The sequence below is a fragment of the Bradyrhizobium sp. STM 3843 genome (assembly GCF_000239815.1).
GTDB lineage: Bacteria > Pseudomonadota > Alphaproteobacteria > Rhizobiales > Xanthobacteraceae > Bradyrhizobium.
The window spans coordinates 1-57,481 of the sequence record NZ_CAFK01000323.1 but is presented as its reverse complement, the minus strand read 5'-3'; the positions used below and the strand labels follow the sequence as shown (position 1 = coordinate 57,481).

The window sequence follows — 57,481 nt, the reverse complement described above, 5'->3', positions numbered from 1 at the left end:
CGAGCTCGATGGCCCGCTGAACGTCCCAGTCCCAGGCCAGCGCCGGATGTCCCTGCAGCGCGAGCTTGCCCGCGGCCCACACGTTGACGAAATCGGTCGGAATGCCGCGGCCGGTTTCGTCCCAGATCCAGCCGCCGGACACATAGGCCGTCGGGAAGAACGAGGCGTTGATGCACAGAAGCGCGAAGCAGACCACAAGCAGCCCGGTCGGCACGGCGTTCGGCTGCGGCTTTGCGGCGGAAGCAGGGAAGCTGTCGGCCATGCGGACCTCGTCCTCGCGCCAGGACGGCGCGTCAGCCAGGCAGCAATAGGCGAAAACCGCTTGAGGAAGGCTTAAGCGGCTCGACCCGCCCGAGACCCGCATCTCACGGCATGTCGTGGGCACATGAAAAAGCCCGGCTCATCGCCGGGCTTTTCATCACCTTAATAAGATGTGTCGCTTACGCCTGCGGCTGCGGCTCGAGACCGGGATCCGGATCGGGACGCGGCCGCGGCTTGCCGGCCGGCGGCACGGCGGAGGCACGCGGGGTCGACGGCTCGACCACCGACTCGCGGTTCGGCTTCTTGCCCTTCAGGAGGTCGATGATCTCCTCGCCCGTCAGCGTCTCATATTCGAGCAGCGCCTGCGCGATCATCTCCCATTGGTCCCGCTTCTCGGTGATGATGCGGCGCGCTTCCTGCTCACCGGCCTCGATCAGGCTGCGGATTTCCGAGTCGATCAAGCGAGCCGTGTCATCGGAGATGTTGGTCGAGCGCGCCACGGAGTGACCGAGGAAGACCTCCTGCTCATTGCTCTGGTAGCGCACGCGGCCAAGCTTGTCCGACATGCCCCATTCCATCACCATCGCCCGCGCCAAGCCCGTGGCCTGCTGGATGTCGCCGGTGGCACCGTTCGTCACCTTGTCGGCACCGAACTTCTGCACCTCGGCCTCACGGCCGCCGAACGCCATGGCCAGCTTGGAGACGCACCATTCGCGGGTGTGCGAGTGGCGGTCGCTCTCGGGCAGCGACTGCACCATGCCGAGCGCCCGGCCACGTGGAATGATCGTGGCCTTGTGGATCGGGTCGTGGCTCGGCACGTTGAGCGCGACGATGGCGTGGCCCGCCTCGTGATAGGCGGTGAGCATCTTGTCCTCCTCCGTCATCACCATCGAGCGGCGCTCGGCGCCCATCATCACCTTGTCCTTGGCCTCCTCGAACTCGGCCTGGGTGACCATGCGCTTGTTGCGGCGGGCCGCCGTCAGCGCCGCCTCGTTGACGAGGTTCATCAGGTCGGCGCCGGAGAAGCCGGGTGTGCCACGCGCAATGGTCTTCAGGTTGACGTCGGGAGCCAGCGGCACCTTGCGGACATGAACTTTGAGGATCTGTTCGCGGCCCATGATATCGGGGTTCGACACCACGACCTGACGGTCGAAGCGGCCAGGACGCATCAAGGCGGGATCGAGCACGTCGGGCCGGTTGGTGGCCGCGATCAGGATCACGCCCTCATTGGCCTCGAAGCCGTCCATCTCGACGAGCAGCTGGTTCAGCGTCTGCTCGCGCTCATCATTGCCGCCGCCGAGACCCGCGCCGCGATGGCGGCCGACCGCGTCGATTTCGTCGATGAAGATGATGCAGGGCGCGTTCTTCTTGGCCTGCTCGAACATGTCGCGGACGCGGCTTGCGCCGACGCCGACGAACATCTCGACGAAGTCCGAACCCGAAATGGTGAAGAACGGCACGTTGGCTTCGCCTGCCACCGCACGCGCGATCAAGGTCTTGCCGGTGCCGGGAGGACCGACCAGGAGCACGCCGCGCGGAATGCGGCCGCCGAGCCGCTGGAATTTGCCGGGGTCGCGCAGGAATTCGACGATCTCCTGCAGGTCCTGCTTGGCCTCGTCGACGCCGGCGACGTCCTCGAAGGTGACGCGGCCATGCGCCTCGGTCAGCATCTTGGCGCGCGACTTGCCGAAGCCCATCGCCTTGCCGGCACCGCCCTGCATCTGCCGCGACAGGAAAATCCACACGCCGATCAGCGCGATGAACGGCAGCCAGGAGACCAAGAGCGAGACGAACCACGGCACGTTGTCGCCCGGCGGCTTCGCGGTGATCTGGACCTTGGCGTCATACAGACGCTTCACCAGGTTCGGGTCGTTCGGCGCATAGGTCTGGAAGGACGTGCCGTTGCTGAAGGTGCCGTGAATTTCCGGCCCCTGGATCACGACGTCGCGGACATGGCCCTGGTCGACTTCGGTAAGCAGCTGCGAGAACGAGATATCGGTCGAGGAGGTGCGTTGGCTTGGGTTCTGGAAAAGCGTGAACAGCGCCAACAGCAACAGAACAATTATGACCCAAAGGGCGAAATTACGCAGATTGGCGTTCATCGATTTTCCTTCGTGGTCGCGCGGATCGCGGCCGTCTGTCCCTGGATGGGTCCTGGACTTATCCCTAGGTAGCCACGAGGGAATCCCCCGGTCGACCGTCGTCTAATTTAGGTGCCACTCGCTACAATGCCAAGGGAACCACTCAGGACTATTTACCGCATCCGACATCGATTCCAGTGCGAAAAATGGCTCTGGAAAGCTGCGCCATTGCAGGTGGTTAAGGGGCCGCCAAGGAAGCCACCAAGGGAGCCGCCGAGGCGGCCGAATGGCAGGCTGGACCGTCAGCCGCTCCGAGCGCGACGGGCCGGCGCCGGTTCGAAGCGGATCTGACCATTAGCCACGCTTACCAACGCACCGGCAAGGGTCGATTTTAACCTGTCTCGCGTGGCTTCGCCACCTCCTGCAAACTCCGCAAAAGCCCGGTCCAGCCTGGTCAGCAGCGCCTCGGCCTTACCGAGTTCCACCGGCCCCTCAGTCCCGAAACGATCGACCGTGCGGATCAGGAGACGCAGCCGAATTTCCTCCGGCAAGGCCGCAAACGCGCGGAGGTCGAACACCTGCCCGCGCGCGGGCTGCTTGCGCTGGCCACCGGAGGCTCCCGAATTCATGCGGCTGGTCAGCGCCAGATAACGCTCGGCGCCATCGGCCAGCACCTCGATCGCCGCATTGGCCCGGGCGAAACGGGCCGCAAGCCGGGCCAGATTGCGCGCATCACCGCCTTCGGCGGCGAGCGCCGGCATCAGCGCGCGCAGCCGCGGCCGCGTGAAGGCGGGATCGACATTGGTCGGATCTTCGATGAACTTGATCTCGGCCGCCTGCAATGTCGCGATGAGCTGCGCCTTGGAGATGCCGAGCAAGGGGCGCGCCAGCGCAAGCCCCTCCCGTTCGCTGATGGCCGACATTGCCGCGAGGCCTGCAATCCCGCTGCCGCGGAGCAGTCGCATCAGAAGCGTTTCGGCCTGGTCGTCCCTGGTATGTGCGGTGACGATGTGGCTTGCGCCGGCGCTCCGCGCGGCCTGCACCAGCAATCGGTAGCGCGCGGCTCTCGCCGCCTCAGGTACGCCGGAGGCGGGCTTGTCGCCACGCCAGCGCAAGGTGCGATGCGGCAGGTCCAGCGTGCGCGCCACCCGTTTGACCTCGCGCGCCTCGCGGGCAGCCTCCCTCCTCAGGCCGTGATCGACCGTGACGGCGATGAGGCGCGGACCTTGCGCGCGCTGATCTCGCCAACGTGCCGCAAGCCACATCAGCGCCATCGAATCCGGGCCGCCGGAGACCGCAAGCACCAATGCGGGCGCATCGGACAGAGGGGAGAACAGGCGTTCGACCTCGGCGTCCGAGATCGGACGGTCGTCGTCTGTGGCTTTGTCCCGCGCTGTTTTCTGCCGTGCCATGCGCGGCAGATTAGGCGCGCGAGGTGCGAACCACAAACTCAGCTGTCATCCCTGCGAACGCAGGGATCCATAACCACCGATGTCAATTGTTGAAATATGCTGGAGCGACCGCTTGAGCCTATCACGCCCGACTGTGTTTATGGGTCCCGGCGTTCCGCCGGGACGACAGTCATGGTGACGCAAGGTAGCAACCCAATCCACGCCATCGCGCCTTAGGCGCGGGCAACCCTCAGCACTTCACCCGCTTCTGCTCGCGATCGACGGCGGCTTTCACGCCGGCCGAGGCGCGCGGGTATTTGCGCGTGATCTCGCCGAAGGCCGCGCAAGCGGCTTCCTTCTCCTTCAGGGCCGCCAGCGACTGGCCCAGCCGGAGCAGCGCATCCGGCGCCTTCGCCGACTTCTCGTGTTTGGTCGTCACCGCCAGGAAGACCTCGGCAGCCTCGCGATATTGCTGCCGCTGGAAGAAGCTCTCGCCGAGCCAATATTGCGAGTCGCCGACCATCGGATCGTTGGGATACTTTTGCGCGAAGTTGCGCATGGTCTGTTCGGCCAGCGCATAGTCCTTGCGCTGCATATAGCCGATGCCGAGGTCATATTCGTCGCGCGGCGACTGCGTCGGTGGCGCCGTGTCGATCCCGCCCGGGCCGGGAGCAGCCGCAGCAGCCGGTGGCGCCCCGCTTTGCGGGTATCGGCCCGCCGGAGTATTGGCGAGGTTCATCGGCTGGCCGGCGGGTGCACCGCCGCCGCTCTGCATCGGCAGCTGACCGCCACCGAGCGCCTGCGGCGCGCCCGGCGCATTCGGATTCTGGTTCGGATCGAAGGCGTCGCCGCGGCGCCCTCCCCTGCCCGGACCAGCCGGATCCTGCGCGATTGGCGCAGGTGCTGCAGCCTGCGGCTGGCCATATCCAGGCTGCTGCTGGGGATAGGCCTGGGGCTGGCCGCCATATTGCGGTTGGGCAGGCTGTCCGTAGCCTGGCTGCGCCGGCTGACCATAGGCCGGGGTCGGCTGCGGCGGTGGTGCGGCGGCGGCATTCGGCTGTGCCGCGGGCGCTCCGGGCACCCCGCCCTGGATCTGGCGCAGCCGCTCCTCGAGCTGGCGGTTGCGGTACTGCAATTCCTCGTTCTGGCCGGTGAGCTGCCGCAGCTGATTCTCCAGCCGCTCGATGCGCACCTCCGGATCCTCATCGGCCTGCGCCCAGGCCGGCGATGACAAGACCGGCAACGACAGCAGCACCAGCGCAGCTATCGTCGCAGCGGCGGTTCCTTGAAGGGTTTTGGATGACATGTTGCCCTGAACGACCGGATCGGAGCACTCGAACGCGCGCCTCTTTGGGCGAGGCACTTACTGCAAAAATCCGATTCAGACAAATGACGTTCGAGCGAAAGATGCAAGCCGCAAACGCGACAAAGCCGGCGCCCCTTCCGGACGCCGGCTTTGGTTGGTCAATCTTGTTCAGGCTTATGAACTGGCGTTCAGGACCGTGACCGCGCGGCGGTTCTGCGACCAGCAGGAGATGTCGTTGCAGACCGCGACCGGGCGCTCCTTGCCGTACGAAATCGTGCGCATGCGGCTCGGGTCGATGCCGCGCGAGGCGAGATAGTTGCGGACCGATTGGGCGCGGCGGGCGCCGAGCGCGATGTTGTATTCGCGGGTGCCGCGCTCGTCGGCATGGCCTTCGATGGTGAACTGATAGCGCGGATAGGTCTGCAGCCACTGCGCCTGCTTGTCTAAGGTCGCGGTCGCCTGCGGCGTGAGGTCGGTCTGGTCGCTTTCGAAGAACACGCGGTCGCCGACATTCACCACGAAGTCCTGCTGGCTGCCCGGCGTCGCTGCGTTTGCATTGGCGTCCATACCGGTCAGATTCTTGTTGGCGCAGGCGCCCATCGACAGCGCGACCGCGAGCACGGCGGCCAGCTTCAATCCCTGGAGGATACGCATCTGATATTTCATTCCGGAGCCTCCACGCTCACGTTCTAGACTGTCATCCGGTCTACAGGGCGATGGTTAAGCGAACGTTCCGTCAACCTTGACGAGGTCTTGCTGGACTGGGTCAAAAGCTAACGAACCGCCAAAAGCGACCGCGGTGGTTAATGCGTTGTAAATGTGGCGCCAGGGTGAAGGCAAGAGTCCGGCCGGTGGAAATGCAGGACTTCCGGGCCGATTTTCCGGAACAAAAGATTTTGCGCAACAATTTCTGGCTTGACCGGTTTTGCAGCCAAAAAACAGTGCAAATGCCGCCGTTCAGCCGGCAATCACAGCCGGGCGAATCCTGAACGAGCGGATGAAGGCCTGATCGCCGGGACGCTCGAACAGCATGCGCCGCTCGAACGCGCTCGAACGCATGAAGGGAAAGCGCTGGAACACCCGGTCGCGGATCGAGGGATAATGCGCAGCGACCAACCCGACCGGCTTGATCAGGCCGGAATAGAGCCGCGGCTCGCCCCAAGGCTCCTGGAGAAACACTTTGCGATAGAACGCCCGATGCTCGGGCCGGACATTGGCGAGGCCGATGTCTGCGTTGAAATGCGCGCAGGCAACATAGCCGAGGCGCACTGTGACGTAGGGCAGAGCCGGAAAACGGCGCGCCTTTTCGGGATCAGCAACGAATCGCGTCGGATCGATGATCACTTTGCCCCGATCCAGTTCCGGAAGGATCAGATCCGGGAACATTCCGGCTGACAGCGATTCGCGCCACTCCGAGTTCAGGACGCTGACGCGGATCGAGCTGTAAAGGTCGCCATCGACGAAGACGCCAAAGATGAAACTGTTCGGCAGATCATCATATTCGTCGGTGACGCGTTCGCTCTCGGACGGGAGGATCGCCCCCTCGCGCAGATAGGCGTTGTAGCGCAGGCGGTAGATCCGCTCTTTGTCTTCCGGGGTTACTGCCAGTCTGTAGTCGACATTCTCTAAAGGGTCGGCCTTCCGTTCCAGAGCAACAGCGGCGGATCCAGCCGCAGACTTCATAAGAAACCCCTTTGCACACAACTTTTACGCGAACAGTTAAAGCTTAACAGCTCGTTAACAGGGATGCAAAGATTTCAGCGGCATAGAGTTAATGACGTGTGGGACGCCCGTAATACAACGGATCGTATTGGTGTCTTTGGCGGTTCAGCCGATCGAGCGGCCACGAACCGCGAACATAGGATCGTTGTCCGATTGGCGGCCATGCGAGGCATTGAGGAGCTGGCGGATGCGCACAGCCGGCACCGGCCGGCTGAACAGATAGCCCTGAGCCTCCGTCACCGTGCCATCGACGCTGATCAGTTCAAGTTGCTCATTGGTTTCGATGCCCTCAACCACGACCGACATGCCGAGATCGGCCGAAAGACGTGCCACGCCACGCAGCAAGGTCAGCGGACGGTCGGTGTCGATGCCCTCGAGGAACGAGCGATCGATCTTCACCTTCTGCAGCGGGAAGTTATGCAGATAGCTCAGGCTGGAATAGCCGGTGCCGAAATCATCGAGCGAAATCCGCACGCCGATCGCATGCAGTTGCGAGAGCACGTCGTGGGTCAGCTGCGTGTTGCGCAACAGTGAGGATTCGGTGATCTCGATCTCAAGCCGATGCGGCGGCAGGCCCGAGACCTCCAGGGCATAACGCACCTCGCTCAAGACATCGCGCTGATGAAACTGCTGCGGCGAGAAGTTCACGGCAACGCTGACCGTCTCCGGCCATTTGACGCATTCCAGGCACGCCCTGCGCAGAATCCAGCGTCCAAGATCGACGATCAGCCCCATATCCTCGGCCACCGGAATGATGTCGACCGGCGACACGGTGCCCCGCACCGGATGATTCCAACGCAACAGCGCCTCGCAGGTCGAGATCCTGCCGGATTTGAGATTGACGAGCGGCTGGTAGAACAGCTCGAATTCCTCGTTGGCCAGCGCCTTGCGCAGATCGAGCTCGAGCGTGCGTCGCGCTTCGACGGTCTGGGCCAGCTCGTCGCGGAAGAAGCAGAAGGTGCCGCGCCCGTCGGCCTTGGCGCGATAGAGCGCCATGTCGGCGTTCTTCAACAGGGTGTCGGCGCTGACGCCGGGCGCAGTCATCGCGATGCCGACGCTGGCACCGATCTCGACCAGATGATTGTCGATCTTATAGCGCTCGCTCAAATGATCCACGATCCGCCGCGCCAAGATCGCGGCATCGTCGTTGGAACGGATGTTGCGCTGGAAGACCACGAATTCGTCGCCGCCGAAGCGGGCCACGAAATCCTCGGGCCGCAGCATGTCACGCAATCGCCGCGCCACCGCACAGAGCAGCTGATCACCGCAAGGATGTCCGAGCGTGTCGTTGACCTGCTTGAACTGGTCGAGATCGACGAACAGCAGCGCCGAAAGCTGACCGTCCGGCTGGCGTATGTTCAGCAGACGCTCGATCTCATCGCGGAAGCTGACGCGGTTCGGCAAGGTGGTCAGTTCGTCGTAGCGCGCCAGATGAGTGATTCTGGCTTCGGCCTGCCGGCGCTCCGTAATGTCCTCGAGCAACACCACCGCCCCGCCACCGGCCATCGGCTGGAATGTCCAGGACAGCGAGCGGTTGCGCCTCAAGTCCGGATCGGTGGTGACGATGTTGTGGGCCTTGGTATTCTCGATCTGGGCCAGGATGATGGTGCCGTTGACCGCCGAGATCGAGCCGGCGTTGACGCATGCGCCGACGATGTCGTGTGCGCTCGCACCGCTGTGAATGATGTCGTCCGGCAGACCGGCCATCTGGCAGAAGCGATAGTTCATGACGGCGAGTTTGCCGTCGGCGCCGAACATGCACAGACCGTGCGGCATGTTGTTGAGCGCGGTATCGAACTGGCTGGCCAGCGCCGCCTCGCCCTCGCGCGCGACGAAGGCCGTGACGAACATCTTCTGCAGATTGGTCGAGATGTGCTTCAACGACAGGAAGAACAGGACGCAGAACGCGGCCATGCCCAGGTAATAAGGGCTGCCGTTCAGCATGAGCGCGATCGTCAGCGGTCCGCACGCCAGCACGATCTGAACGTGGAAGATCCAGGGACGTCCATAGGTCCGGCCCGCCCCTGCGGACATGTAGCAAAGCGTGACGGCGATCGCGATCAGATGCACGACAGGGTCGGGGCTGTCAGCCACCGCGGCGAAGCACCACACGCCGAGGACCAGCGCGTAGACCATCGCGCCGACCTGGTAACGGAGCTCCCAGCGCGCGATCGCCGATTGCGACAGCTGATGGGTATCGCGCAGCCGTCGGTAACGGCGCATGTCGAGGGACCGAAACGCGCCGACAATGATCAGCAGAACGGCACACGGCCAAAGCTTGGGATCGCCGCTCTTGATCGCGGTCATCACGGCCGCGACCGCCGCGCAGAGCGCGCCGGCGAACATCGGACCGGGGTCCTGGAACAGAGAATCGATCAGCGCCGCGTGGATCGCGGGCGACATCCTCTGATCAGTATATCCCTTCTGACTTGCAAGCTGCATTCGACCGCGCGTGTCCCGTTCGCCGCGCAGTATTACCGATGGCAGATGAAGTCTTTCTGAGTGAATATCGTTAGCGGAAGCTTGCTGCAGCCGCGCAGGAGCGAAATCCATCCATCCATACAACGGACTAGGCAAGGCTTGCCCGGTCCCGGCATCATAACACCGGTGCGTGTATCTTATAAATGATACACGTGAGCATATTTTTGGGCCGGCGGCCCTGCCCGCGCGCTTACGACAGCAGCGGCGACCACGCCGGATCCGACGCGTAGCCCGGGGTGGGAACCTTCAGCTCGTTGCGGCCGGAGATGTCGATCGAGTAGAGCGACGGCCCCGCGTTACCGCCGGGATCGCGGAAGAACATCAACACGCGCCCGTTGGGGGCGAAGGTCGGGCCCTCATTGTGGAAGCCGGCGGTGAGGATGCGCTCGCCCGAGCCGTCAGGCTTGATGACGCCGATCGAGAACTGACCGCCACCCTGCTTGGTGAAAGCGATGTAGTCGCCACGCGGCGACCACACGGGAGTCGAATAGGTGCCGTCGCCGAACGAGATGCGCTGTGCCTGCCCGCCGCCCGCTGGCATGACGTAGATCTGCGGCTTGCCGCCGCGATCGCTTTCGAAGCAGAGCTGGCTGCCGTCCGGCGAGTAGCAGGGCGAGGTATCGATCGCCGGCGTGTCGGTCAGCCGCGTCGTGGTGCGCGAGCGCAGGTCCATCACGAACAGGTTGGAATTGCCGCCCTGCTGCAGGCTCATGATGATGCGCTGGCCGTCGGGCGAGAAGCGCGGCGAGAACGACATGCCCGGGAAGTTGCCGACGATCTCGCGCTGGCCGTTCTCGATATTGAACAGATAGACCTTCGGGTCGCCCTGCCCGAATTCCATATAGGTGATTTCCTGGCTCGACGGCGAGAAGCGTGGCGTCAGCACGAGATCGGCGCCGCGCGTGAGATAACGCACATTGGCGCCATCCTGGTCCATCAGCGCCAGCCGCTTGACGCGGCGCTCGGACGGACCGCTCTCATCGACGAACACGACGCGGCTGTCGAAATAGCCCTTCTCGCCGGTCATCTGCGCGTAGATCTGGTCGGAGATGATGTGGCCGATGCGGCGCCAATATTCCGGCGCGGTGACATATTGCGCGCCGGTGACCTGCTGCTGCGAGTCGATGTTCCAGAGACGAAATTCGGCCTTGAGCCGGCCGTCGGGCTGACGCGTTGCACGTCCGGTCACCAATCCCTGCAGATTGAGCGGCCGCCAGCTCGCGAACTGCGGCGGAACGTCGAAATTGGTGATGCGCTCGGCGAAGGCAGCCGGATCGATCGGAGCAAACAGCCCGCTGCGCTTGAGGTTGTTGTTGATTACCTGCGAGATGCCGTTGGCGACGTCGGCGTCGGCCGGACCTCCCGGCACGAAGGGCGGGATCGCGATCGGAATCGGGTGGAACGCATCCGGCTCGATGCGCACACGGCCCTGCTGCTGCTGTCCCTGCTGCGCCAATGCGGCAGACCATCCCAGCGAGGCGGCCGCGACGCCGGCACCGGCAATAAAGCGGCGGCGTGACAGCCCATGACGTGAACGCATGACAAGCTTGGATTCGAAATTCGCACTCATCGCATGTCTTTCAGGGAAAACGTGGTCTCGATCTTCCTCCAGCTGTCGTACTGATTTTTCGGGAGGAAGGTGTAAGTCTGGCACTGGACGATGGCGCGCTTTGCGCTCTCGGCCATCGCCGCGGCAACCGATCGGGATGGCCCGCGAAGGGCCACGACCACCGGCTCGGCCGCAAGCGTTCCATCGGGACGCATCGGAATGTCGATATCGGCCTCGAAGAGATCGGCATCCTGGCCGTTATACGGGAAGCCGAAGCAGCGCCGCACCGCCGTCATGAACGCTCCGCGCCAGCTCGCGACATTGCTGTCCGCCATCCCGCGCGCGGTGCCGAGCGCGGCGTTAGCGTTCAGTTCGGCGCCGGCGGCCGCCTGCCGGGTCGGGTCTTTTTGATTGATCAGGCTCGAAATCTTCTCGTAGTCGAACTTGCGCTCGGTCTTGTGCTTCGGAGGCTCGGGCTGCGCGGCGTCAGCCAGCTGCTGCTTCGGCGGCTGCTTGGCCTTATCCTTGTTCAGCATGCTCGCGATCTGGTCCGGGTTGAACGGATCGGGCTTCTTCTCTTCCGGCTTCGGCTTGTCGGCAGGCGCAGGCTGCGGCGGCTCCGGCTTCTTCTCGGCCACCGGCTTCGGCGGATCAGGTTTCTTCTCGACCGGCTTGGGTGGATCGGGCTTCTTCTCCACCGGCTTGTCGGGCTTCGGCTGCGGCGTCGGCGCTGCATCCGTTTCGGTCACCGGCTTGGTATCGACCTTGCCGACGATGTCTTCGGCCGGCTTCTTGTCGCCGATCTTGTCGACGAGCGGCTTCGGGTTCTCCTTCTTGCCGTCGAGGTGACCGGCCTTGGCCTTGGACGTGTTGTCGTCCGAGATCACGTCGACCGGCACCAAGTCCTCAGGCGGCGCCACCATCGAGCGCGCGGAAAAGCTGAACAGCCCCCAGCCGAGCACGATCACGTGCAAAAGCACGGAGAGCACCGTGCCTTTGCGCGTGCGCACGAACCGGGTGACATCGGACAGCGTCATGAGCCCTGTTCCGGTAGCACGACAATGCTGGCGCGGTAGCCGGCGTCGCGCGCCATGCCCAGCACCTTCATCATGTCGGCATAGCAGGCGTCGCGGTCGCCGCGGATCTTGACCACGTTCTCGCCGCCCGCGCCATTGGCTTCCTTCATCGCCTTGATCTTGGGCCCGAGCTCGTTCAGCGCGATCTGCGTCTCGCCGAGATAGACGTCGACCTTGGAGGCGCAGCCGCCCCCGGTTTTCTTAACGGTGACCTCGAGCGGAGGCTTGGCGTCGGCGGTCGAGGCCGAGCCACCTTGCGCCTGCGGCAGGTCGACCTGGATGTTTACGGTCAGTAGCGGCGCGGCGACCATGAAGATGATCAGGAGCACGAGCATCACGTCGACCATGGGCGTGACGTTGATCTCCGCCATGACAGCCTTGTTGCGCCGGCCCCGACGGCCACCGCCGCCGGACGCGCTTCCCATGCTCATGCCCATGTTCTGGTGCTCGCCATAGCCGCTACAGTATACCCGTCCTCATCCCCGCTCGTCGATCTGACGCGACAGGATTGCGGAAAATTCATCCGCAAAACCTTCGAGACGCTGGGCCTGCCGGTTCACCTCCGAGGTGAATTTATTGTAGAAAATGGTCGCGGGAATGGCCGCGATCAGACCGATCGCGGTGGCAAACAGCGCCTCCGCAATACCGGGCGCGACCACGGCCAGCGAGGTGTTCTTCGACGCGGCGATCGACTGGAAGCTCGACATGATGCCCCAGACGGTGCCGAACAGGCCGACGAAGGGGCCGGCAGAGCCAACCGTGGCGAGCACCAGCAGCCGGCGTTCCAGCCGTTCCACCTCGCGCGTGATCGAGACGTTCATCACTTTGTCGATCCGCATCTGCAGACCGGCGAATGAGCGGGCGTGGCCCTCGAAGGAGCGCTTCCATTCGCGCATCGCCGCCACAAAACAGGCTGCCATCGACTGGGTCGGCTTGGCCGATAGCGCGCGATAAAGCTCCTCGATCGATTCACCGGACCAGAACGCCTGCTCGAAGCGATCCATCGAGCGGCGGGTGCGGGAATAGAGAAATGTCTTGTCGATCGCGATCGCCCACACCCAGACCGAGCAGGTGATCAGGCCGAGCATGACGCCCTTCACCACCCAATGCGCCTGCCAGAACAGCGCGATCAGCGAGACATCGCCCGAGACGACCGGTAAGGCGGACTGACCGACGTCGGCCGGGTTCATTGGCAGTATCCTCTCAAATTTCCCAAGTCTGACTGTCTCACGTCTTGAGCGTCCCAAATCCTGTTGCAAGTCCTGTCTTGCAAGTCTTTGTTGCAGGTGTTCCGGGAACAGGCAGCAGGCGGGGGTCACAGCCGCTGCCGTCGCGGCGGTAAAGCGCCTACGCGATGAACCCTGTCTTGGTCGCTTGGGAGGCCCGCCGAAGCCTTCTGGCCTCCTTCTCCCGCCAAAATGTCAAAACAAGGGCTGCTTGCGCGACTTTACTCGGAGCTCACCAAACCCCGCCGACGGTTAAGGCGGGGTTACCGCGCGCGAGTTTCAAAGGCGAAAGCCCTGGCGGTGCAACCCGTTATGGACACGTCCCGATCACAAGCTCGGCATTTGGGAGGCCAGAGCGCGGGAGGGAGCCGCAGTCTCCGCCCTTCCCGTCCCAGCGAAGGGTAAGAGGACGGTCCAAAGCAAAAACGCCCGCCTGCGGGATGCAGACGGGCGTCTTATGGCCATCAGGTTGGGGGCTGGATCGACCTGAGGCTCAATGTCGCAGCAGCTATCAGCCCTGCTGCGGCTGATCGTTCGGCGGGGTCGGACGCTGGCGGTGCTGGGCCATGAAGGCGTCGAACTCCTCCTTGTCCTTGGCGTGACGCAGGCGGCTCAGGAACTCCTTGAATTCGCGCTGTTCCTCCTCGAGCCGCTCCAGCGTCTCCATGCGGTATTCATCGAAGGCGCGGTTGCCGCTCGAGGGCGGCGCGAAGGCGAAACCAAAGCCGCGGCGCTCCATTTTGTCGCGCATCCGCTCCATCTTCCACTGCATCCGCTCCATCTTATTCTGCCAGCGGTCGCCGCCATTCCAGCACGCCATTTTTCTGCTCCCGAGTGTGAAAAAGAGAAGGGCAAGTCCGATCGGCCACCAAATGATGAAGCCGAGGATGGTCACAGCGATCCACCCGGGATGCCACGGCGACTCCATCATGTGGGGCCGTCGGTACTGGTCCTCGTCGGGGCCGCGCCATCGATTGACGTCTGCGCTGTAGGCCATCTGCCTCTCCATCACGGCATGCGCCGTTGTGAATGTAAATAACATTTACATAGCTAGCTCAACCATGAATTTTGTCAAGGCGACCACCTGACGCGTCGCTTGAATTATTTGTGAAAGATTATTTCGCCCGGCCCCATGGACCGGCCGGACGCTCGTCCTCGGGCAGCGGCGGCGGCTCGGCCGCTGCGCTGGAGGTGGTGTTGCGGCGATCGGTCGGGAAGCCGAGCCCGCGCACATAGATCAGGAGCTCGGCTTCGAGCAGCTCCTCCGGCGACATCGGCAGCTTGCGGCGGGCCGCATCGCCGCGCGCAAACAGCGAGGCGATGCCATGCGCCATCGACCAGATATGCAGCGCCATCATCATTGCCGGCGGGCGCGGCGCGCCGGGCGGGGCCAGCGCTGCGAGCCGCTCCGCAGCCGCGCGAATGACGCCGAAGGCACGTTCGCCGGCTGCCATCAGTCCGGGCGAGGAATCCGTCGGCACGCCGGATTCGAACATCGCCGAATAGAAGGCCGGCTCCTCGCGGGCAAAAGCGAGATAGGCCTTGCCCACCCGCTCGAATGCGGTGACCGTGTCGGGCCGGCCGTCGTCCCAGGCGGCGGAGAGCTGGCTTTCGAACTGCTCGAAGCCGCGCTGGGCAATGCTGGTCAACAGTTCGTCGCGGTCGCGGAAATGCCGGTACGGCGCGGCCGGGCTGACACCCGCCATGCGGGCGGCGTCCGCAAAGGTGAAACCAGCGGCACCCTTCTGCGCGATCAGGTCGAGCGCGGCCTGCAGCAGCGCCTCTTTGAGGTTGCCGTGATGATAGCCGCGCTCGGCGCGGCGCTGTTCCTTGCGCCAGCTCATGTGAAGGGCTTTTACATGAGCCGGCCACGCAGAAGCCAGAGCTTTTCGGAGAGCCCACAATGCGGGGAAAGTCACCCTCCCCTGGAGGGGGAGGGTCGATCGCGGGCGAGCGGGGTGGCGTGACCTCCGCAATCGGTCGTCATTGGTTCGACTATTCTCAAAGCGCCTGACCTGGCCCATGAACATGGGCACCGGGGACGCGGATGGCGGCGTCACCCCACCCCGGCTCGCATTTCGCTGCGCTCATGCTCATGCGAGCCGACCCTCCCCCTTCGGGGGACGGTGAACACCAGCTCGCCGCACGATAAGGGCTCCGATCAGCCCAAACATGCGTACTCCCCCACCGCAACAGCGATGGTCTTTCAGTCGACAGCCACCACTAACCGCCCGGGATCGGCAGCACCGGCATGATCTCGACCCGCTCGCCCGGGAAAATCGCAAAATGCGGATGGTTCTCGAACATCCTGGCGGCATCCTCGTGCGAGGCAGCGCGGACCACCGTGAACGCGCCCATCTCGTTGCTGATGTCGGTGATGCCGCCGTTGTCGACCCGCTTGGTCTTGCCGAGCGGACCGCCCAAGCCGGCGATCGCATCCTTGTGCTTATTGACCCAGGCATGCCAGGCGGCCATGCCCTGCTGCTCCCGCGCTTTCCGATCGGCTTCGGACAGTGCCTCCCACGCCTTCCATTGCGGGCTGGTCCGGCTGCCAAGAAACACGGCGAGATAAGTGTTGCTGTTGTCGGTCATCGATTTTTCCTCGTTCTGCGCAATGGGGGTGGATCAGCGTCGGCCGGCGCGCGGCAGCGCGTCGAAGCCGGCAGCTGCCTTCTGAACATCCTCGGAGAAATCCGCCATCTCCTGCACCTGGCGAATCTCGATGATCTCGTTGTCGGATGCCGGGCATTTTTTGGCCCAGCCGATCGCCTCCTCACGCGAGGCGACGTCGATCATCCAGTAGCCGCCGAGCACCTCCTTGGATTCGGTGAACGGACCGTCGGTCACGACCGGCTTGCCACCGGCAAACGAGACCCGGGCGCCCATCGACGGCGGATGCAGCCCGTCCAGCGTGATCAGCACGCCTGCGTCCTTCAGCGCCTCGTTGTAGCGCATCATCGCCGCGACACGCTCGGGATCGAGCTGAACGTCAGGCGGCGCCGCCTCATAGCCGAGCGGAATCATCAGCATCATGAATCGCATCGTCACCTTCCTTTTTGACTTCGCGCCTCGACCGGACAATCCGGCCGTCCTCAACAAGACGAACCGGCGGTTGCCGCACCGACAGGGCCCGCAGAAAATATTTCGCAAGTCATTGTGTTTGGCAGGACAACGCATCGCCCCGGCAGCTGCGCAATCACGTCCGGCAGGTGTAAATTGCTCGTCGTGCCAGATGGGAGCCGTGGGTACCAGCCGGAACCCGGTCTTCCCTGCGCCTCTCTGAGTGGGAGGCAAAGATTTTCGCAAAGCTCGGGCGCAAATGCTCCGCGGGGGTGCCCTGGGACGCCGTACGCTGTTCGAGACGTAAACCCGGAGACTCAGGCCGTGACGTCGCCAAGCCTTCCTCTGTCGTCCCGGCAAACGCCGGGACCCATACCGCGGATTCTATCGGATAGAAGCAAACTATCAGTCATCGTCTAGCAAGGCCGGTGGTTATGGGTCCCGGCGTTCGCTGGGACGACATCGGAGATTGCCGAAACAACTCGCGCCCCCCGAATGACGTGGGACTACCGCGCCTTCCCGGCCCGGCTGAGCAAGAAGATCCCCTGCTCGCCGAACATGTTCCAGAACCACCAGGGCATATTGAAGCGCAGCGGGCGGGCGTAGGAGTCGAGCGCCACCGCGCGCTCCATCTTGACGTTGATCTCGTCGCAGAGCTGGACGAAGTCCTTGATGGTGCAGAAATGGATGTTGGGCGTGTCGTACCAGGTCGCCGGCAGGTTCTCCGTCCGCGGCATGTGGCCGCCGATCAAAAGCTGCAGGCGCATGCGCCAGAAGCCGAAATTCGGAAACGTCACGATCGCGCGCCGGCCAATGCGCAGGAGATTTTCGAGCACCGCCTTCGGCCGGCGTGTCGCCTGCAGGGTCTGCGACAGGATCACGTAGTCGAACGCGTCGTCGGGATAGTTGGAAAGGTCGGTGTCGGCATCGCCCTGCACCACCGCAAGGCCCTTCGCGACGCAATGGTTGACGCCCTCGCGCGACAGCTCGATGCCACGTCCGTCGATGCCGCGGCTCTCGAGGAGCTGCAAAAGATCGCCGTCGCCGCAGCCGACGTCGAGCACCTTCGAGCCGCGATCGACCATCTCGGCGATCAGGAGATGATCAGGACGATAGGCGAGCGCCTCGCGCGCCGCCGCGCCGTTCAACGGCAGGACCTGTTGCAGCGACATCATCACTCTCCCGGCTCGTTCAGCCCGCGCGCCTTGCCCGCGGATTCGAGGAAGGCATGGGCGATGTCGAAGAATTCGGGTACATCGAGCAGGAAGGCATCATGCCCCTTGTCGGTCTCGATCTCGGCGAACGACACCCGTGCGCTGGACGCGTTGAGCGCATGCACCAGCGCGCGCGATTCCGCGGTCGGAAACAGCCAGTCACTGGTGAAGGAGACGACACAGAAGCGCGTCTCGATGCCGCGGAAGGCTGCCGTCAGCACACCATCATGATCAGCGGCGATGTCGAAATAATCCATCGCACGGGTCAGATAGAGATAGGCGTTGGCGTCGAAGCGCTCGACAAAGGACGAACCTTGATAGCGCAGATAGCTCTCGACCTGGAAGTCGGCGTCGAAGGAAAAGGTCGGCAGCTCGCGATCCTGCATGCGGCGGCCGAACTTGCGATGCAATGCGGCGTCCGAGAGGTAGGTGATGTGCGCGGCCATCCGCGCCACCGCGAGCCCGCGATGCGGATGCACTGCCTTGTCGGCGTAGCGGCCGTGATCCCAGTCCGGATCGGCCATCACGGCCTGGCGACCGAGCTCGTGGAAGGCGATGTTCTGCGCCGAGTGGCGCGTCGCGCAGGCGATCGGCAGCGCCGAGAACACCCGCTCCGGATAGGCCGCCGTCCACTGCAGCACCTGCATGCCACCCATCGAGCCGCCAACAACAGCAAACAGCGTCTCGATGCCGAGATAGTCGATCAGCATCGCTTGCGCGCGCACCATGTCGGGGATGGTGATGATCGGAAAATCCAGGCCCCAGACCTTTCCGGTCGCAGGGTTGAGCGAGGCGGGGCCGGTCGAGCCCATGCAGCCGCCGATGACGTTGGAGCAGATGATGAAGTAGCGGCTGGTGTCGAGTGGACGGCCCGGGCCGACCATGGTCTCCCACCAGCCAGGCTTGCCGGTCATCGGATGACGGTTGGCGACATGCTGATCGCCGGTCAGCGCGTGGCAGACCAGGATCGCATTGGACTTGTCGGCATTGAGCTCGCCATAGGTCTGGTAGGCGATCTGGAACGGCGCGAGGTCAACGCCGCAGTCGAGCCGCAACGGCTTATCAATGCCGAACTCAGCGACCGGCGAGCTCGGATGATCGACCTCATGCGAACGCTCCTGCGGCGGGATCGCGCGCCGCGGCGTTTTCGATTTGGGCGTCAGGCCTGTCATGTCTCTGTCCCCGGCGCTTGCCGAGGCTCCCGAACCACGTGACATATCAGGCCATAAAAAACCCGGCCTGAACTTGGGTTCGGCCGGGATCGAAACTGTCCCCGGCCTGTTTAGCGAGTTTTTTAACGTGGCTGCAAGCCGGCCGGCTCAAATGACCACGGAACAGGCATTAACCTAGTCCCGCGCACGACCGACGTCAAGGCGAGCGGTGGTTAACGGCATCCCGCTGACGTTGCAGCTGTAGCAATTCTGAAAGCCAAGCAGCGCGGGGTAAACTTGGTGTTGCGCAGACCTCATCGATGGGACAGAACGACAAAGGCCTGCCGCGCAGCAGGCGTTGCATGCAGCATAGAGATTATCGCGCGATGCCCGAGACGCCTCCCGCCCCGCCCTCGCTTACGGATCTGCGCAAGGAGATCGATGCGATCGACGAGCAGATGCATCAGCTGTTGATGAGGCGCGGCGACATCATCGATCGGCTGATCCAGGTGAAGAAGACGCAGGAGGTCGGCTCGGCCTTCCGCCCGGCGCGCGAAGCCGACATGATGAAGCGCCTGGTTCAGCGCCATCGCGGCATTCTGCCGCTCGATACGGTCGAGAGCATCTGGCGCGTGATCGTGTCCACGTTCACGTATGTGCAGGCGCCGTTTTCCGTGCATGCCGACGTCTCGGTCGGCGAGGCTGCGATGCGCGATTCCGCGCGGTTCCATTTCGGCTTCCTGGTGCCTTATGTGGCGCATTTCAGCGCCCAGGCCGCGGTCGAAGCGGTGGCGAAATCCAAGGGCGATCTGGCGCTGGTCTCGGTGACATCGGGGCATACGCCGTGGTGGATCGCGCTCGAGCCGGTCGGCGCGCCGAAGATCATCGCCCGGCTGCCATTCCTGGAGCGCGCTGATCATCCGGCGGCGCTGCCCGTGTTTGCGATCTCGCGCGTGGCCGACGACGCGCTGCTGCTGGAAGTCGAGACCTGGAGCATCCGCGTCTCCGGATGGAATGCCCAGGTCGCGCGGGCGCTATCGCCTCTGGCCGATATCGTAACGGTGCCGGATACCGCCTTCGACAGCGCCGCCCTTCTGGTCTCGATCGAGGCCCCCTCGAGCCTCGAAAAGATCAGGGCAGCCCTGATCGCGGCGGGCGCCTCAGTGCGCTCGACGGCCCTCGTCGGCGGCCATGCAAAGCGCTATACGGTCCCGAGCTAGGGCCTGAGCCTCTGGCCGCCCTGTTACCTCCGGAGTCTTGAGATGTCCCGCCCCGTGCCGAATCCCGGCATCCTCGATATTGCGCCCTACACGCCCGGCAAGAGCCCGAAGCCGGAGCCGGGCCGCAAGGTGTTCAAGCTTTCGGCCAATGAGACCCCGTTTGGGCCATCACCGAAGGCGATCGAGGCGTACAAGAGTGCGGCTGGTCATCTGGAGGACTATCCCGAAGGCACCTCCCGGGTGCTGCGCGAAGCGATCGGCCGCGCCTTCGGCCTCGATCCCGACCGCATCGTTTGCGGCGCCGGTTCTGACGAGATCCTCAATCTGCTCGCGCACACCTATCTCAGCCACGGCGACGAGGCGATTTCGACCACGCACGGCTTTCTGGTTTATCCGATCGCGACCATGGCCTGCGGCGCTAAGAACGTGGTCGCAGCCGAGCGCGAGTTCACCTGCGATGTCGACGCAATCTTGAATGCGGTTACACCGCGCACCAAGCTGGTGTGGCTGGCCAATCCGAACAATCCAACCGGCACCTATATTCCATTCGACGAGGTGAAGCGCCTGCGCGCCGGCCTGCCGTCGCATGTCGTGCTGGTGCTGGATGCGGCCTATTCCGACTACGTGTCGCGGAACGATTATGAGCTCGGCATCGAGCTCGTCGCCACCACAGAGAACACCGTGGTCACGCACACGTTCTCCAAGATCCACGGTCTTGCAGCGCTGCGCGTCGGCTGGATGTTCGGCCCGGCCCACATCATCGATGCGGTGAACCGGATTCGCGGCCCGTTCAACGTCTCCACGCCGGCGATGCTCGCAGCCGTGGCTGCGATCGAGGACACCGCGCATGTGCAGATGTCGAAAACCCACACCGAGACATGGCGCAATTGGCTGTCTGAGGAGATCGGCAAGCTCGGCCTGAAAGTCACGCCGAGCGTGACGAACTTCGTCCTGATCCACTTCCCGGCCGAGAAGGGCAAGACCGCCGCCGAGGCCGACGAGTTCCTGACCCGGCGTGGCCTGGTGCTGCGCGCGCTCGGCAACTACAAACTTACGCATGCGCTGCGCATGACGATCGGCACCGAAGAAGCCAATCGCCTGGTGGTGGACGCCTTGCGCGAATTCATGGGGCCGAAGTGAACGCATCGCCGAAATTCGAGCGCCTCGCCCTGATCGGCTTTGGCCTGATCGGCGGCTCGATCGCCCGCGCCGCACGCGCGCACGGTCTGGCCGGCGAGATCATCACGACGGCACGCTCGGAGAAGACGCGCGCGCGCATCGCCGAACTTGGCATTGTCGATCGGGTGGTCGCGAGCAATGCGGAAGCCGCGGATGGTGCCGACCTCGTCATCCTCTGCATTCCCGTCGGCGCCTGCGGGCCTGTCGCGCAGGAGATCGCTGGCCACCTCAAGCCGGGCGCGATCGTCTCCGATGTCGGCTCGGTCAAGGGCGCCATCGTCCGCGACATGGCGCCGCACCTGCCGAAAGAGGTTCATTTCGTTCCGGCGCATCCCGTCGCAGGCACCGAGAATTCCGGGCCTGATTCGGGTTTTGCGGAGCTCTTCATCAACCGCTGGTGCATCCTGACCCCGCCGGAAGGGGTCGACGCCGGTGCAGTCGACCGGCTTCGCGCATTTTGGGCTGCGCTCGGCGCCAAGGTCGAGATCATGACGCCCGATCATCATGATCTCGTGCTCGCGATCACCAGCCATCTTCCGCATCTGATCGCCTACACGATCGTCGGCACGGCCGACGAACTCGCGCAGGTCACGGAATCCGAGGTGATCAAGTTTTCCGCCGGCGGATTCCGCGACTTCACCCGCATCGCGGCCTCTGATCCGACGATGTGGCGCGACGTATTCTTGAACAACAAGGACGCCGTGTTGGAGATGCTCGGCACCTTCAATGAGGATCTCGCCAAGCTGACCCGCGCGATCCGTCGCGGCGACGGCCAGGCGCTGTTCGATCATTTCGCCCGAACCCGCGCGATCCGTCGCGGCATCGTCGAGATCGGTCAAGATTCCGCCGCGCCCGATTTCGGCCGACCGCATCCGCAGATCAAGCAGCCGTAAGGGCTGAGACCCGCGCAGCTCCTGCTAAAACAGTGGCGGGATCTGCGCGACCTTGAACGGGCCAAGCACGACCGCGCCATCGGAGATGCGCAACGGGAATGTGCGCGCCTTGCGCCCTTCGAGCACGGCTTCCTTGCCCAGCGCGTTGATGCTGGCAGCGACGCCGGCATTGGCATTTTGCTTGACGACTTTGCCGAGCCCTGGAATCGCGCGGTCCAGCGCGCCGAACAGATTGTTGAGATCCTGCGACTTCACGCCGGGAGCGACGCGATCGAGCGTCGACTGCGGCACGCCGCTGTCGAGCATCTTGTCGATACCCAACGCCGGGATCACCTTCTCCATCCCCGCAACGGTCATCTGCAGCTCACCATCGATATTGCCATTCGGTGTGAGGCTGAGCGTGCCCGAGGCCACGGCAAGCAATTCGCCCTGCTGAATCCGCGACTGCACGATCTCGACATGCCCGCCCGCAGCCTGGATCTCCCGAAACCGCTCCGGCCACGGTTTTGGCCGGAAATCCTTCAGCCCAGAGAGCCGCGTCTGAATGTCGGCATTGAAGGGTTCGGCGAGCAGCGGATGGCTGCCCTGAATGCTTCCGCTCGCGATCTGCAGCGCGGTCTCGATCACCGGATGATCCGTCGGCGATCCCTCGGCAAGGCGGCCGTGCAATTCGACATGATCAGCGCGCGCAAGCGGGACCTGGTTGGCTCCATCGATCCGATCGATCGTGGGATTGTCGAACACCAGTGCTCCACGCTCCGGCGCGACAGGCAAGCCGTAGACACTGGCCTCGCCGAGCCGCCAGTTCACCGCGAAGGACGCAGGATCGCTGCCGTTCGAAATCGCCGCGGGTCCCGTGAATTCGGCGATCAGACGTTTCGGGTCATAGACCTGCGCGACGACCAGGATCTCGCCGAGCTTGGCTGTCATCAGCGGGATGCGGGCCGCCTGCCCGAACAGCGAGACGCTCGGATCCTCGCAGCGGACCTCGAGCCGGAACGGGAAGCCGGCGACCGAATGCCGCGCGCAATCATAGACGCGTCCGGACTTCGCCTCGCGCGCACGCCAGGCATCGGCCTGGACATCGACCTGCGAAGCGGCAAAAAACCAGAATGCGCTCCACGCCACGGCGGCGATCAGGAGCAGAACGGGAGCGATGAAAAGCCCCCACAGCGGGCGCCTGCGCGGCGCTGACCTCATATCGGACATGCGGGGACCCTTTGCGGAGCAATTTTGGCAATTCGGCGATCACGGATTGTGTATTTAAGTTAACGAATGCGCATCGGCCAGCATGGGGCTCCTAATCTTATGGCGACAATGAACCTGTCTGAGAGCGAATTCCCTCATGGCGATCTCTGGGTCTTTGGTTATGGCTCGTTGATGTGGCGGCCCGGGTTCGATTTCGTCGAGCAGGTTCCGGCGCGGCTGATCGGTGAGCATCGCGCGCTGTGTGTGTATTCCTTCGTTCATCGCGGCACACCGGAGAAACCGGGGCTGGTGCTCGGGCTTGACCGCGGTGGCGCGTGCCGGGGGATCGCGTTCCGAGTCAAGGAACAGGACCGCGAAACGGTGATCGCCTATCTGCGCGCACGCGAGCAGGTCACGTCGGTCTATCGCGAGGTGAAGCGCTCGGTGTGGCTCGAGAACGAGGCCCGCCAGCGGGTGAGCGCGCTGACCTATGTGGTCGATCGTGGTCACGTGCAATATGCCGGCCGGCTGTCGCCAGTCGAGCAGCTCCGCCACGTGCGGCAGGGCCACGGCCAATCCGGCCCCAATCGCGAGTATGTGCTCTCGACCGTGAAGGCGATCGAAGCCCAAGGCTTTCGCGACGCGCAGCTGCATCGGCTGGCGCTGATGCTGCACGACGACGGCCATGCGCGGCATCCACCGCAAGACGGAGCATAACACCTCACGCCTTGGCCGCCTGCGGCACACGCCCGAACAGCTGCGCCTGCTCCGCCTCGCCCGCAGCGACGAGACGATTGGTCGCATCCTCGATCGCGGTTTCGACACGGGAGAGAAACTCCTCGCGCGGCAGCCCCGGCGGCAGCGGATCGAGGAATTCGACGACCAGCGTGCCGGGATAACGCATGAAAGAGTTGCGCGGCCAGAACAGGCCGGAATTGAGCGCGACCGGCAGGCACGGCACGCCACAATCGACGTAGATCAGGCCAACGCCGGCCTTATAATGCGGCGGTGCGCCGGGCGGCCGGCGCGTGCCCTCCGGAAAGATCACGAACTGGCGTCCGCGTTTCACCTCCTCGGATGCGCGGCGCACGACCTGCATCAAGGCGCGCCTGCCGGCGCTGCGGTCGATCGCAACCATGTCGGCCTTCATCAGGAAGAGGCCGAAGATCGGAATGCGCCTAAGCTCGCGCTTGAGCACGAAGAATGGCTCGTCGAAGAAGTGCAACAGCGAGATGGTCTCCCACATCGACTGATGCTTGGCGGCGACGATCAAAGGACCCTTCGGGATCTTCTCGACGCCGCGATATTCGACCCTGATGTTGCAGATCACGCGCATCAACAGGATGTTGGTCTGCCCCCACCAATTGGCGACGCGCATCAAGGCCTTCCGGGGCATCGCAAGGGTCGGCAGCGCCACCAGCGCCCAGAAGATGAACACCGGATAGAACAGGATGTTGAACACCAGCGAACGCAGAAAGATCGAAACCATCGCACATCCTGTTCAATTGGCCTGCGCCGTGGCCGGACGATGCGCCAGCGCTCCGCTCGGCGGTTCGCCCTCCGGCGCGAGATCGAGGCCAAGATCGGCGAGACGCACCCTGACCTCGGCGGCGACATATTTCGCATATTCGGACAACAGCAGCCGCAACGTGGGACCGCTGGTCCACCACGGCTCGTCCCGCCAGCGCTCGCCGACCACGGCGTAGGGAATGAGATCGATATCCGGCATCGCGTGCGAGAGCTCCACGATCGCGCGCGGCATGTGGTAGTTCGAGGTCACCACGATCACCGACTTGAAGCCGCGCTCATGCGCCCAGCGCCGGGTCTGGGCGGCATTGCTGCGGGTATTGATCGCCGAATAATCCAGATCGACGCAGCAGGCGATGAACGACCGCGCCTCGGGCAGCGAGCGCGAAATGTCATTGGCGTCGTTGGTCGGATGCACGCCCGAGATCAACAGCCGCCTGCCATAGCCGCTGGCCAACAGCTCGACCGCGTCCGATACGCGCGACGAGCCGCCGGTGAGAACGACGATGCCGTCGGCCTGGCGCTCCGGCTTGATCTCGGCGCCACGCAATTGCGACAGGAAGCCAATAAAGCCGATCGCCGCGACCAGAAAGCCCAGCGCCAGCGCGGCCACCATTCCCGCCACACCGCGCCGAACCACCCGAAAAAAGGAGGGGCTCGGCGGCGTATCGTCGGTCTGCGAACCCATGCGACGTCCGGCGGTCCTCTCCTTGGATCATGATGCGGTATGCGCAGACGCACCTCCGGCGCAGACGATTTTAGGCTTTTTTTGGCTAAAGTGAAATCCGGCGTGGCAGCGGGCCGGTCCCTTCAGTCGATGCTCTCAAGCGTCGCGAACAGAGTCCGGCGCGCAGCCCAGCCGGTGACGGCCGCGATCACGACCGCCTGCACCGCGATCACGACATAGCCGAGCGGCCGCAGCGAGAAAGTGCCGAGCAGCGCCGCGAATTGGTCTCCCACCGGCGTGCCCGAGAACCAGTTGGCGATCGACTCGGAGAAGCCGAAGCCGAGCATCGCGATGCCGGCGCCGATCACGCCGCCCTCGAGGCCGAGTTGCAGGAAATGGCGCAGGAAATGATTGGCAATGTAGCGGTCGCCGGCACCGACGAAGTGCAAGACCTCCACAATCGGCCGATTCGCCGCCATCGCACCGCGGGTCGCGAACGAGACCGAGAGGATGGTGGCGGCGATGACCAGCACGAGAATCCCGATACCCGCCAGCAAGGTGGCTCCGGTCATGGAACGCATCCGGTCAATCCAGGCCCGGTGATCATCGACGCTGGCATTCGGCGCGATCATGGTGACGCGCTCGCGCAGGCCGGCGAGATCGAACGTGCTGCCGGGCTGAACCCGCGCAACGATCACGCGTGGCACCGGCAGGTCGTCGAAGGAGAGGCCACTGCCGAGCCAAGGCTCAAGCAGCTTGCCGGATTCCTCCTTGGTGAAGGGCTTGGTCTCGACGATCCCGGGCTGGGCCCGCATCGCGTCCACCACCGCCGCGGTGTCGCGATCGAGATCCCGCCCGGTCCTGGGGCGCACTTGCACCGTGATCTCGCTCGCGACCTCCGACTGCCACTCCGCCGCTGATTCGCTGACCAGCATCACGGTGCCGGTCGTGATCGAGGCAAGAAAAGTCATGATCGCGACCACCGCGACCAGCGCGCGGCCGGCGATCGACGCCCGCGGCACGATGGGAGATATGATGCGCGCCTGCGCCGGCAGCTGCGGGCGCTCGTCGCCAAGGTCGACCAAAAGGCCGCGATCGTCCACGCTACTCATAGATGTGCAGCCGTCCCTGATGTAGCACCAGCCGGCGGGCCTCATACTGGTCCATCAGCGTGATGTCGTGGGTTGCGATAATGACCGCGGTCCCGGAGCGGTTGAGCTCGATGAACAGGCGCAACAGGCGGCGGCCCAAGGTCGGATCGACGTTGCCGGTCGGCTCGTCCGCGAGCAGCAGCTGCGGCCGCGAGATCACCGCGCGTGCGATCGCCGCCCGCTGCTTCTCTCCACCAGACAGGATTGGCGGAAGTGCGTCCATGCGCTCGCCCAGGCCCACCCATTTGAGGAGATCGATGACCTCCTTGCGATAACTGGACTCCTCGCGGCCCATCACCCGAAACGGCAGCGCGACGTTCTCATAGGTGGTCATGTGGTCGAGCAGGCGGAAGTCCTGCAGCACGATGCCGATCCGCTTGCGCAAATCGGCAATCTCGTCCTTGCCGAGCAGCGAGATGTCATAGCCGAACAGGTTGACCAATCCGCGGGTCGGCCGCAAGGACAGGAACAGCAGCTTCAAAAGCGAGGTCTTGCCGGCGCCGGAGGGCCCGGTCAGGAACTGGAAGGAGTGCGCGGGAACATTGAAGCTCAGGTCGCGGAGAATCTCCGGCCCGAGCCCGTAGCGCAATCCGACATTTTCGAACCGAACCAAGCGTCAGCTCCGTCCGAAAGCTTGCTCGCGCGGCTTGGGCGCAAGCAGGCGTTTGGCTGCATCAGCCAATGTGGCTCTCGTTATGGTTTCCGGTTCGTTAACGGTCACCATGTACCATCCGCGTGCTGAGGTTCCAAAGTTCGTCATGCGGTCCTTCTAGTGTCCGACGGCGGCATTCGCATCTCTTTCGCATCCCCCCTCGGGATGCACATTTTGCGAATGTGAACGCCGTGGGAACATTAGATAACACATTGATGCCAGTGAAGCTTTGGATTTGACGTTTCGCCGCCTGCGATTCTCGGAAGGCGTACGCGAAGGTTAAATCCGCTTCACTGGTCACGAACTGTCCGGATACGACGCGGTCAAGGCCGCTGGTGGAGACAGGCTGGATGTTCATCGTTTGCCCTCATTGTACAACATCTTACGCCATCGATCTGGCAACATTGGGTGCGGACGGCCGCACTGTCCGCTGCTCCCGCTGCAAGGAGGTCTGGCTGGCGCACCCGGAAGACGCGGTCGAGGCGCCCGCACCGATGCCGGCCATGGCGGAAGCCGGCAATTCCGATGCCCTGCCGGAGGAAGCCAATTGGGAGGCGCTTGCGCACGATGAGGCCGACGACCACCCTCCGGTGGTCGACAGTCCTTCGATCGCCGCAGGCTGGCCGGAGGAGAGCACGGACAACCAAGCCGACTGGTCGACGGCAGAACTTGACGAAACGGAGAGCGGGGGCAGCCGTCCGCCCTGGTTTCGCAGGCTGTTGAAGCGACCCGATTTCGCAGGCAGTGCCGGTAAGTCCGTATTCAACCTGCCGGCGCTCACGGCTGCCATGGCCGCCCTCGTCCTCGCCCTCGTGGTCTGGCGCGCCGACGTGGTGCGGCTGATGCCGCAAACCGCCGGCTTCTACAGACTGGTGGGACTCGACGTGAACCTGCGCGGCGCCACCTTCAGGGACTTGAAAGTCGCGATGGAAACGGTAGACGGCAAGCCGGTGCTGGTGATCGAAGGCGCCGTCGTCGCGACCGGCCGCAAGGCGGTCGACCTGCCGCGTCTGCGCTTCAGCGTGCGCGACGCACAGGGGGCGGAAATCTACGCCTGGAATGCCGTGCTCGATCAGACCACGCTCAAGCCGGGCGAGCGCGCCGCCTTCAAGTCGCGTCTCGCTTCGCCCCCTCCCGAAGGACGCAATATCGATATACGATTCTTCAACCGGCGCGACGTTACCGCTGGCAATGCGTAAGGTTGGATCTCGCGGGCTTCTCGCGAGGCCACGAGAGAGAAAGGCGAGACGATGTCGCGCGTGCTCATCGCCGACGACGAAGAATCCATGCGGACCTTGGTCGCGCGGGCGATCGCGATGGACGGCCACGACACCGTCACGGCGCAGGACGGCGCCGAAGCGCTGGATATTCTCACGCGGGAGAACGGCGCTTTCGACCTCTTGCTGACCGACATCCAGATGCCGGTGATGGACGGCATTGCGCTGGCGCTGTCGGCGGCACGCGATTTCCCGCATTTGACCATTCTGCTGATGACCGGCTTTGCCCATCAGCGCGAACGCGCCTCCAATCTGAGCGCGATCGCGCATGACGTGATCACCAAGCCGTTCTCGGTCGCCGACATCCGCACCGCTGTCGCAGACGCGCTGGCATCGAAGCGGGCGCAGTAGTCTGGTCTCCTCCATCGCGTCTTGAGGCATTCCGATTCTCAGCGTCACTGCGAGGCGCGATGGCTTCAAAACAATCCACAACTGCTCGACCGACTCTGCGTTGCTTCGGCGCAAGCGCGCCTCGCAATGACGGAGACATGCATCCTCGATCTCGCGGAGCGATTTGCACCCGAGCTATCCATCAGCTTCACCCTCGAAGGCAGAGGGCGCAGGGAATGCCGGGTGAAGGCCTCACCCATGGCCCGCCTGCATCAAAGAAAGCAGGCGGCAGTTACCACAGGTGCAGCCGATCATCCGGCATTCCCTGCGCGATGGCTTTAACGGTTATACGTGCTCTCCCTGGGGACCGGCTCTCTTGCCCCCATCACCTGCGCAATGCCCTCGCATCGCAAAGCGATGTCGAGAAGCATCATCGCAAGCTTGACGCCAGCACCGGAGCGCCAGGACCACACGACTTCACGTCCGCAAGAATATCGTTCGTCAGCACCTCCAAAGGACATGCTCCGACATCTCGCGGCCACCGCATCCCCGCCTCACGTGTCGTGACGATCGCGCGCAACGCCCCTCTCATCGAGGCGGGATGACAAGAGATAAGCACGATTTCTGAAAATTAGAAACTGGAATATTTTTCGCGAGACGACTGGACATGCCGAGTCGCATTGAAAACGCTGGCGAACTTCGTGTTTGGGCGCAGGCGATTTGGCAACGTTGCCCGCTTTGGGTCTCAAGCGGCCCATGGGCTCGGATTGCAGACTTCCGGTCATGCCCCGAGAGCGGACGTCCTCAGCGCCACCCGTAAGGTTCGAAACGGGCCAACAGCGGACTGAACCGGACGTCTTCGCGGAGAATGGGCGATCGATCATTTCGGTTGCGTGACCAATCAGGATCATTTTTGGATCGGCTCGAATTCGAAGCCCCGAATCTGTTCGGCCCTTAACGCTGCGACGATGATGTCGTCGACGATCAGCGTACTGTCCGCGTAGATGAGCCGGAACGCGTGCGCCGCGCCTACGATGTCCGACCGCATCCGGACATCGATCAGCCCCAGGTAGTTCTTGATGCCAGGCAGGTCGTCTTGATAGGCAATAATCGAATGTTCTTCGTCGACGCAGTCGAGCATTCGCATGAAGTACACGAGCCAATAGTCCGGACCCGGCTCGGGAAAATTGCTATAGTCGACATCGACCTTTTGAAAGACGAACGCCTCGGGATCCAACCGTTCGAACAGCACCTTTAGGCGATCCGTAACCAGCCAGCTGCTCAGCGTGAATGGCGCAGCGTCACGTAACGTCGTTCGTCCTCGCTTGCGATCGAATCTGATCTGCGGCGGTTTCGAGAACCGTATTCCGCGAAAGGGCTGATCGGGGTAAGGATACCACCCGGCCATCTGCTCGGCTCGATTCAGCCATTGATGTCCGGGCGCCTTGACGTTGAAATCCGGCTTAAGCGTATAGTAGTTTCGTGGTCCGCAAGGCGAATCCTTGGCCTGCTCCCTCATGAAGTTCTCCTGTGATGCCGAGCGCTGGCGAACTCGGGCCGCCAATTCGGCGAGTCCCGGCGATCGTAGTACCTGAGCGAACCATCGCTCCCATAGCTATAGTGCTTACAACATCGGGGCCTAGCCGAGGTCAGCAACGGGTCAAAAGCGGGCTAGCGGTCCCCGACTGCCTTACTTCCGGTGGACGGCCGGAAGCCGACATCGCGGGCGCAGACCAGAATGTCCAGGACGGGCCAGAAGCTGACCTCCTCGTCGCCGATCAATTTCTTGAACAACACGACCCTGACCAAAGTACCGCTTCGAGGTTGCGCTCGATCTCGATGACCGCGTCGCGACCTGGTTGCCGCCGAATCGAATGTGAGATGTCATTGCAGACAAGCAGGCCGGGGTTTGCAACTGCATCGTGAAACCCTTAGTACGGAGACGTTGAAGGAGAATCGGGGATTTCGATGATTGCGCCGGAACAAGAGAGGGTGCTGAAAACGCTCCTGGTCGAGATGTTCGGCCAACTTAGCAGCATGCGGCGGGAACTCGCCGCCCTTCAAGGTGACAGCAAGGGCAGTTTCGCGACGATGGCAGACACCCTCGACGCGATCGTCGAGAATACGGAGGCAGCCGGGAACACGATCCTCGAAAGCATGGAGGCGATCGGCGCCAGCGTCGTGAAGTTGCAAAGCGTCAACGACCCCACTGCCGCAGCGGTATGCGACGAGATCGTCGATAGCACAAACAAGGTGTTCGAGGCTTGCGCGTTTCAGGACCTCACAGGGCAGCGGATCACGCGAGTCGTCAAGTCGCTGCAGTTCATGGAGGACCACATCAACAGGCTAGTCCGCATGTGGGGAAAAGAGGAGCTGGCGCGGCTAGCCGCCGAGCTTGCTGTCGAAAGCGCCCCGGACTTGATGGAGGGCCCGCAGCGGCCGAGCGTGGCGATTTCCCAGGACGACATCGACAAGCTGTTCGCGTGAACTGCCTCGAACCGGTGCCCAGGGTGGCGAACGATCAGATCGAGGCGGCGCTCGACGAGATCGACCGGGACGAGGATTGTCCTGAGATTTCTCTGGAGGACGCAGACAGCACGGACATGCAACAAGGGTAGCCGAAATTAATCGGATGCGAAGGAGTTGCGGCGAGCTTTAACGCGTAGAATGATCAGTTTTGAATGGATCAGGCGCGACTTCCGGTCTGGGTCAAAAGCGAGCGTTCGCTTCTATGAATGCTTACTCCCGGTCGAACCCCAGCAGCAGACGTCGCCAGAGCCTGCCGCAGGGTCCGAGATAGGCCAATAAAGGCAGTCGGTCTCCTTCAATTCGCCATATACGAGGTGCGATGCCGCCTCATCCAGGCAGGCCTCCTTGGGCACGTGGCAGCTCATAATTGGAGGGCGTAGTACCGTGAGTAGGTCTCGCCGCCTGGGTCCCAGGGGGCGGCAGGTTGGAAGCCCATGCTTTCGTAGAGGCGATGCGAGATCGTCAGCGCGCTGTTGCTGGACAAGCGTATGCGATCATATCCGGCGCTGCGGGCAAAGCTGATGAGTCCATCTGCAATAGCCCGCGCGATCCCGCGGCCTCGGTAGATCGGCGCGACAAACATGCGAACCATTTCGCACTCTCGATCGTCGAGACGCTTGATCGCACCGGTGCCGACGATTGCGGTTTCGACCACCGCACACAAAAAGAGAGCCCGATCGACATACACGGCTTCTGCATTGTCGACGTCCGACAGGCGAGAATAGACGAAGTCCCGCACAAAAGAATCCGGGTGATCATGAAAATGCTCATGCCAAACCACTTCGATGAGACGCCGAGCAGCCGGCGCGTCGTCGAGCCGGAATGGTCGAATTGTCCAGTTTGCTTCGGGGCGTGTGAGGATCGCCATGGGAACCTCCTCCTTGATCACCCTGACGTGGGCGTGGGATGCTGGGGAAGTCAGACTCCGGCGATCTCGTCCTGACCCAGCACGAGGTCGGCACGCCGCAGGCTTACCTGGACGCCGACCTGTTCTATCGAATGGGCAATCGGTGGACTGGATTTCGCAACGGCGACCGTAACGCTATCCATGATGATGAAGCGTCGCAGCAGACCCAGGGCAATCGTCTCACCCAGAGCCTCCAGTGTCTGGAACTTGTCCGACGCGGCAATTCTCACTGCTTCATCGACGACGGCATCATATCTCACGGATGAGTCCAGATCATCACTGAGGTGGGTCCGGACCTCTCGCAGCGCGATTGTAATATCAAAACTGAATTTTTGTCCGAGCGTTCGCTCTTCCTCGAACAGGCCGTGATAGCCGTAAGTTTGAAGGCCGGTGATTTTGATCGACGTCAGCATGGGCAGCTCCAGAAGAAGCGCTTCAACGGGGGAATCCCCAATTGCCCAGGCGAACGGCAGTTATCCCGCGCTTCCCGATGGTGCTCCATCCGATGTCGCCAGTCACGCGAGGACACTACATTAGCAGCGTTCCACGATGCCCACAATGAACATTGTCGTGCCTGGTCTCTTGTCTGCGCTCGTCATTCCGATTGGCGCCGTGCCCTTCGCTAAGAATCCGCATCAGGCGGGAGCGCAGCTTGTTTGAGACCGGTCAGTTCGGTCCGGACCGAGGCGCCACGCTTGGAGCAGGAAAAGCTCGGCACATCTCCACGCACTCCGACCCGAGGCGCGCGACGACCGCATCGTCTCCCTTCGTCTGCAGCCGCACCGCAATGAATTCACCGATACGACGCCGTCGGGTCAAAAGCGCCCTTCGTCCGTGATTGCTAACTTCCAGTCGAACCCCAACGGCAGACATCGCTGGAGCCGGCCGCAAGGTCCGAGATGGCCCGAAGCAGAAGATGGCAGACCGAGCGTCGGTCCAGCAATTCGCCACCGTACCAGGTAATCCGCTTTGTCTTTCGAGTTTGAACCGTTTCCGTTCGGCGCTAAGCTTCCCAAGACTTGGCAAGAAGCCGGGAGCAAAGGGAGGCCCATTCATGCACGTACCCATTCTTGCTGGTTTTTTGGCAGCCGTTTTGTTTGGTACTCCGGCCCTGGCACAGTCGAAACCACTCGTGACCGAAGAAGCGATGGTGAAGACGAGCGACCCAGGAATTGAAGTCTATGTTCGCAACAAGCGGCTGGCGGATATGACCGCATTTCGACCGGAGCAAACGGTTTTGTTTGTTCATGGTGCGACTTATCCGGCCGAGACGGCGTTCGATCTCAAGCTGGATGGGCTATCCTGGATGGAGTACATCGCCTCTCGCGGCTACGATGTCTGGCTTCTCGATGTACGTGGGTACGGGAAGTCCACCCGCCCGCCCGAAATGGCGGACAAGCCCGAGGCAAATCCGCCCATTGTGACCGGAGAGACTGCGGTCAGGGATATCGGGGCGGCGGTCGACTACATCCTGCAGCGTCGCAACATTCCCAGGTTGGATCTGCTCGGCTGGTCATGGGGAACCACTCTCATGGCAACCTACACCACGCAGAATCCATCCAAAGTCCAACGCCTCGTTCTCTATGCACCGGCCTGGATACGCCAGACACCATCTCTTGTTCAGGCGGGCTCAGGCAAGCTCGGCGCCTATCGGATGGTCACGAGAGAGCAAGCCAAGGAGCGTTGGTACACCGGCGTTGCCGAGGACCAAAAGGCCTCATTGATTCCGCCGGGATGGTTTGACGCTTGGGCCGATGCGACTTTCGCCACTGATCCGGTTGGAGCGGCAATGAACCCTCCCGTTGTCCGGGCCCCGAATGGCGTCGTTCAGGACGGGCAGCAATTCACGGGCGCCGGCAAAGCGTACTACGACCCGGCCAAGATCACGGTGCCGACCCTGCTCATTCAGGCAGAGTGGGACCGTGATACGCCACCTTACATGGCGCAGACCTTGTTTCCGTTGCTGGTGAACTCGCTTGGCAAACGTTACGTCGAACTCGCCGAAGGAACTCATTCCATCATCATGGAGAAGAACCGCCTCAAACTGTTTGAGGCAGTCCAGGCCTTCCTCGATGAAGGCCGCCAAGAGTAAGAGCTGGACGCCGGCTGCCTGGCCCGTCCAGCCCTGTACTATCGAGTTGCATTGAATCGGAGCCCGCGACGGGATTGACGGCTCTTGACCTTGGCCTCCGCGCTGCGGTGGCCAGATTATTCCTGTCGGTTTGCGTCGTGCTTCTGCGGTACTGATCCTTCCTCTGATTGTTCGCACCCGCATTCATTCTTAGCGTCTCTCTTGATAGCAAGCGGACGCCGATTGGCCAATAGAAGCGGAGTTCAGGGAGCGATGAGAGACTTCCTCGAAGCGATCAAACTGTTGCTGCTCGATCTGGCTTCTACCCTTTTCTTTCTCGTTGTGTTTCTCCTGACCCACAACACGATCCTCTCCGTCAGCCTAGGCATTGCGCTCGGCATCACCCAGATCGCAATTCAATTCCTCCGGCGAAAGACAATCGACATCATGGAGTGGCTGAGCCTGTTTCTGGTCATCGCCGCCGGCACCGCGACACTCCTGACCGATGACCCCCGCTTCGTGCTGTTCAAGCCAAGCGTGATCTATCTGATCGTCGGCGTGGTCATGCTCAAGCCGGGCTGGATGATTCGCTATCTGCCGGCCATTGCAAGTGCTGTCGCCTCTGACGTCGCCGTCGTCGTTGGCTTCGTCTGGGCCGGCCTGATGTTCGTGTCGGCAGCAGTGAATGCCTTCGGGGCGATGGCTTGGAGCGTGCCGACTTGGGCTATGATCATGCCGATCTTCGGGATCGTCAGCAAACTGGCCGTCTTCGTTGCTGGATTTCTGGCAATACGGTTCACAGTCGTTCGCCGCATAAAGGCGATGCCCGCCGCTGAACGCGAAGCTTTCCTGATCTCGACGGGGCGGCAGAGCCATCCGTCCGCGATGCCGCCCGCAAGCTCCGGCAGGCGTATGTCATAGCCGATCTCGCTTTTTCAATATCAGCCGCACTTCCAGAGCGTCGGCGGGAGCGGCTTCCGCTTCGGGTCAGAGACCCGCGCGCGAGATCGAGGCTCAGGAAAATACATGTGCTAGACTTGCACCTCTGCTTTCGTATCGGGGCCATTTCGGCCCAGGCGCGGCTCCGTTCCCCCTAATAGCCGCTGAATATTGGCACGATGGCGAATAATCACGTAGATGCCGCCTGCGATCACCAGCAACCGATAGGGCAACGGTTGCTCGAAGCCGCAGACGAGAACGATGGCTGTCAACGCCGCGAGGATCGAACTGAGGGAAACGATCCGAGCAATAGCCAGTACGATGCCAAAGACCGCTGCAGCTCCCAATCCCACTGGCCACGACATCGCCAGCAACACGCCCAGCCCGGTCGCGGCGGATTTGCCGCCCGTGAAATTCAACCAAATCGAGCGGCCATGCCCAAACAACACGGCAATTCCGGCCAAGCAGACAGCCCATGGCACCCAGATTTGCAAATCAAGCGCCGTCGGCGGCGTCGGAGCTAACTCGGTATAGAGCCAAGGACAGAACGACCGGACAACGATGATGGCACCGACGCCTTTCAGCACATCGACGATGAGCACTACCAACGCAGGCCACTTGCCGAGGGTCCGCAAGACATTCGTCGCCCCGGTGGATCTGGAGCCATGCTCTCGAATATCAATACCCTTGAGGAGTTTCCCCGCCAGATAGCCCGTCGGCGTAGAACCGAAAAGATAGCCGATCACCAATCCAACCGCGCTCACTATCAAGAGGGTCATGTTTTCTCCATTTCGACGCAAACAGTGTTTCATCGCCGACTTGTTTGACCGACGGCCGATCGGACGCTCTCATCCCCCGACATAGGCCGCCAGTTCATCAGACGTCCCCATCGGAAAGGCGTCCTTCAGGAAGTCCAGGAAGGCGGAGACGCGCGCGCTCAAGAGCCGTCGCGACGGATAGAGAGTCCAGAGCGCGATCTCCGGCCCATCGACGTCACCCAAATGCACGAGCGTGCCGGCAGCGAGATCGTGGCTGACGAGTGATATTGGCAGGCGTCCGGCGCCGATGCCGGCGCGGACCGCGTCGCGGACCATGAGGAGCGACGACAGGCGAAGCACTGGATCAATCGCGATGCGCGACTTGCCAGACGGCGTCGTGACGTTCCAGGCCGCAGCCTGGTCGGCGGCCCCGCGCACGACGGCGGGGATGGCGGAATTGTCCGCCGGTCGAATGCGGCCTGATGGAATAAGCCCCGGTCTAACAAGACTCGGTCTAACAAGACTCGGACTCGCCACGGCGACCAGGCGGTCGCGCAAGAAGATGCGTCCGACCAGCGTGTCGTCCGGATCGGGATTGACCCGGATCACCAGGTCATAACCCTCCTCCACCATGTCGACGGTCCGGTCTTCCGTCGTGACCTCAAGCCGGACTTGCGGATATTTCACCGCGAACGCGGCCGCCAGCTTCCCCATTGCGGTCTGCGAAAACAAGAGCGGCGCGCTGATCCGCAATCGTCCTCGCGGCTTGTCCCCGCCGGAGGCGATCGCTGCCGCCGTCTCGTCGAGCTCGGCGAGCAATGCCCCCGTGCGCTCGAACAGCGCCCGTCCTTCCTGGGTGAGCTTCAATGCGCGCCCGCCGCGCTCGAACAGCCGCAGATCGAGGCTGGTCTCCAGCTCCGCGACCCGTCGGGAGAGGGTCGCTTTCGGCCGCCCGGACGCGCGCGCAGCCCGGCCGAACCCTTCGTGCCGGGCGACCAGGTTGAAATCAGCGAGGGCCAGTAAATCCATCTGTTCCACCAGTGAGACGGTCTGTCCAAATATACCGCCTATCGGATCAAATGTGGATCGCTAATTTCCGGGGTGTGTTCTCGCCAAACCCGGAGTGACCCCCATGACCATCCTCGTTACCGGCGCAACCGGCACCGTCGGCCGCCAAGTCGTCGAACAGCTCGCCAAGCGCGGCGCCGATGTGCGCGCCCTGGTGCGCGATCCCGCCAAGGCCAGTGTCCCGGCTGGTGTCACCGTCGTGCAGGGCGACCTGCTCGATGTCGACTCCCTGCGCGGCGCGTTCTCGGGCGTTTCCACCCTGTTCCTGCTCAACGCCGTGGTTGCAGATGAATTCACGCAAGGCCTGATCGCACTCAACGTGGCGCGAAAGGCCCGCATCGAGCGGATCGTCTATCTGTCGGTGATCCACAGCGACCTCTACGTGAACGTGCCGCACTTCGCGGGCAAGTTCGGCGTCGAGCGGATGATCGAGCAGATGGGCTTCAACGCCACCATCCTGCGGCCCGCGTATTTCATGAGCAACGACCTTGCGATCAAGGACGTCGTGTTCAACTACGGCGTCTACCCGATGCCGATCGGCGCCAAGGGCCTCGCCATGATCGACGCCCGCGATATCGGCGAGATCGCAGCGATCGAGCTCATTCGCCGCGAGCAGGCTTCCGGCCCGCTGCCGCTCGAGCGGATCAATCTGGTCGGTCCGGATAGGCTGCGAGGTGCTGACGTCGCAGCCATCTGGACGGAGGTGCTGGGCCGCGCGATCGCCTATGGCGGCGATGACACCGCCGCCTTCGAGCAAAACTTGCGGACGTTTATGCCGAGCTGGATGGCCTTCGACATGCGGCTGATGAGCGAGCGTTTCCTCACCGAGGGAATGATCCCCGAGGCCGGCGACGTCGAACGCCTCACCGCGCTGCTCGGCCGCCCGCTGCGCTCCTATCGCGACTTCGCCGCCGAGACCGCGGCATCGGCCTGACCGCACGGGCCAACCTCAACCACGACAACAAGGAATTCCACCATGATCTATTCCACCGCCACCGTTCCGGTGAATCCGGAAGGCGCAACTCCGCTGACCCGAGCGCAGGTGTGGCAAGGCCTAGTCCTCAAGGCCCGCGACGCCCGGCTGTTCCTGCCGCCCGGCCTGTGCACCCGATGCGAGGTCGTCGAGGAAAGCGCATCTCATATCGTGCGCGACGCGACGATCGGAGGCACCGACCTGCGCGAGATCATCAGCTTCGAGCCGGAGCGCAAGGTGACCTTCTTCCAGGCCACCGGCCCGCGCGAAGGCGCGATCATCAACGAGCTGTTCGAGGACGAGACCGGCGCGCTGCAATTGCGGTTCTATTGCTATCTCGGCCTGCGCGGCAAACAGCCCGGTGGCCCCGAGGAACAGGCCGAGCAGGCGCAGTTCGACGGCGACAAGGGCTACAGGAGCGCGCTCCTTTCGACGCTGAAGCGGACCCGCGAGCTGCTCGCGGACGGCAAGCTCTAACCCTCACCAGACATTCAACGGACGGGACGGCCTCGCAGGAGGCGTCCCGCTTTCAACAGGAGACAATCATGAGCGACTCGCAAACCGACAACGTTAAGACTACCCAACCGAAGATCCTGGTCCTTGGAGCAACCGGCGGCACCGGCCGCCTGATCGTCGCCCAGGCGCTCGCACGCGGCTACGAGGTCACCATGCTGGTGCGCGCGCCCGACAAGGCGAGCGACCTGAAAGGCGCCAAGCTTGTCGTCAGCGACGCCCGCGACGAACGCGCGTTGCGTGAGGCCCTGAAAGGACAGGATGTCGTCATCAGCGCGTTGGGCACGCCGGCAAGCCCGTTCCGCGAGGTCACGGCTCTCTCGCAGATGACGCGAACGCTCGTCAACGCAATGAAGGCCGAGCACGTCGCTCGGCTGATCAGCATCACCGGCATTGGCGCAGGCGACAGCGTCGGGCACGGTGGCTTCCTGTTCGACAACGTGATCTTCCCGCTGCTCCTGCGCAAAGTCTACGCCGACAAGAACCGGCAGGAAGCGATCGTCAGAGACAGCGGCCTCGACTGGGTGCTTGTTCGCCCCTCGGTTCTGAACGACAAGCCCGGCGGCCATACGATCCGCGCGCTGACCGATCTGTCCGGCTTCCATGGCGGAACGATCTCGCGGGCGGACGTCGCCAGCTTCGTCTTGGACCAGGTGCGTGACGATACCTGGCTGAAGCGTTCGCCCCTGATCACATGGTGAACGCTGGAGCCGCACCGGCGGCGGTCCCCCCATCAGAGCCAACCGCTTCCACCAACAGCCGCCGGAGACTTGCATCGCGAGCCCCCGCGGCGGTATGGAGGTCCCAGCGGTCACGGATGATTGAGCCGGATCAACGACTCGGTGCCGCAATTGATGTGATAGTTGACGGATCGCGGCCCGCCGGGCCCGAAACGAAACATGGCAGGTTTCTGAACTCCGATGCGGCTCGTCCGTACCATCCTGGCGTTTGCGATTGCCGCCTCACTGGCGTTGCTGCCCGTGGGAGCGTCGGCGACCGCTGCCGCCATGGGACCAGCCGTCATGGGAGCCGCGGTGGGATCAGGCGATCCGCAGCCCGGCATGCACATGCAGATGGGCGCCTCCGGCGACATGTCGATGGAGGATTGCTGTCCGGATGACATGACGGGCGCACCGGCGCCAACCGCCCCCCATAAATGCGACATGGGTTTCTGCTGCATCGGCGGAGCCCTGGCGCTCGGCGAACTTCGCATGGTCGGGTTCGAGTTCAGGTCGGCCGGGGCCACCTCGGTCGTAATCCCGGCGGACCAGATCGTCCCCACCTCAGGCACCAGCCCTCCCTTCCGTCCTCCTCGCGTCTGATCTCGCGCAACCGAACGCGTGCAGCACCGGCTGTTCGCGTGAATCGCGACTGCTGTGCGCTCACTCGGAGCCACGGCCGAGACAGACCCATGAGGACGAAACCATGATTGCCAAATTCAGCACCGCGGCGCTGGCCGCCACCCTTGCGCTTGCCGCTTCCTCTGCCTTCGCTGGCGCGGCCGACTACAGCTTCGAGCCGGTCACTCCGGAGATGAAGAAGGGCGACGACGTCACGCTCGCCATTCGTTTGACCAACAAACAGACCGGCAAGCCGGTGCCGGATGCGGTGATCTTCAAGACCCGCGTCGACATGGCCCCCGACGGCATGGCCGAGATGGAATCGCCGGTCACGCCGCTCCCGCCCCAGGGACCGGGCGTCTACGCCTTCAAGACCGATCTGCCGATGGCGGGCCGCTATCAGGTCACGCTGTCCGCGAAGGTGCAGGGCGAACCCGAGAACGTCACCGGCAAGGTGATCGTCAAGGCAACCAAGTGACCGCTCACAAGTGAGCTCTTGCAAGTGAGCCTTCGGGCGCCGCTCGAGCGGGCGCCCGGTCTCCTCCTCCTGACAGACGCGCGCTCTCCGGAGTGCGCAGGAACACGCCATGAAAACGCTGCGCGTATTGACGACACTTGCGCTGGGCGGCGGCCTGGCCTCAGGCGCCTACTGGTCCTTGGATGACGGACGCTGGCCTGTTCACGCCGAGACGACCATGGCTGCGGCCAGCGCAGACCGAACTCCGCTCTACTATCGCGATCCGAGCGGCGCGCCGTTCTGGTCCGCCGGTCCCAAGAAAGACGACCGCGGACGCGACTACTTGCCCGTCTACGACGACGACCAGGCCGCCTCCGAGCCAGTGAAACCGACGCAACAGGCGGATTCGTCGCGCAAGATCCTCTACTACCGGAATCCGATGGGACTGCCGGACACCTCACCGGTCCCGAAGAAGGACCCGATGGGGATGAACTACATCCCGGTCTATGAAGGCGACGACGTTGATGACGGCACCGTCAAGCTGTCACCGGGCAAGATGCAGCGGAGCGGCGTGACCTCCGAGCCTGCCGAGCGGCGCCCGATCCGGGTGATGGTGAAGGCGCCCGGCACCATCCAGCTGGACGAACGTCTGATCTCGGTGATCGCGATGCGGTCCGAGAGCTTCGTTCAGTCCGTGGCCGACGTCACCACCGGCACGCGCGTGAAGGCCGGCCAGCCATTGATGCAGATCTACAGTTCTGCCATCGCGGCCGCGGCCGCGGAATATCTCTCCACCATCAGTTCGAAGATCGTCGGCAGCGTCGAGGCCTACGGACGCGGCTCGCGCCAGCGCCTGGTCAACCTCGACGTTCCGGAGCCGATCATCACCGAGATGGAAAAATCCCATATCGCGCCGGTCACCGTGCAATGGACAGCGCCGCGCGACGGCATCGTGCTCGAGCGCAATGCGATTCCGGGCATGCGGGCCAATCCCGGTGACGTGCTGTTCCGGATCGCCGACATCTCGACCGTGTGGGCGCTTGTCGATGTCGCCGAACGCGATCTCGGCACCGTCGCGGTCGGGCAGTCCGTCACGATCCACGCCCGCAGCTTCGCCGGCCGGAGCTTTTCCGGAAAGATCGCCGTGATCTATCCCCAGGTGAACCGCGACACGCGCACCGCGCGTATCAGGATCGAGCTTGCCAATCCGGATACGGCGCTGCTTCCGGACATGTATGTCGATGCCGAGATCGACACGGCAGATCCTTCGCCGGTCCTGGCGGTGCCGGAGAGTTCGGTGCTCGATACCGGCGGCCACCAGGCCGTTCTCGTCGACAAGGGGAACGGGCGCTACGAGCCGCGCGACGTCAAGCTCGGACGGCGTGGCGGCGGCTATATCGAGGTGCGCGACGGCGTCGCCGATGGTGAGGCAGTGGTGACGTCGGCGAACTTCCTGATCGATGCCGAGAGCAATCTGAAGGCGGCGCTGAAGGGCTTTGCCGAGGCCTCGCAGCCGGACCAATCAGCCCACGCAGGGATGGGAGAACACCAATGATCGCCCGCATCATCGCATGGTCGGCGCGCAACCTGCTGCTGGTGCTGTTCGGCACCGGCTTCGCGGCTGCGGCCGGATTCTACGCGCTTATTCATCTTCCGCTCGACGCGATCCCGGATCTCTCCGACACCCAGGTGATCGTCTACACCGAATATCCAGGCCAGGCGCCGCAGGTGATCGAGGATCAGGTCACCTATCCCCTGACGACGGCGATGCTGACGGTACCCAAATCCAAGGTGGTGCGCGGCTTCTCGTTCTTCGGCGTGTCGTTCGTCTATGTGATCTTCGAGGACGGCACCGACATTTACTGGGCGCGCTCACGCGTGATGGAGTTCTTGAACAGCGCCGCCTCCCGCCTCCCGGCCGGCGTCACGCCCACGATCGGCCCCGACGCCACCGGCGTCGGCTGGGTCTACCAATATGCCGTGATGTCCAAGGAGCTGAACCTCGCGGACACCAGGACGATCCAGGACTGGAATCTGAAATTCGCGCTGGCCAAGGCGGAAGGCGTCGCCGAGGTCGCGAGCATCGGCGGCTTCGTCAAGCAATACAACGTCGTCCTCGATCCGCAGCGGATGCGCGACCGCGGCATCAGCATGCAGAAGATCCGGGATGCGATCCGCGCCAGCAACGCCGATGTCGGCGGCCGCACGGTCGAACTCTCCGAGTTCGAATACGTCATTCGCGGCAAGGGCTATTTGAAGAGCATCAACGATCTCGGCGACATTGTCCTGAAGGCTTCCGGCGGCACGCCGGTGCTACTGCGCGACGTCGCCCGGGTCGAGCTCGGTCCCGATGAACGCCGCGGTATTGCCGAACTCAATGGCGAAGGCGAGGTCGCGAGCGGAATCGTGCTGCAACGGTTCGGCGTCAACGCGCTCGACGTGATCGAGAACGTCAAGAAGCGCTTCAAGGACATCGCAAGCAGCCTGCCGAAATCGGTGGAGATCGTCCCGGTCTACGACCGGTCGAACCTGATCTACGCCGCGATCGACACGCTCAAGCACACGCTCGTCGAGGAGAGCATCGTCGTCGCGCTGGTCTGCGTCGTGTTCCTGCTGCACGTCCGCAGCGCGCTGGTCGCGATCCTGATGCTCCCCGTGGGCGTGCTGATGGCGTTCGGCGCCATGAAGCTGTTGGGTCTCGGCTCCAACATCATGAGCCTCGGGGGGATCGCGATCGCGATCGGCGCCATGGTGGACGCCGCCATCGTGATGATCGAGAACGCGCACAAGCATCTGGAGCGCGCCAAGCCCGATCAGTCGCGCGTGCAGATCCTGATCGATGCGGCCTCCGAAGTCGGGCCGGCGCTGTTCTTCAGCCTGCTGATCATCACGGTGTCGTTCATGCCGATCTTCACCCTGGAATCCCAGGAAGGCCGGCTGTTCAGCCCGCTTGCCTTCACCAAGACGTTCTCCATGGCCGCGGCGGCGCTGCTCTCGGTGACGCTGGTGCCGGCGCTGATGGTGATCTTCGTCCGCGGCAGGATCGTCCCCGAGAGCCGCAACGTCATCAACCGCTTCCTGATCTGGATCTACCGTCCGGTGATCAAGGGCGTGCTGCGGGCGAAGACGCTGGTCATCCTCCTCGCGCTCGTCGTGCTGGCCGTCTCGATCTGGCCGGCGCGCCAGCTCGGCACCGAGTTCATGCCCAATCTGAACGAGGGGACGTTGCTCTATATGCCGACCACGCTGCCCGGCATCTCCGTGACCAAAGCGGCTGAGCTGATGCAGATGCAGGACCGGATCATCAAGTCGTTCCCCGAGGTCGCCTCGGTCTACGGCAAGGCCGGACGCGCCGCCACCGCGACCGACCCCGCGCCGACCGAGATGTTCGAGACCGTCGTCAATCTGAAACCGAAGGAGCAATGGCGGCCCGGCGTCACCGTCGACAGCCTGATCGCCGAGATGGACAAGGCGCTGCAGTTTCCGGGCGTATCGAACGCCTGGACCATGCCGATCAAGGCGCGGATCGACATGCTCTCGACCGGCATCCGTACGCCTGTTGGCGTCAAGGTGATGGGCACCGATCTGGTCGAGATCGACCGCCTGGCCAAGCAGATCGAGCGCGTGCTCAAGGCGGTGCCGGGCACCTCGTCAGCCTATGCGGAGCGGGGGATCGGCGGTTACTACCTGGAGATCACGCCCGACCGCGACGCGCTCGCCCGTTACGGCATCCTGATCCAGGACGTCCAAGACACCATCGCAGCCGCACTCGGCGGCCAGACCGTCACCACCACGGTTGAGGGCCGGCAGCGCTTCACGGTCAACATGCGCTACCCGCGCGACCTCAGAGACAATCCGAAGGCCATCGCCAGCGACATCCTGGTGCCGATGCCCGCAGGCGGCGCGGTGCCGCTCGGCGAGGTCGCGAAGGTCGAGCCGGCGCGCGGTCCGACCTCGATCCGCACCGAGAACGGCCAGCTTGCGACCTATATCTACGTCGATATCCGGGATCGCGACATCGGCAGCTACGTGGCCGACGCGCAGCGTGCTGTGACCGAGAGCATCCAGTTTCCGGCCGGCACCTATGTGGTCTGGAGCGGACAGTACGAATATCTGCAGCGGGCCGCAGCACGTCTGAAGGTGGTGGTGCCGGTGACGCTGACGATCATCTTCCTGCTCTTGTACCTGAACTTCAGGTCGATCACGGAGACGCTGATCGTGATGCTCTCGTTGCCCTTCGCGCTGGTCGGCGGCATCTGGATGATGTGGTGGCTCGGCTTCAATCTCTCGGTCGCAGTCGCGGTCGGCTTCATCGCGCTTGCGGGCGTTGCCGCTGAGACCGGCGTGGTGATGCTGATCTATCTCGATCACGCATTGGCCGAGATGAAGGCGAGGGTGAGCGCGGCCGGCGGAGCTCTGACCCGCAAGGACCTCCACGAAGCGATCATGGAGGGCGCGGTCGAACGGGTCCGCCCCAAGATGATGACGGTGGTCGCGATCATGGCGGGTCTGCTGCCGATCATGTGGAGCAGCGGGACCGGCTCGGAGATCATGCAGCGGATCGCGGTACCGATGATCGGCGGCATGATTTCCTCAACGCTGCTGACGCTGATCGTCATCCCCGCGATCTTCGGTCTGGTGAAAGGGCGCGGCCTTCTCCGCGACGAGGCGGCCGGACGACTATCGCGCGGCGACGAGGCGAAGGATGTGCCGAAGGCGGCGTGAGGAGGGTCGCCAACCTGGAGGCACGCACGCCTATCGATAGGTGATCAGGCCGGCAAAACCTTCGTCCATGTGATCCTGGTGATGGCAGTGGAAGAAGGTCGCGCCCGGATCGTCGGCGACGAAATCGATCTCGGCGGTCGAGAAGCGCGGCAGGCTGATGGTGTCCTTGATGACGCCGGATGTCGGCTTGTCGCCGACCTTGGTGATCTCGAAGGAATGCCGATGCAGATGCACCGGATGTTCGTCTCCGCTGTTGTTGTTGAGCAGCAGGCGGTAACGCTTGCCCTCGGTGACCGTGAACAACGGATTGGTCTCAGGCCAGGACTTGCCGTTGATGGTCCAGCGGTTGTAGCCGCCCCGACCGCCCGGAATTTTCTCGAATTTCAGGCCGATCGTCTCGTCGGGTGCAGCAGCCGCCGCGCCGGGGCGACCGAACGCGGTACAGTCCCATTTGGGATTGGCAGGCGCCGACCAGGCAGGTTCACCGCTGCGGTTGGCATATTCCACGACCACGCCCATGCCCATGTTGCGATCCTCGTCATCGGTCGAGCCGAACACCCAGATGCCGGGATTGTTCATCTCGACGATCACGTCGGCCCGCTCGGCAACGTCCAGCTTCAGCACATCGACCGTCGCGGAGGTCGGAACCGGGTTGCCGTCGAGCGCGAGGACCTTGAACCGGTGCCCCGGCAGCGCGAGCGAGATGCCCATGTTGCCGCTCGCATTGAGCAGCCGAAACAGCACGCGCTCGCCTTCACGGACCCGGATCGGCTCGCCGTGACCGAGCATGCGGTCGCCCAAGGTGGCGGCGTGATACATGACCTCGAGGCCATTGTCCGGCGGCGGACCTTTCTTGATGTCCTGCAGACTGACCCAATGGCCATCCCAATGGTGGGCCGCAAGCAGCACCTCGCGATCGTAGCTCCCGGGATCGCCGGCCGCGGGCTCCACGATCAGAAAGCCGAATTCACCGGTATAGGTGCTCTTATTGAGATCGGTCATCGCCATCGCGTGGCTGTGATACCAGCGCGTCCCCGACGGCTTCGGCGTATACGAATAGGTCAGCGTCTTGCCCGGCGCAATGATCGGCGAACCTTCTTCCGTTGCACCGTCCTCAGTCGCGGGAATCATCAGGCCGTGCCAGTGGATCAGATTGGGGTAACCGGACTCATTGCTGACATCGATCCGGACTGCCCTGCCTTCCTTGAGCCGCAGCGCCGGACCGGGAACGCTCCCATTATAGGCGGTGGTCTTGATCACCTTGCCCGGTGCGATCTCGATCGAGGTCGGCGCGATGCTGATCTTGTAGTCGGCAGCCTCACTCTGCGTCGTCTGAGCGCGGACGAGAGGCATGGTCCGGGCCGCCAGCAGCGAGACCGCGCCGGCTTGGGCGCCGCGCAGCAATGTTCTGCGGCTGAGGCGCGGCAGTGCCTGGCGCATCTCTCGGTCTCGATCGTAGGTGGTCATCACCTGCTCCGCTCAAAACGCGACACGTCGCGAGCCCGCAATGTCCGACGGGTGACGCAGCCAAACAAGGGAGCGGTGGCAACAAAACAAGTTGATGCTTGACTTGAGGCTTCATCGGGAACCGATATGAAGGGGGACGCCGGTAGATGGAGGTCGTATGAAAGAAGGAGCTATCGCCGATCCCGAGCCGGTCTCCGAAGGGGAGCGAGCTGATCGCACATCGCCGACGCAAGTGCTCCTGATCTTTCTCAGGCTCGGGCTGACCTGCTTCGGTGGGCCGATCGCCCATATCGGCTATTTCCGCGACGAGTTCGTCGTGCGCCGGAGGTGGATCGACGAACATGCCTTCGCCGACCTCGTCGGGCTCTGCCAGTTCCTCCCCGGGCCGGCCAGCAGCCAGGTCGGGTTTTCGATCGGGCTGATGCGCGCCGGCTATCTCGGCGCGCTCGCCGCGTGGACCGGCTTCACCCTGCCGTCCGCCATCGCACTGATCCTGTTCGCCTATGGCGCCAGTGCGCTGAGCGGACCACTCGGCAACGGACTGCTGCACGGCCTCAAGCTGACCGCGGTCGCAATCGTGGCGCAGGCCGTCTGGGGCATGGCCCGCACGCTCTGCCCGGATCGCGAGCGCGCGTCGATCGCGGTCGCAGCCGCGCTGATCATATTGTTCAGCACACAGTCGGTCGTGCAGATCGGCGCGATCCTGCTCGGCGGGATCGCCGGGGTCCTGCTCTGCCGCAGCGAGGTCGCCGCGCCGTCCGGGCACATCGAGATGCCTGTGTCGCGGACCGCGGGCCTCGTTGCACTCGCGGCCTTCTTCCTGCTGCTGATCGGGCTTCCGCTGGTGCGCGCTGCGACCGGATCGTCCGGCGTGGCGCTGTTCGACGCCTTCTATCGCTCGGGCGCGCTCGTCTTCGGCGGCGGCCACGTCGTGCTGCCGCTGCTGCGCGAGGCCTTCGTCACGCCGGGCTGGCTGAGCGACGATGCGTTCCTCGCCGGCTACGGCGCGGCCCAGGCGGTGCCGGGGCCGCTGTTCACTTTCGCAGCCTATCTGGGAGCGGTGGTCACGCCAGAGCCGCACGGGCTGGCGGGGGCAGTGCTGGGTCTCGTCGGCATCTTTCTGCCGGGAATTTTGATCCTGCTCGGCGCCCTGCCATTCTGGGACTCGTTCCGGAGACGCGCCGGCGCGCAGGCGATGATGCGCGGCGTCAACGCCGCGGTGGTCGGCCTTCTTGGCGCGGCGCTGTACAACCCGGTCTGGACCAGCACCGTGCACAACAGGCGGGATTTCGGCCTGGCGCTGGTCGGCTTCGTGCTGCTCACCGCCTGGCGCGCGCCGCCACTCGTCGTCGTGGCGATCAGCGCGGTCGGAGGCGTCCTGCTCGCGGCAGCGGGATCGTAGATCGAGGGTCGCTCCGCTCGCGAGGTCGAGAGATCTGCGTATGCGTCAGGATCCTGACGTCTCCTGGCACGTCGCATCGGGCGACGCGACATCGAACCGCGCATAGCGCAATGCAAGCGGCGGCAGCACGAGAAGGTTCAGTGCCATCGAGGTCACGAGGCCGCCGACAATCACGATGGCCATCGGCCCTTCGATTTCACGGCCCGGCTCGCCGGCGCCGAGCGCCAGCGGCAGCAAGCCGAGGCCCGTCACAAGCGAAGTCATCAAGATCGGAACGAGGCGATCGGCCGCGCCCTCAATTGCCGTCTCAGCTCCCCAGACACGACGTTCGACGGTGACCAGATGCTCATAATGCGAGATCATCAGGATGGAGTTGCGAAGCGTGATTCCAAACAGGGTGACAAACCCGACCATCGAGCCGAGGGACAGCAATCTGCCCGTGAATGCGACCGCGAACACGCCGCCCACAAACGCAAACGGCAGGTTGATGAGGACGAGCACCAAATTGCGCCAGTGGCCAGTGACGAACGATAGCAGCAGGACGATGCCAGTCGCCGCCAGCAGTGAATTCACCAGGAGATCGCGCCGCGACCGGGCCTGCGCCTCGGCCGCTCCCGCGAACTCGACATGGGCACCGGGCGGAAGCTTGACTTCGCTGGCGATCTTCCGTCTGGCATCGGCAACAAAGGATTCGAGGTCACGCCCGCTGACACCGGCAGTAACCGTCTGAGCGCGTTGCCCGTCTCGATGGAGGACCTGATAGCGACCGGACGCACCGTAGACGTCCGCGATCTGCCTCAGCAGAACATAAGCGCCGCTCGGTGTCCGCAGAGGCATGTCGCCAATCTGAGAAAGACGGGCGTTGGCACGCGTGTCCATCCTGACGATCACGTTGAAGACCGTGTTACCTTCATAGGCCTGACCGACCACGTCACCCTGATACGCCGTCCGGATCAGTTCCAGCACATCGACCGAGTCCAATCCCCATCGCTGCAGATCGGTCGGGCGAAGCGTCACATCGACCTGCGGCATCCCCGGCGGAGCTTGTTGCTGGACCTCGATCGCGCCCCGAACCTCCCCGAGCTCACGGGCAATGTCGCGTGCCGCGCGCTGTAATGAGTCGAGATCGGGACCGAAGACGTTCACGACCACCGCTGCGTTGAAGCCGGACACCGTCTCCTCGATGCGCTCGGTCAAATAGGTCTTGATCGAAAAGACGATGCCGGGGAAGTCCGCCAAGGCAGATCGAATGCGCGTCTCCGTCGTTTCCTGGTCCGCCCCGGACAGCCCTGGCTGGAAGTCGATCTCGAACTCGCTGGAGTGGGGACCGACCGTGTCGATGCCCGCCTCGGCGCGTCCCACATGCTGGGCCACGCTGCGCACGCCCGGCACGGTTCGAAGGGCATCGGTGATCAGCTTGCCGATGCGCAGTGATTCATCGAGCGACGTCCCGGGAATCGCGGACACGTGCAGGATCAGATGACCCTCCTTCAGATCGGGCAGGAAGGTGCCACCGAAGAACGGCAACATGCCGGCCCCCAGCATGGTGAGAAGCACCGCGGTCGCGACCACCAACCGAGGAAACCTCCCGATCCCTCGCAGCAAACTTTCGTAGTGGCGACGTGACCAGCGCACCAGGGGCGGCGGTCTGTGCTTTCGGCCCGCAGCCGTCTTTCCCGCCAGCAGGACCATGGAGAGCGCAGGCGTGACCGTGAGCGCGACAACGAGCGAGGCCGCCACAGCGAGGATATAGGCGATGCCGAGAGGCCCAAACAGGCGGCCGGCGACCCCCGGAAGGACAAGGATCGGCACGAACACCATGAGCGCCGCAAAGGTCGCGTAGACGACAGAGGTGCGGACCTCGAGCATGGCGCCAAGCACGACTTGCGCCTCGGCGCGAGGTGTCGCGGAATGGCGATTCTCGCGCAAGCGGCGCACGACATTCTCGACGCCGATCACGGCGTCATCGACGACTTCGCCGATGGCGATCGCAAGTCCGCCGAGGGTCATCGTATTGAGGCTTTCGCCCATCCATTCCAGGGCAAGCACGGCCGCGAGCAGCGACAGCGGAATTGCGGTGCAGCTGATGACGGAAGTGCGCCAATCAAACAAGAACAGCAGCAGGACGATGATCACCAGCGCGCCGCCGATCAGCAGCGCGTACAGGACGTTGCTGGTCGCCGTATCGATGAAACTTGCCGGGCGAAACAGATCGGCATGGAGCTGGACCGCTTCGGTCTCCAGCGCCGGCCGCAAGTCCCGCAGCGCCGCTTCGACCCGCGTCGCGACCTCGCGGGTGTTCGCGCCGTATTGCTGACTGATCATCAGCATGATCCCGGGCCGTCCGTTGATCAGCGCAGCACCGATCGGCGGCTCGGGCGCGGTCTCGACCGTGGCAACATCGCCGAGCACGACGCTTGCGCCATCATGGTGGAAGAGAACCGTGCGAGCGAGTTGTTCGGCCGTCAACGATTGGCCCTGCGTCTGTAAGACGACGCGCTGATTGGCCGTGTCGACGAACCCGGCTCCGCGGACCCCAGTGGCTTTCCGCGCTGCGGTCAGAACGTCATTCATGCCGACGTTGAACCGGACCAGATCGTCGGGGCGGACCTGCACTTGCAGCGACCTCGTGTCGCCTCCGTAGGTCGATATCTGCGCCACGCCGGGCACAGCCAAGAGCCGCCTGCCCACCGTCCAGTCCGCAAGCGTGCGCAAATCCATCAGCGAGCGCCGCTCGGAGGTCAGGCCGATCACGAGCACGGTGCCGGCTGAGGACGTCAGCGGCGTCATGGAAGGAGGCTGCACGCCTTGCGGAAGGCGGCTGGCAAGGACCCCGAGGCGCTCGGCGACCAGTTGCCGTGCCCGGTAGATGTCGCTGCCCGGCTGAAAGATCACCGTCAGGACCGACAAGCCCTGAATCGAGGATGAGCGCATGCTCTCGATCCCAGGCAAGCCACTAATCGATGTTTCGACCGGCTGGGTGACGAGGACCTCGACCTGCTCGGGGCCGAGGCCCGGCGCTTCGGTCTGGACCGAGACCTGCGGCGGAGCGAATTCGGGAAACACGCCATAGCTCGCATTGCCGAGGGCAAACAGGCCGTAGCCGGCGATGGCGCATGCGAGCGCGAGCACGATCCCGCGGAAGCGGATGGCAAAGGAAACCAACGCCGCCTGCGGCCCCGCCGGTGTCGGGCCGACGCCGTCAATCATTGTCGTCGTCGCCCCGAAGCTCGCTCCTGGCCTCTTCGGACAGCAGAACCTGCGCGCCCCGTACCACGATCTCGGAGCCCGGCGGGATATCCTGCACGACGTAGTCGTCGTCGGACACAGGCTGATCCGTGCTGATCGGATGCCGCTTGAAGCTGGTGGGTCCGGCGCGGAGATACACCCACGACCGGCCCTGCCATTGGACGATGGCAGTGTCCTCGACGAAGACGCCCTCATAGGTCTTGCCCGAGGGGACATAGACCGTGGTGTTCATCCCTGGCAGCAGGCCGCTGTCGCCGGATGCCACAAAGAAGTAGCTGAGCCCCTGGATCCGCGCGTCCGTTCGCGTGGCCGGGGAGATGTAGGAGAGATCGATGTTGGCGCTCTGTGTCGGCGCTTGCGCCAGCGCGGCCCGCGGCTCCCCGGTGAGGACCACGCCCGGCGGCAAGGTGACCTGAACAAGAAACTGGTCGCGCTCGATCAATCGCAGGACATGCGGTGAGCGCTCGACGATCCACTTTCCGATCACGACGCCCCATTCCTGCCGCGCGGTCGCCGCGAGCGTCTTCACCTGCGATTCCGCGGCAGCGAGGGAGGCCTGATCGGTTCGGAGCGTTCCTTCGGCGGTCTCGACGTCCTTCTTCGGCATCGCCGCAGATTGGACGAGGTTCTGGACCCGGTCGAACGCGCTCTTGGCCACGTCGAACTTGGCCTGCGCCGTCTGCAACTGCGCCTGGGCATTGGTGTAGCTGTTGGTGAGCTCGGTCACCCGGGCGACATCGAGTACGGCGCCATAGGCCCGGAATTGCTCAGGATGAGGCGCCGCCTCCAGGACTGCGGTCTGCAGCCCGATCTGCCGCTGCTGCACGGCGGAAAGGCTGACGGTACCGGGCGACGCATGTGCGGCGGAAGACGACGCCGCATTGTCCGGGCCGTCGTCGTTTGTCTGCAAAGGCGCGGCGCCGGTTCGGGCGGCGGCCCAGATCAGGGAGCCCGCCGTCAGCAGGCAAACGGCAACGGCGAACCTGCGCACGAATCCGCCATTTCTGGGCAAGAGGACACCTGGAGCTTGTCGGTCTGCAACGATTATCGCCCTGAAGACCGGGCTTCAAGGGGCGACATTGGCCCGCACCCGATGACACCAGCGGGCGATCCGGACCGCCTCGATCGCGACACTCCCGCTCATCGTCCTGCTAATAGTCCTTCAACAGCCGCTCGATGTAGTCCAGCTCGATCTGCGGCCGCGACGGATCGGCAAGCCGGCGGCGCAGCTCTTCCAGGATGCGGCGGACGCGCTGAACGTCGATCTCGCCGGGGACCTTCTGGGAGAAATCGTCGATGTCGCGACCGGGATGCCAGGGGCGGCCGAGCGGATCGGTCTGCCCATTGCCGGCCTGACGGCCGACGCGGCTGCCCTGACCGTCGCCCTGCTGCTCGCCGTCGCCCTGCTGCATCGCCTCGGCCAGGCTCTGCGCGCCCTTGCGCAGCGCGTCGAGCGCCTTGCCCTGGCTCTCCACGGCGCCGTCGGGATTGCCGTCGCCGAGCTGGCTGCCGGCATCCCCCATCGCGCTGTCGGCCTCGTCGAGACCGTCGCCCTGATCTCCCTGGTCGCCTTGATCACCCTGGTCACCTTGGCCGCTCTGACCCTGTTGACCTTGCTGACCCTTTTGCCCCTTCTGGCCGCGCTGCCCCTGACCCATGCCGCGCTTGGCAAGCTGGTCCTGAAGCTGCTTGAGCCGGTCGCGCAGCGCCTGCTGATCCTGCTGCAGGTCACCGAAGCTCTGGTCCTGATCGCCCTGCTGCTTGCCGCGCATGCGGTCGCGCCGGGAGTCCTGGCCCTGCTTGAAGGTCTTGTCGCGCAACTGCTGCTGCTTGCGGATCATGTCGCCGAGCTCGTTGAGCGACTGCTCCATCTCGTTGTCGTCGCCCTGGCCGGGCTGCGCCATCTGCAGGTTTTCCAGCATCTGCTGCAGCTGTTCGAGCAGCTCGCGCGCGCCTTCCTTGTCGCCGGAGCGCGACAGCCGCTCCATGCGGTCGATCATGTTCTGCAGGTCCTGCTGCCGCAGGAACTTGGTGTTGGGATCGAGCGGGCGCTGCGCCAGCTGCGGATTGTTGCGCAGCTGCTCGGCGAGCTGGCGCATGTAGTTGTCCATCGCCTGGCGCAGGTCCTGCGTCAGCTTCTTGATCTCCTCGTCGCTGGCGCCGCGCTCCAGCGCCTGCTTCAACGCGTCCTGCGCCGCGCGCAGCGCCTTGTCGACGTCGGTGATGTTGCCGTCCTCGATGGTGACGGCGAGCGCCCAGAGGCTGGCGACCACCTCGCGGAGCGCGTCATCGGTGCGCGCGGCCTCGAGCTGGCTGGTGACCGAGCGGAGGCCGAGATACTGCCCCGTCTCCGGCGTGAACAGCTCGGGCGCGATCAACAGCGCATCGAGCGCGGTGAACACGTCGCCATTGCGGTTGGCGTCGAGCGCCAGGATGCGGCGCTGCTCGATCAGCGCGCGCGCCAACGGCTTGGTGAACAGCCGCTCCGGCAGCCGCGTCTCGAACGGCTCGCTCTTGCCCTCATTGCCGCCTTCGTCCTTGGCCGTCAGCGTGATCGTGACATCGGCGCCGGCGTAGGGATCCTCACTGAGGTCCTTCACCGTCTGCCCGACGCCGTTGCGGGTCCGCGCATTCGGCAGCACCAGCGGAAACTCCGGCGGCTGGAACAGCGGCCGCGGCGCTTGCGCACTCGGCTCCCTTGGCTGCTTGTCGGCCGAGCGCGCGGCGACATGGGCCTGCGCTTCGGAGACGCCGTAATCGTCCTCGAGCTTGTAGGACAGTTTCAGCGCGCCTTTCGCCTGGCGCTCCGGATCCTTGGCGAAGCTGATGGTCGGCGGCCGGTCCGGAGTCGCGGCGAACGCCCATTGCGGCTGGCCGGAGGGCGCGCGCACATGGACGGTGCCGTCGGTCGCGATGGTGTAGTGCTTCTCGATGGTGCCCTGGGGCACCGGCTCGGTGGTCGCCGCCTCGGTGATGCCGCCACCGGTGACGACGTCGAGATTGGTGCCGCTCGCACGCACGATCAGGGTGCTGCCCGCGGGCACCGCGAGCACGCCGCTGGGCGGCAATGCCGCGTCCTTGTTGGCCGCCGACAGGATGATCGGTGGCCGGCCGGTGTAGACCGGCGGATTCACCCAGGCGTCGACGCGAACCGCGACCGGCGCCAGCACGCCGTTCCAGTCGAAGGCCGAGGCGACCCGCATGGTCCGCTCGTCGCCGGCTGCGACATAGGTCGCGACCATCAGCACCACGACCAAAGCGCGCAGCGCCCAGGGATCATGCAGCGACAGCCGCGGACGCGGCCGGCCGGCACGGATCCGCTTGATCGAGGCCAGCGTGCGCTCGCGCTGCGCCTGCCACAATGCGCGCGCGATCGGGTCCTGCGTGGACAGGGTGTCGGTGAGGGCGGTGGCCGGGCGGTGCGCGATTCCGGAAGCGCGATCGAGCCGCGCCAAGCCCTCGTCGCGGGTCGGCCAGCGGAACCGGAGCGCCGGCACCAGCGCAGCCAGCGTGAGCAGGACGAACAGGCCGACCCCGATCACGCGTGCGGCAAACGGCAGCGACAGCCACAGCCCGGCCCAGGACACCACCAAAAACAGGCCGATCGCGGTCAGTACGCGCGCGAGATGCGGCCAGCCGCGCTCCCATGCGATCGCGAGGCGCGCCTGCTGCAACGCTTGCGTCAGCTTCAGCCGCGCCAGCGCATCAGGGGTGGTTACCGGCCGAGCCGGATCAGGAGTGGCACCGCTCAACAAACTCTCCAGGTTGCCCGGACCGCCAGCCTACCACAAAGGCGCAAGCCGGCCACCCGTTCCTGCGGACTTTCCCGCCTTCGATGGTCCGATCACACGCGAGTGTGACCGAGCAGGTTCCCCGGGCATTTACGGGGCGATTCCACCAGCTTTGCGCGCGACCAGGTTGATCCCGCCTACACATCAGAGGCCGCTTGCCATGAACCCGAAAGATGGTCGTCACGCATCCACATGAGCGTTCGTTCTCGCGGCAGATTGCGCCCGAGTTTTGTCCGGCAATGCCGCCCTCGTTAAGTCGAGGGCGCAGGGAAGGTCGGGAGCTGGCCTCTCCCATGGCCCGCCTGCAACAAAGAACGCAGGCGGCAGTCACCACAGGATCAGCCGAGACATCCCGACCTTCCCTGCGCGATGGTGTTACGATTTATACGCGCTCTTCCCGGGGACCGGCTTTGTTGCCCCCGTCGCAGGCGATTCGTCATCGGCCTGCTTGGCATCAGCACCGGGATGCCAGAACCACGCGACTTCACCGTCGCATCGGGATCGTTCGTCCGCACGAGACAGTTCGCGCTGCGACCCGACACGCCCACCGCATCCCGCACCCGACGTCCGTGACGATCGCGAAGCGCCCCCTCGGTGGGGCGGGATGGGATCATCAAAGCACAATTTCGGAAAAAACGCAATAGGAATATTTTGCGCGAGGGCCGAACGGGCGCGACGCGTTGAAAGTGTTCGTGAACTTAGTCGTTCGACGCGACGAGAGGGGCACGCATTCAGCGCTAACCGTCGATCGCAAGCCGAAAAGCTGATCCGGAGCCGTTGCTACCTAGCGTCCGCTGTCGACCTGATCAACGCATACGCAGCATCGAACCGGATAGCTAATCACGGTGTCGCCGTAACTTTCACCCAAAGATCCTTTTTTCGCTCAGCCATCAAACATCCATTTCAACGACACGAAGCTCGCCGCTGAAGCAAGTTACTTGCCCGCTCACTCCTGAACGAATCAAACATTTTCCCAGCCTGCTCGCAGGCTCAATTATCGTCTCGAACGAATGCAACCAGGGATTTCGCAAGAGACTGAACTGACGATTTATTTCTCTCGTCATAGATTGAGATCATACCACGTCGCACCACGATTTCTGACATGAAACCGAGGCACTCGCCTAGAGTACGGAAAATCAAATGCGGATCAGTGGTGTCGATCTCTGCTTTCTTGATCGCCTTTACAATTTCATCTTGACTTAAATTAGGGCACTGGCAGCGTTGCTGTACCAAGCTCGAAAGCGATTGGGCGTTTTCGGATATATAGCCGTATACTTCACTTTCCGGAATCTCGCCCGGCAACTTTAGTATTTTGCCACTTGCTGCAATTGGCTGGTCACCATCGACCACTGCAATCGCTCTTTTCGATATGCTGGGGTTCTTGTTGTGATGTTCCGCAACGCTGATAAGATAAGGGTATCCTCCGGCGGCATGAATTTCTGTCGCTGCTAGCGCCTTCATGTCGTATTGTCGCAGGATATCTTCGACCCAATCTACAGCAAAGTCGTCTTCGACAAAGATAACTCGCTCCTTCTCGCCGCCACCCGTGATCGCACGTAAACTGTCGATTGACAGGCGCCCCTGATAAGCCTCGCCGTCAATGCAAGCCCAAATAGCCTCGGGCGGTAGCTTTTTGAGCGCATACTCGGAATGCGTTGTGAAAATTACTTGGAGGCGCTTTCTTTCGGCCGCACCGATCAAGTACTCCACCATCCGTTCGGTGGCTACAGGATGAAGCCCATTCTCAATCTCTTCGATCAAGATCAAAGCCTCATTATCTGCGGCCTCGATTCTTGTAACCATCTCGATAATTGACGCTTCTCCCGCGCCGAAGTGGAACTGCGAGTAGTCATTCGCTTTTTGATAGCCGAGAAGAATGTAATCTTCGTCCGTTTTGTGCAATTTTGCGAGCTTAAACGCTGTAAGATCTTTACCGAGTATGTGACCGGCGTGCCTTCTTACTGCAACCGGCAGCGGCGTGATGATAGGGTTTCGCTGCGTCATCCCAATAAATTTCTTGTATCTTGTTTGCTCTCCAGCAGGAACAGTTCTTTGTATCTTGAAAACTATCACGTCTCGGTCGAGAGAATTGTCCCGCCTCCACTTTGCAGCTACGAATCGAGCGTTCTTGCTCAGCGCAGCATTTGCCACTTCCCGATCTAGAATGTCATATTCGATGCGCCAATCGGCCATCGATGTATCTCCAACATTCGACTTTGGAAAAAAATCTCCTGGCTTCACCGATTTATAGGCGAGCGCGGCGGCTCCTAAGATAGTAGATTTGCCGCCACCATTTGTACCTATTACTGCCGTTACTGGAAATGCTAACGTGATCTTCTGATCACCGAAGGCGCGCACATTTCGCAAACGGACTTCTAGCAAATATTTTTGATAGTTTCGCTTTGCTACACGCGTTCCTAGTGCCCTTAATGTCGAGGGTGCAACACTCATATCCAATCTCGCTTTAGTTGCAATGACCCAACTAGGCCAACAAAACGAGACATCGTCAAGCTTGTTAACATGCATTCCGCGGATCAAACCTCGACCACTTCACCAGCTTTACGGTGACAGTGCACCGGCCCGGTCGGGTGCACTCATCGATCCTCCGCCTCCGCTGGCTTCGGCCCGCGCTTACCGGGTTTGAGCACCCGTCCGGTCAGCTTCTCGATGCGTGTGAGGAAGCGCTCGTT

The 57,481-nt window shown here is 63.5% G+C and carries 49 protein-coding genes and 2 riboswitches (1 of these 51 cut by a window edge); of the genes, 17 read left to right on the top strand and 32 right to left on the bottom strand.

All coding sequences use genetic code 11. The features are described from left to right. The 17 genes from BRAS3843_RS35745 to BRAS3843_RS35665 form a co-directional block, all read right to left on the bottom strand. Positions 1-262, bottom strand: the start of a protein-coding gene (locus tag BRAS3843_RS35745) for a glycosyltransferase family 87 protein (RefSeq protein ID WP_008974150.1). 962 nt of this gene lie to the left of the window's left edge; the window shows 262 of its 1,224 coding nt (coding positions 1-262); its start codon is at positions 260-262; its stop codon lies off the left edge, out of view. A 178-nt stretch (positions 263-440) separates the two neighbouring features. Continuing rightward, a complete protein-coding gene (ftsH, locus tag BRAS3843_RS35740; protein WP_008974149.1) occupies positions 441-2,363 on the bottom strand; it encodes an ATP-dependent zinc metalloprotease FtsH in 1,923 nt (640 codons plus the stop codon). Between the two features lie 281 nt (positions 2,364-2,644). Then, a complete protein-coding gene (gene tilS, locus BRAS3843_RS35735; RefSeq protein ID WP_008974148.1) occupies positions 2,645-3,754 on the bottom strand; it encodes a tRNA lysidine(34) synthetase TilS in 1,110 nt (369 codons plus the stop codon). A 229-nt stretch (positions 3,755-3,983) separates the two neighbouring features. Next, positions 3,984-5,039 (bottom strand): tol-pal system protein YbgF, encoded by a 1,056-nt coding sequence (ybgF, locus tag BRAS3843_RS35730; RefSeq protein WP_008974147.1) that lies wholly within the window; start codon positions 5,037-5,039, stop codon positions 3,984-3,986. 174 nt (positions 5,040-5,213) lie between these two features. After that, the gene (gene pal / locus BRAS3843_RS35725) at positions 5,214-5,705 is read right to left on the bottom strand and encodes a peptidoglycan-associated lipoprotein Pal (protein WP_035983915.1); all 492 of its coding nucleotides are present in this window, start codon (positions 5,703-5,705) and stop codon (positions 5,214-5,216) included. 291 nt (positions 5,706-5,996) lie between these two features. Continuing rightward, complete coding sequence (locus tag BRAS3843_RS35720) at positions 5,997-6,722, bottom strand: hypothetical protein (RefSeq protein ID WP_008974144.1); 726 nt, start codon at positions 6,720-6,722, stop codon at positions 5,997-5,999. Between the two features lie 144 nt (positions 6,723-6,866). After that, the gene (locus BRAS3843_RS35715) at positions 6,867-9,203 is read right to left on the bottom strand and encodes an EAL domain-containing protein (protein ID WP_035983914.1); all 2,337 of its coding nucleotides are present in this window, start codon (positions 9,201-9,203) and stop codon (positions 6,867-6,869) included. 229 nt (positions 9,204-9,432) lie between these two features. Then, a complete protein-coding gene (gene tolB / locus BRAS3843_RS35710) occupies positions 9,433-10,782 on the bottom strand; it encodes a Tol-Pal system beta propeller repeat protein TolB (RefSeq protein WP_244425558.1) in 1,350 nt (449 codons plus the stop codon). A 26-nt stretch (positions 10,783-10,808) separates the two neighbouring features. Next, positions 10,809-11,828: a cell envelope integrity/translocation protein TolA gene (locus BRAS3843_RS35705; RefSeq protein ID WP_008974141.1), complete on the bottom strand. Its 1,020-nt coding sequence runs from the start codon at positions 11,826-11,828 to the stop codon at positions 10,809-10,811. Then, on the bottom strand, positions 11,825-12,304 hold the full coding sequence (locus BRAS3843_RS35700) for a biopolymer transporter ExbD (RefSeq protein WP_035983913.1): 480 nt from the start codon (positions 12,302-12,304) through the stop codon (positions 11,825-11,827). Before BRAS3843_RS35700 ends, BRAS3843_RS35705 begins: the two co-directional genes overlap by 4 nt. Positions 12,305-12,343: 39 nt before the next feature. Further along, positions 12,344-13,057, bottom strand: coding sequence for a protein TolQ (gene tolQ / locus BRAS3843_RS35695; RefSeq protein ID WP_008974139.1), 714 nt, complete (start codon positions 13,055-13,057; stop codon positions 12,344-12,346). Between the two features lie 547 nt (positions 13,058-13,604). Continuing rightward, complete coding sequence (locus BRAS3843_RS35690; protein WP_035983930.1) at positions 13,605-14,090, bottom strand: DUF2852 domain-containing protein; 486 nt, start codon at positions 14,088-14,090, stop codon at positions 13,605-13,607. Positions 14,091-14,208: 118 nt separating this feature from the next. Further along, positions 14,209-14,937 (bottom strand): TetR/AcrR family transcriptional regulator, encoded by a 729-nt coding sequence (locus BRAS3843_RS35685; protein WP_008974137.1) that lies wholly within the window; start codon positions 14,935-14,937, stop codon positions 14,209-14,211. Between the two features lie 379 nt (positions 14,938-15,316). Further along, positions 15,317-15,685, bottom strand: coding sequence for a hypothetical protein (locus BRAS3843_RS35680; protein WP_008974136.1), 369 nt, complete (start codon positions 15,683-15,685; stop codon positions 15,317-15,319). Positions 15,686-15,718: 33 nt separating this feature from the next. Beyond that, positions 15,719-16,135, bottom strand: a complete 417-nt coding sequence (locus tag BRAS3843_RS35675; protein ID WP_008974135.1) for a YciI family protein — start codon at positions 16,133-16,135, stop codon at positions 15,719-15,721. 524 nt (positions 16,136-16,659) lie between these two features. After that, complete coding sequence (gene metW, locus BRAS3843_RS35670) at positions 16,660-17,325, bottom strand: methionine biosynthesis protein MetW (RefSeq protein ID WP_008974134.1); 666 nt, start codon at positions 17,323-17,325, stop codon at positions 16,660-16,662. Positions 17,326-17,327: 2 nt separating this feature from the next. Then, entirely contained in the window at positions 17,328-18,539 is a 1,212-nt protein-coding gene (locus BRAS3843_RS35665; protein ID WP_008974133.1) for a homoserine O-acetyltransferase, read from the bottom strand. 89 nt (positions 18,540-18,628) lie between these two features. Then, positions 18,629-18,708: riboswitch (SAM riboswitch) on the bottom strand. Positions 18,709-18,904: 196 nt separating this feature from the next. Here BRAS3843_RS35665 and BRAS3843_RS35660 point away from each other — a divergent pair. Genes BRAS3843_RS35660 through BRAS3843_RS35650 form a run of 3 tightly spaced genes read left to right on the top strand, consistent with a single transcriptional unit; the run spans position 18,905 to position 21,810 of the window. Further along, positions 18,905-19,738, top strand: coding sequence for a chorismate mutase (locus tag BRAS3843_RS35660; RefSeq protein WP_008974131.1), 834 nt, complete (start codon positions 18,905-18,907; stop codon positions 19,736-19,738). Between the two features lie 42 nt (positions 19,739-19,780). Continuing rightward, on the top strand, positions 19,781-20,878 hold the full coding sequence (gene hisC / locus BRAS3843_RS35655) for a histidinol-phosphate transaminase (protein ID WP_008974130.1): 1,098 nt from the start codon (positions 19,781-19,783) through the stop codon (positions 20,876-20,878). Beyond that, the gene (locus BRAS3843_RS35650; protein ID WP_008974129.1) at positions 20,875-21,810 is read left to right on the top strand and encodes a prephenate/arogenate dehydrogenase family protein; all 936 of its coding nucleotides are present in this window, start codon (positions 20,875-20,877) and stop codon (positions 21,808-21,810) included. The genes hisC and BRAS3843_RS35650 overlap by 4 nt, the downstream gene beginning before the upstream one ends. A gap of 24 nt (positions 21,811-21,834) precedes the next feature. On the opposite strand, the gene BRAS3843_RS35645 is transcribed toward BRAS3843_RS35650, so the two are convergent. Further along, complete coding sequence (locus BRAS3843_RS35645; protein ID WP_008974128.1) at positions 21,835-23,019, bottom strand: DUF2125 domain-containing protein; 1,185 nt, start codon at positions 23,017-23,019, stop codon at positions 21,835-21,837. Positions 23,020-23,127: 108 nt separating this feature from the next. On the opposite strand from BRAS3843_RS35645, the gene BRAS3843_RS35640 reads away from it, so the two are divergent. Then, positions 23,128-23,715, top strand: coding sequence for a gamma-glutamylcyclotransferase (locus BRAS3843_RS35640; protein WP_175361184.1), 588 nt, complete (start codon positions 23,128-23,130; stop codon positions 23,713-23,715). Between the two features lie 4 nt (positions 23,716-23,719). Here BRAS3843_RS35640 and BRAS3843_RS35635 read toward each other — a convergent pair whose 3' ends face one another. The 4 genes from BRAS3843_RS35635 to ftsE all read right to left on the bottom strand — a co-directional run bounded on the left by BRAS3843_RS35635 (position 23,720) and on the right by ftsE (position 26,956). After that, on the bottom strand, positions 23,720-24,487 hold the full coding sequence (locus BRAS3843_RS35635; RefSeq protein ID WP_008974126.1) for a lysophospholipid acyltransferase family protein: 768 nt from the start codon (positions 24,485-24,487) through the stop codon (positions 23,720-23,722). A 12-nt stretch (positions 24,488-24,499) separates the two neighbouring features. Continuing rightward, complete coding sequence (locus tag BRAS3843_RS35630) at positions 24,500-25,141, bottom strand: YdcF family protein (protein ID WP_035983928.1); 642 nt, start codon at positions 25,139-25,141, stop codon at positions 24,500-24,502. Between the two features lie 194 nt (positions 25,142-25,335). After that, positions 25,336-26,304 carry an ABC transporter permease gene (locus tag BRAS3843_RS35625; protein ID WP_008974124.1) on the bottom strand — a complete coding sequence of 323 codons (969 nt, stop codon included), beginning with the start codon at positions 26,302-26,304 and terminating at the stop codon, positions 25,336-25,338. Beyond that, positions 26,297-26,956, bottom strand: a complete 660-nt coding sequence (gene ftsE / locus BRAS3843_RS35620) for a cell division ATP-binding protein FtsE (RefSeq protein WP_008974123.1) — start codon at positions 26,954-26,956, stop codon at positions 26,297-26,299. Before ftsE ends, BRAS3843_RS35625 begins: the two co-directional genes overlap by 8 nt. 389 nt (positions 26,957-27,345) lie before the next feature. Here ftsE and BRAS3843_RS35615 point away from each other — a divergent pair, with 389 nt between their 5' ends. Next, a complete protein-coding gene (locus BRAS3843_RS35615; protein ID WP_035983926.1) occupies positions 27,346-28,194 on the top strand; it encodes an MJ0042-type zinc finger domain-containing protein in 849 nt (282 codons plus the stop codon). A 51-nt stretch (positions 28,195-28,245) separates the two neighbouring features. Further along, the gene (locus BRAS3843_RS35610) at positions 28,246-28,623 is read left to right on the top strand and encodes a response regulator (RefSeq protein ID WP_008974120.1); all 378 of its coding nucleotides are present in this window, start codon (positions 28,246-28,248) and stop codon (positions 28,621-28,623) included. A gap of 886 nt (positions 28,624-29,509) precedes the next feature. Here the strand turns inward: BRAS3843_RS35610 and BRAS3843_RS35605 are convergent. Further along, positions 29,510-30,121: a DUF1629 domain-containing protein gene (locus BRAS3843_RS35605; RefSeq protein WP_008974118.1), complete on the bottom strand. Its 612-nt coding sequence runs from the start codon at positions 30,119-30,121 to the stop codon at positions 29,510-29,512. A gap of 449 nt (positions 30,122-30,570) precedes the next feature. Between BRAS3843_RS35605 and BRAS3843_RS35600 the strand changes: the two genes are divergently transcribed. Continuing rightward, positions 30,571-31,089, top strand: coding sequence for a protein phosphatase CheZ (locus BRAS3843_RS35600; protein WP_008974117.1), 519 nt, complete (start codon positions 30,571-30,573; stop codon positions 31,087-31,089). 403 nt (positions 31,090-31,492) lie between these two features. Here the strand turns inward: BRAS3843_RS35600 and BRAS3843_RS39120 are convergent, their stop codons facing one another. Both BRAS3843_RS39120 and folB read right to left on the bottom strand, forming a co-directional pair. Continuing rightward, positions 31,493-31,999, bottom strand: a complete 507-nt coding sequence (locus BRAS3843_RS39120) for a GNAT family N-acetyltransferase (protein WP_008974116.1) — start codon at positions 31,997-31,999, stop codon at positions 31,493-31,495. A gap of 50 nt (positions 32,000-32,049) precedes the next feature. Next, positions 32,050-32,451 carry a dihydroneopterin aldolase gene (gene folB, locus BRAS3843_RS35590; protein ID WP_008974115.1) on the bottom strand — a complete coding sequence of 134 codons (402 nt, stop codon included), beginning with the start codon at positions 32,449-32,451 and terminating at the stop codon, positions 32,050-32,052. Between the two features lie 36 nt (positions 32,452-32,487). Further along, positions 32,488-32,567: riboswitch (ZMP/ZTP riboswitch) on the bottom strand. Positions 32,568-33,092: 525 nt separating this feature from the next. On the opposite strand from folB, the gene BRAS3843_RS35585 reads away from it, so the two are divergent. Together BRAS3843_RS35585 and BRAS3843_RS35580 are read left to right on the top strand one after the other, a co-directional pair. After that, positions 33,093-34,130 carry an alpha/beta fold hydrolase gene (locus tag BRAS3843_RS35585; protein WP_008974114.1) on the top strand — a complete coding sequence of 346 codons (1,038 nt, stop codon included), beginning with the start codon at positions 33,093-33,095 and terminating at the stop codon, positions 34,128-34,130. Positions 34,131-34,382: 252 nt separating this feature from the next. Next, positions 34,383-35,030 (top strand): septation protein IspZ, encoded by a 648-nt coding sequence (locus BRAS3843_RS35580; protein WP_008974113.1) that lies wholly within the window; start codon positions 34,383-34,385, stop codon positions 35,028-35,030. A 110-nt stretch (positions 35,031-35,140) separates the two neighbouring features. On the opposite strand, the gene plsY is transcribed toward BRAS3843_RS35580, so the two are convergent. Both plsY and BRAS3843_RS35570 read right to left on the bottom strand, forming a co-directional pair. After that, positions 35,141-35,827 (bottom strand): glycerol-3-phosphate 1-O-acyltransferase PlsY, encoded by a 687-nt coding sequence (gene plsY, locus BRAS3843_RS35575; protein WP_008974112.1) that lies wholly within the window; start codon positions 35,825-35,827, stop codon positions 35,141-35,143. A gap of 69 nt (positions 35,828-35,896) precedes the next feature. Next, positions 35,897-36,835: a LysR family transcriptional regulator gene (locus BRAS3843_RS35570; protein ID WP_008974111.1), complete on the bottom strand. Its 939-nt coding sequence runs from the start codon at positions 36,833-36,835 to the stop codon at positions 35,897-35,899. Positions 36,836-36,938: 103 nt separating this feature from the next. Between BRAS3843_RS35570 and BRAS3843_RS35565 the strand changes: the two genes are divergently transcribed. From BRAS3843_RS35565 to BRAS3843_RS35535, 7 genes are all read left to right on the top strand, one after another. Beyond that, positions 36,939-37,808 carry an NmrA/HSCARG family protein gene (locus BRAS3843_RS35565; RefSeq protein WP_008974110.1) on the top strand — a complete coding sequence of 290 codons (870 nt, stop codon included), beginning with the start codon at positions 36,939-36,941 and terminating at the stop codon, positions 37,806-37,808. A gap of 42 nt (positions 37,809-37,850) precedes the next feature. Next, complete coding sequence (locus BRAS3843_RS35560) at positions 37,851-38,324, top strand: SRPBCC family protein (RefSeq protein WP_008974109.1); 474 nt, start codon at positions 37,851-37,853, stop codon at positions 38,322-38,324. A gap of 68 nt (positions 38,325-38,392) precedes the next feature. After that, positions 38,393-39,061 (top strand): SDR family oxidoreductase, encoded by a 669-nt coding sequence (locus tag BRAS3843_RS35555; RefSeq protein WP_008974108.1) that lies wholly within the window; start codon positions 38,393-38,395, stop codon positions 39,059-39,061. Between the two features lie 219 nt (positions 39,062-39,280). Further along, positions 39,281-39,682, top strand: a complete 402-nt coding sequence (locus tag BRAS3843_RS35550) for a hypothetical protein (protein WP_008974107.1) — start codon at positions 39,281-39,283, stop codon at positions 39,680-39,682. Between the two features lie 103 nt (positions 39,683-39,785). After that, the gene (locus tag BRAS3843_RS35545) at positions 39,786-40,178 is read left to right on the top strand and encodes a FixH family protein (protein ID WP_008974106.1); all 393 of its coding nucleotides are present in this window, start codon (positions 39,786-39,788) and stop codon (positions 40,176-40,178) included. A gap of 109 nt (positions 40,179-40,287) precedes the next feature. Next, positions 40,288-41,712 carry an efflux RND transporter periplasmic adaptor subunit gene (locus BRAS3843_RS35540; protein WP_008974105.1) on the top strand — a complete coding sequence of 475 codons (1,425 nt, stop codon included), beginning with the start codon at positions 40,288-40,290 and terminating at the stop codon, positions 41,710-41,712. Next, positions 41,709-44,882: an efflux RND transporter permease subunit gene (locus BRAS3843_RS35535; protein ID WP_008974104.1), complete on the top strand. Its 3,174-nt coding sequence runs from the start codon at positions 41,709-41,711 to the stop codon at positions 44,880-44,882. The genes BRAS3843_RS35540 and BRAS3843_RS35535 overlap by 4 nt, the downstream gene beginning before the upstream one ends. Positions 44,883-44,912: 30 nt before the next feature. Here BRAS3843_RS35535 and BRAS3843_RS35530 read toward each other — a convergent pair whose 3' ends face one another. Continuing rightward, positions 44,913-46,349, bottom strand: coding sequence for a multicopper oxidase family protein (locus BRAS3843_RS35530; protein ID WP_008974103.1), 1,437 nt, complete (start codon positions 46,347-46,349; stop codon positions 44,913-44,915). A gap of 157 nt (positions 46,350-46,506) precedes the next feature. Between BRAS3843_RS35530 and chrA the strand changes: the two genes are divergently transcribed. Further along, entirely contained in the window at positions 46,507-47,751 is a 1,245-nt protein-coding gene (gene chrA / locus BRAS3843_RS35525; RefSeq protein ID WP_008974102.1) for a chromate efflux transporter, read from the top strand. A 45-nt stretch (positions 47,752-47,796) separates the two neighbouring features. Here chrA and BRAS3843_RS35520 read toward each other — a convergent pair whose 3' ends face one another. The 4 genes from BRAS3843_RS35520 to BRAS3843_RS35505 form a co-directional block, all read right to left on the bottom strand. Continuing rightward, on the bottom strand, positions 47,797-50,961 hold the full coding sequence (locus tag BRAS3843_RS35520; protein WP_008974101.1) for an efflux RND transporter permease subunit: 3,165 nt from the start codon (positions 50,959-50,961) through the stop codon (positions 47,797-47,799). Further along, positions 50,954-51,910: a multidrug transporter gene (locus BRAS3843_RS35515; RefSeq protein ID WP_050886592.1), complete on the bottom strand. Its 957-nt coding sequence runs from the start codon at positions 51,908-51,910 to the stop codon at positions 50,954-50,956. The genes BRAS3843_RS35520 and BRAS3843_RS35515 overlap by 8 nt, the downstream gene beginning before the upstream one ends. A gap of 241 nt (positions 51,911-52,151) precedes the next feature. Continuing rightward, on the bottom strand, positions 52,152-54,752 hold the full coding sequence (locus tag BRAS3843_RS35510) for a TIGR02302 family protein (RefSeq protein ID WP_008974099.1): 2,601 nt from the start codon (positions 54,750-54,752) through the stop codon (positions 52,152-52,154). A gap of 1,029 nt (positions 54,753-55,781) precedes the next feature. Next, positions 55,782-57,242: an AAA family ATPase gene (locus BRAS3843_RS35505; RefSeq protein ID WP_035983910.1), complete on the bottom strand. Its 1,461-nt coding sequence runs from the start codon at positions 57,240-57,242 to the stop codon at positions 55,782-55,784. Positions 57,243-57,481 lie beyond the last annotated feature (239 nt).

Bases quoted from the DNA above. Each gene is read 5' to 3' on its own strand.
- ftsH (WP_008974149.1), bottom strand. From the start codon at position 2,363: ATGAACGCCAATCTGCGTAATTTCGCCCTTTGGGTCATAATTGTTCTG.
- tilS (WP_008974148.1), bottom strand. From the start codon at position 3,754: ATGGCACGGCAGAAAACAGCGCGGGACAAAGCCACAGACGACGACCGT.
- ybgF (WP_008974147.1), bottom strand. From the start codon at position 5,039: ATGTCATCCAAAACCCTTCAAGGAACCGCCGCTGCGACGATAGCTGCG.
- pal (WP_035983915.1), bottom strand. From the start codon at position 5,705: ATGAAATATCAGATGCGTATCCTCCAGGGATTGAAGCTGGCCGCCGTG.
- BRAS3843_RS35720 (WP_008974144.1), bottom strand. From the start codon at position 6,722: ATGAAGTCTGCGGCTGGATCCGCCGCTGTTGCTCTGGAACGGAAGGCC.
- BRAS3843_RS35715 (WP_035983914.1), bottom strand. From the start codon at position 9,203: ATGCAGCTTGCAAGTCAGAAGGGATATACTGATCAGAGGATGTCGCCC.
- tolB (WP_244425558.1), bottom strand. From the start codon at position 10,782: ATGCGTTCACGTCATGGGCTGTCACGCCGCCGCTTTATTGCCGGTGCC.
- BRAS3843_RS35705 (WP_008974141.1), bottom strand. From the start codon at position 11,828: ATGACGCTGTCCGATGTCACCCGGTTCGTGCGCACGCGCAAAGGCACG.
- BRAS3843_RS35700 (WP_035983913.1), bottom strand. From the start codon at position 12,304: ATGGGCATGAGCATGGGAAGCGCGTCCGGCGGCGGTGGCCGTCGGGGC.
- tolQ (WP_008974139.1), bottom strand. From the start codon at position 13,057: ATGAACCCGGCCGACGTCGGTCAGTCCGCCTTACCGGTCGTCTCGGGC.
- BRAS3843_RS35690 (WP_035983930.1), bottom strand. From the start codon at position 14,090: ATGGCCTACAGCGCAGACGTCAATCGATGGCGCGGCCCCGACGAGGAC.
- BRAS3843_RS35685 (WP_008974137.1), bottom strand. From the start codon at position 14,937: ATGAGCTGGCGCAAGGAACAGCGCCGCGCCGAGCGCGGCTATCATCAC.
- BRAS3843_RS35680 (WP_008974136.1), bottom strand. From the start codon at position 15,685: ATGACCGACAACAGCAACACTTATCTCGCCGTGTTTCTTGGCAGCCGG.
- BRAS3843_RS35675 (WP_008974135.1), bottom strand. From the start codon at position 16,135: ATGCGATTCATGATGCTGATGATTCCGCTCGGCTATGAGGCGGCGCCG.
- metW (WP_008974134.1), bottom strand. From the start codon at position 17,325: ATGTCGCTGCAACAGGTCCTGCCGTTGAACGGCGCGGCGGCGCGCGAG.
- BRAS3843_RS35665 (WP_008974133.1), bottom strand. From the start codon at position 18,539: ATGACAGGCCTGACGCCCAAATCGAAAACGCCGCGGCGCGCGATCCCG.
- BRAS3843_RS35660 (WP_008974131.1), top strand. From the start codon at position 18,905: ATGCCCGAGACGCCTCCCGCCCCGCCCTCGCTTACGGATCTGCGCAAG.
- hisC (WP_008974130.1), top strand. From the start codon at position 19,781: ATGTCCCGCCCCGTGCCGAATCCCGGCATCCTCGATATTGCGCCCTAC.
- BRAS3843_RS35645 (WP_008974128.1), bottom strand. From the start codon at position 23,019: ATGTCCGATATGAGGTCAGCGCCGCGCAGGCGCCCGCTGTGGGGGCTT.
- BRAS3843_RS35640 (WP_175361184.1), top strand. From the start codon at position 23,128: ATGAACCTGTCTGAGAGCGAATTCCCTCATGGCGATCTCTGGGTCTTT.
- BRAS3843_RS35635 (WP_008974126.1), bottom strand. From the start codon at position 24,487: ATGGTTTCGATCTTTCTGCGTTCGCTGGTGTTCAACATCCTGTTCTAT.
- BRAS3843_RS35630 (WP_035983928.1), bottom strand. From the start codon at position 25,141: ATGGTGGCCGCGCTGGCGCTGGGCTTTCTGGTCGCGGCGATCGGCTTT.
- BRAS3843_RS35625 (WP_008974124.1), bottom strand. From the start codon at position 26,304: ATGAGTAGCGTGGACGATCGCGGCCTTTTGGTCGACCTTGGCGACGAG.
- BRAS3843_RS35615 (WP_035983926.1), top strand. From the start codon at position 27,346: ATGTTCATCGTTTGCCCTCATTGTACAACATCTTACGCCATCGATCTG.
- BRAS3843_RS35610 (WP_008974120.1), top strand. From the start codon at position 28,246: ATGTCGCGCGTGCTCATCGCCGACGACGAAGAATCCATGCGGACCTTG.
- BRAS3843_RS35605 (WP_008974118.1), bottom strand. From the start codon at position 30,121: ATGAGGGAGCAGGCCAAGGATTCGCCTTGCGGACCACGAAACTACTAT.
- BRAS3843_RS35600 (WP_008974117.1), top strand. From the start codon at position 30,571: ATGATTGCGCCGGAACAAGAGAGGGTGCTGAAAACGCTCCTGGTCGAG.
- BRAS3843_RS39120 (WP_008974116.1), bottom strand. From the start codon at position 31,999: ATGGCGATCCTCACACGCCCCGAAGCAAACTGGACAATTCGACCATTC.
- folB (WP_008974115.1), bottom strand. From the start codon at position 32,451: ATGCTGACGTCGATCAAAATCACCGGCCTTCAAACTTACGGCTATCAC.
- BRAS3843_RS35585 (WP_008974114.1), top strand. From the start codon at position 33,093: ATGCACGTACCCATTCTTGCTGGTTTTTTGGCAGCCGTTTTGTTTGGT.
- BRAS3843_RS35580 (WP_008974113.1), top strand. From the start codon at position 34,383: ATGAGAGACTTCCTCGAAGCGATCAAACTGTTGCTGCTCGATCTGGCT.
- plsY (WP_008974112.1), bottom strand. From the start codon at position 35,827: ATGACCCTCTTGATAGTGAGCGCGGTTGGATTGGTGATCGGCTATCTT.
- BRAS3843_RS35570 (WP_008974111.1), bottom strand. From the start codon at position 36,835: ATGGATTTACTGGCCCTCGCTGATTTCAACCTGGTCGCCCGGCACGAA.
- BRAS3843_RS35565 (WP_008974110.1), top strand. From the start codon at position 36,939: ATGACCATCCTCGTTACCGGCGCAACCGGCACCGTCGGCCGCCAAGTC.
- BRAS3843_RS35560 (WP_008974109.1), top strand. From the start codon at position 37,851: ATGATCTATTCCACCGCCACCGTTCCGGTGAATCCGGAAGGCGCAACT.
- BRAS3843_RS35555 (WP_008974108.1), top strand. From the start codon at position 38,393: ATGAGCGACTCGCAAACCGACAACGTTAAGACTACCCAACCGAAGATC.
- BRAS3843_RS35550 (WP_008974107.1), top strand. From the start codon at position 39,281: ATGCGGCTCGTCCGTACCATCCTGGCGTTTGCGATTGCCGCCTCACTG.
- BRAS3843_RS35545 (WP_008974106.1), top strand. From the start codon at position 39,786: ATGATTGCCAAATTCAGCACCGCGGCGCTGGCCGCCACCCTTGCGCTT.
- BRAS3843_RS35540 (WP_008974105.1), top strand. From the start codon at position 40,288: ATGAAAACGCTGCGCGTATTGACGACACTTGCGCTGGGCGGCGGCCTG.
- BRAS3843_RS35535 (WP_008974104.1), top strand. From the start codon at position 41,709: ATGATCGCCCGCATCATCGCATGGTCGGCGCGCAACCTGCTGCTGGTG.
- BRAS3843_RS35530 (WP_008974103.1), bottom strand. From the start codon at position 46,349: ATGACCACCTACGATCGAGACCGAGAGATGCGCCAGGCACTGCCGCGC.
- chrA (WP_008974102.1), top strand. From the start codon at position 46,507: ATGAAAGAAGGAGCTATCGCCGATCCCGAGCCGGTCTCCGAAGGGGAG.
- BRAS3843_RS35520 (WP_008974101.1), bottom strand. From the start codon at position 50,961: ATGATTGACGGCGTCGGCCCGACACCGGCGGGGCCGCAGGCGGCGTTG.
- BRAS3843_RS35505 (WP_035983910.1), bottom strand. From the start codon at position 57,242: ATGAGTGTTGCACCCTCGACATTAAGGGCACTAGGAACGCGTGTAGCA.